The 48,320-nt window shown below is 67.3% G+C and carries 41 protein-coding genes and 1 pseudogene; 16 read left to right on the top strand and 26 right to left on the bottom strand.

Going from position 1 to position 48,320, the window contains the following annotated elements; translation table 11 throughout:
- Window positions 1-436: 436 nt before the first annotated feature.
- Window positions 437-1,666 carry a tyrosine--tRNA ligase gene (gene tyrS / locus BUA29_RS06430; protein WP_072755791.1) on the bottom strand — a complete coding sequence of 410 codons (1,230 nt, stop codon included), beginning with the start codon at window positions 1,664-1,666 and terminating at the stop codon, window positions 437-439.
- Between the two features lie 173 nt (window positions 1,667-1,839).
- Between tyrS and BUA29_RS06435 the strand changes: the two genes are divergently transcribed.
- Together BUA29_RS06435 and BUA29_RS06440 are read left to right on the top strand one after the other, a co-directional pair.
- Window positions 1,840-3,282: a M23 family metallopeptidase gene (locus BUA29_RS06435; protein WP_072755792.1), complete on the top strand. Its 1,443-nt coding sequence runs from the start codon at window positions 1,840-1,842 to the stop codon at window positions 3,280-3,282.
- Between the two features lie 30 nt (window positions 3,283-3,312).
- On the top strand, window positions 3,313-4,443 hold the full coding sequence (locus BUA29_RS06440) for an anhydro-N-acetylmuramic acid kinase (protein WP_072755793.1): 1,131 nt from the start codon (window positions 3,313-3,315) through the stop codon (window positions 4,441-4,443).
- Window positions 4,444-4,445: 2 nt separating this feature from the next.
- Here the strand turns inward: BUA29_RS06440 and BUA29_RS06445 are convergent, their stop codons facing one another.
- Entirely contained in the window at window positions 4,446-5,753 is a 1,308-nt protein-coding gene (locus tag BUA29_RS06445) for an AmpG family muropeptide MFS transporter (protein WP_245770519.1), read from the bottom strand.
- Window positions 5,750-6,553: an exodeoxyribonuclease III gene (locus tag BUA29_RS06450; protein WP_072755794.1), complete on the bottom strand. Its 804-nt coding sequence runs from the start codon at window positions 6,551-6,553 to the stop codon at window positions 5,750-5,752. Before BUA29_RS06450 ends, BUA29_RS06445 begins: the two co-directional genes overlap by 4 nt.
- 160 nt (window positions 6,554-6,713) lie before the next feature.
- Here BUA29_RS06450 and pyrE point away from each other — a divergent pair, with 160 nt between their 5' ends.
- Window positions 6,714-7,364, top strand: a complete 651-nt coding sequence (gene pyrE, locus BUA29_RS06455) for an orotate phosphoribosyltransferase (protein ID WP_072755795.1) — start codon at window positions 6,714-6,716, stop codon at window positions 7,362-7,364.
- Window positions 7,365-7,393: 29 nt separating this feature from the next.
- Entirely contained in the window at window positions 7,394-8,077 is a 684-nt protein-coding gene (locus BUA29_RS06460) for a hypothetical protein (RefSeq protein WP_143148834.1), read from the top strand.
- Window positions 8,078-8,140: 63 nt separating this feature from the next.
- Here the strand turns inward: BUA29_RS06460 and BUA29_RS06465 are convergent, their stop codons facing one another.
- The 3 genes and pseudogenes from BUA29_RS06465 to coaBC form a co-directional block, all read right to left on the bottom strand.
- Window positions 8,141-10,513: a phosphomannomutase/phosphoglucomutase gene (locus BUA29_RS06465; RefSeq protein ID WP_084602380.1), complete on the bottom strand. Its 2,373-nt coding sequence runs from the start codon at window positions 10,511-10,513 to the stop codon at window positions 8,141-8,143.
- Between the two features lie 12 nt (window positions 10,514-10,525).
- Window positions 10,526-10,987, bottom strand: coding sequence for a dUTP diphosphatase (dut, locus tag BUA29_RS06470; protein WP_072755797.1), 462 nt, complete (start codon window positions 10,985-10,987; stop codon window positions 10,526-10,528).
- Window positions 10,984-12,200, bottom strand: a pseudogene (gene coaBC / locus BUA29_RS06475) (bifunctional phosphopantothenoylcysteine decarboxylase/phosphopantothenate--cysteine ligase CoaBC). The gene dut and the pseudogene coaBC overlap by 4 nt, the downstream one beginning before the upstream one ends.
- Before the next feature lie 93 nt (window positions 12,201-12,293).
- On the opposite strand from coaBC, the gene radC reads away from it, so the two are divergent.
- Complete coding sequence (gene radC, locus BUA29_RS06480) at window positions 12,294-12,968, top strand: RadC family protein (RefSeq protein ID WP_072755827.1); 675 nt, start codon at window positions 12,294-12,296, stop codon at window positions 12,966-12,968.
- A gap of 201 nt (window positions 12,969-13,169) precedes the next feature.
- Here the strand turns inward: radC and recD are convergent, their stop codons facing one another.
- From recD to ubiH, 5 genes are all read right to left on the bottom strand, one after another.
- Window positions 13,170-15,014 (bottom strand): exodeoxyribonuclease V subunit alpha, encoded by a 1,845-nt coding sequence (gene recD / locus BUA29_RS06485; protein WP_245770520.1) that lies wholly within the window; start codon window positions 15,012-15,014, stop codon window positions 13,170-13,172.
- Window positions 15,014-18,613: a UvrD-helicase domain-containing protein gene (locus BUA29_RS06490; protein ID WP_072755798.1), complete on the bottom strand. Its 3,600-nt coding sequence runs from the start codon at window positions 18,611-18,613 to the stop codon at window positions 15,014-15,016. Before BUA29_RS06490 ends, recD begins: the two co-directional genes overlap by 1 nt.
- A complete protein-coding gene (gene recC, locus BUA29_RS06495; RefSeq protein ID WP_072755799.1) occupies window positions 18,610-22,257 on the bottom strand; it encodes an exodeoxyribonuclease V subunit gamma in 3,648 nt (1,215 codons plus the stop codon). Before recC ends, BUA29_RS06490 begins: the two co-directional genes overlap by 4 nt.
- A gap of 141 nt (window positions 22,258-22,398) precedes the next feature.
- On the bottom strand, window positions 22,399-23,601 hold the full coding sequence (locus tag BUA29_RS06500; RefSeq protein WP_072755800.1) for an FAD-dependent oxidoreductase: 1,203 nt from the start codon (window positions 23,599-23,601) through the stop codon (window positions 22,399-22,401).
- Window positions 23,598-24,830 (bottom strand): 2-octaprenyl-6-methoxyphenyl hydroxylase, encoded by a 1,233-nt coding sequence (ubiH, locus tag BUA29_RS06505; protein ID WP_245770521.1) that lies wholly within the window; start codon window positions 24,828-24,830, stop codon window positions 23,598-23,600. Before ubiH ends, BUA29_RS06500 begins: the two co-directional genes overlap by 4 nt.
- A gap of 42 nt (window positions 24,831-24,872) precedes the next feature.
- Between ubiH and BUA29_RS06510 the strand changes: the two genes are divergently transcribed.
- The 7 genes from BUA29_RS06510 to rsmA all read left to right on the top strand — a co-directional run bounded on the left by BUA29_RS06510 (window position 24,873) and on the right by rsmA (window position 32,618).
- A complete protein-coding gene (locus BUA29_RS06510; protein WP_072755802.1) occupies window positions 24,873-25,442 on the top strand; it encodes a DUF6580 family putative transport protein in 570 nt (189 codons plus the stop codon).
- Complete coding sequence (locus tag BUA29_RS06515) at window positions 25,442-25,993, top strand: cob(I)yrinic acid a,c-diamide adenosyltransferase (RefSeq protein ID WP_072755803.1); 552 nt, start codon at window positions 25,442-25,444, stop codon at window positions 25,991-25,993. The genes BUA29_RS06510 and BUA29_RS06515 overlap by 1 nt, the downstream gene beginning before the upstream one ends.
- A 25-nt stretch (window positions 25,994-26,018) precedes the next feature.
- Window positions 26,019-26,930, top strand: coding sequence for a histone deacetylase family protein (locus BUA29_RS06520; RefSeq protein ID WP_072755829.1), 912 nt, complete (start codon window positions 26,019-26,021; stop codon window positions 26,928-26,930).
- 74 nt (window positions 26,931-27,004) lie between these two features.
- A complete protein-coding gene (gene lptD, locus BUA29_RS06525) occupies window positions 27,005-29,371 on the top strand; it encodes an LPS assembly protein LptD (protein WP_072755804.1) in 2,367 nt (788 codons plus the stop codon).
- Entirely contained in the window at window positions 29,368-30,804 is a 1,437-nt protein-coding gene (locus tag BUA29_RS06530) for a peptidylprolyl isomerase (RefSeq protein WP_072755805.1), read from the top strand. Before lptD ends, BUA29_RS06530 begins: the two co-directional genes overlap by 4 nt.
- Before the next feature lie 7 nt (window positions 30,805-30,811).
- Window positions 30,812-31,780 carry a 4-hydroxythreonine-4-phosphate dehydrogenase PdxA gene (pdxA, locus tag BUA29_RS06535; protein ID WP_072755806.1) on the top strand — a complete coding sequence of 323 codons (969 nt, stop codon included), beginning with the start codon at window positions 30,812-30,814 and terminating at the stop codon, window positions 31,778-31,780.
- A 31-nt stretch (window positions 31,781-31,811) separates the two neighbouring features.
- Window positions 31,812-32,618: a 16S rRNA (adenine(1518)-N(6)/adenine(1519)-N(6))-dimethyltransferase RsmA gene (rsmA, locus tag BUA29_RS06540; protein ID WP_072755807.1), complete on the top strand. Its 807-nt coding sequence runs from the start codon at window positions 31,812-31,814 to the stop codon at window positions 32,616-32,618.
- 57 nt (window positions 32,619-32,675) lie between these two features.
- On the opposite strand, the gene BUA29_RS06545 is transcribed toward rsmA, so the two are convergent.
- The 12 genes from BUA29_RS06545 to BUA29_RS06600 form a co-directional block, all read right to left on the bottom strand.
- Window positions 32,676-33,800, bottom strand: coding sequence for an HD-GYP domain-containing protein (locus BUA29_RS06545; RefSeq protein ID WP_143148835.1), 1,125 nt, complete (start codon window positions 33,798-33,800; stop codon window positions 32,676-32,678).
- A gap of 106 nt (window positions 33,801-33,906) precedes the next feature.
- On the bottom strand, window positions 33,907-35,634 hold the full coding sequence (ptsP, locus tag BUA29_RS06550; protein ID WP_072755809.1) for a phosphoenolpyruvate--protein phosphotransferase: 1,728 nt from the start codon (window positions 35,632-35,634) through the stop codon (window positions 33,907-33,909).
- Window positions 35,634-35,903 (bottom strand): HPr family phosphocarrier protein, encoded by a 270-nt coding sequence (locus tag BUA29_RS06555; RefSeq protein WP_072755810.1) that lies wholly within the window; start codon window positions 35,901-35,903, stop codon window positions 35,634-35,636. The genes ptsP and BUA29_RS06555 overlap by 1 nt, the downstream gene beginning before the upstream one ends.
- Before the next feature lie 36 nt (window positions 35,904-35,939).
- Window positions 35,940-36,332: a PTS sugar transporter subunit IIA gene (locus BUA29_RS06560; RefSeq protein ID WP_072755811.1), complete on the bottom strand. Its 393-nt coding sequence runs from the start codon at window positions 36,330-36,332 to the stop codon at window positions 35,940-35,942.
- Window positions 36,333-36,404: 72 nt separating this feature from the next.
- Window positions 36,405-37,274, bottom strand: a complete 870-nt coding sequence (gene rapZ / locus BUA29_RS06565; RefSeq protein ID WP_072755812.1) for an RNase adapter RapZ — start codon at window positions 37,272-37,274, stop codon at window positions 36,405-36,407.
- The gene (gene hprK / locus BUA29_RS06570; RefSeq protein WP_072755813.1) at window positions 37,271-38,227 is read right to left on the bottom strand and encodes an HPr(Ser) kinase/phosphatase; all 957 of its coding nucleotides are present in this window, start codon (window positions 38,225-38,227) and stop codon (window positions 37,271-37,273) included. Before hprK ends, rapZ begins: the two co-directional genes overlap by 4 nt.
- 13 nt (window positions 38,228-38,240) lie before the next feature.
- Window positions 38,241-38,564, bottom strand: coding sequence for a ribosome hibernation-promoting factor, HPF/YfiA family (hpf, locus tag BUA29_RS06575; protein WP_072755830.1), 324 nt, complete (start codon window positions 38,562-38,564; stop codon window positions 38,241-38,243).
- Between the two features lie 202 nt (window positions 38,565-38,766).
- Window positions 38,767-39,486 (bottom strand): LPS export ABC transporter ATP-binding protein, encoded by a 720-nt coding sequence (gene lptB, locus BUA29_RS06580; RefSeq protein ID WP_072755814.1) that lies wholly within the window; start codon window positions 39,484-39,486, stop codon window positions 38,767-38,769.
- Window positions 39,486-40,010: a lipopolysaccharide transport periplasmic protein LptA gene (gene lptA, locus BUA29_RS06585; protein WP_072755815.1), complete on the bottom strand. Its 525-nt coding sequence runs from the start codon at window positions 40,008-40,010 to the stop codon at window positions 39,486-39,488. Before lptA ends, lptB begins: the two co-directional genes overlap by 1 nt.
- Window positions 39,994-40,548, bottom strand: coding sequence for an LPS export ABC transporter periplasmic protein LptC (lptC, locus tag BUA29_RS06590; RefSeq protein ID WP_072755816.1), 555 nt, complete (start codon window positions 40,546-40,548; stop codon window positions 39,994-39,996). The genes lptA and lptC overlap by 17 nt, the downstream gene beginning before the upstream one ends.
- Window positions 40,545-41,087 carry a KdsC family phosphatase gene (locus tag BUA29_RS06595; protein ID WP_072755817.1) on the bottom strand — a complete coding sequence of 181 codons (543 nt, stop codon included), beginning with the start codon at window positions 41,085-41,087 and terminating at the stop codon, window positions 40,545-40,547. Before BUA29_RS06595 ends, lptC begins: the two co-directional genes overlap by 4 nt.
- On the bottom strand, window positions 41,087-42,073 hold the full coding sequence (locus tag BUA29_RS06600) for a KpsF/GutQ family sugar-phosphate isomerase (RefSeq protein ID WP_072755818.1): 987 nt from the start codon (window positions 42,071-42,073) through the stop codon (window positions 41,087-41,089). Before BUA29_RS06600 ends, BUA29_RS06595 begins: the two co-directional genes overlap by 1 nt.
- A gap of 67 nt (window positions 42,074-42,140) precedes the next feature.
- Between BUA29_RS06600 and BUA29_RS06605 the strand changes: the two genes are divergently transcribed.
- Window positions 42,141-42,374 carry a BolA family protein gene (locus tag BUA29_RS06605; protein WP_072755819.1) on the top strand — a complete coding sequence of 78 codons (234 nt, stop codon included), beginning with the start codon at window positions 42,141-42,143 and terminating at the stop codon, window positions 42,372-42,374.
- Entirely contained in the window at window positions 42,374-43,645 is a 1,272-nt protein-coding gene (murA, locus tag BUA29_RS06610; RefSeq protein ID WP_072755820.1) for a UDP-N-acetylglucosamine 1-carboxyvinyltransferase, read from the top strand. The genes BUA29_RS06605 and murA overlap by 1 nt, the downstream gene beginning before the upstream one ends.
- A gap of 55 nt (window positions 43,646-43,700) precedes the next feature.
- Here murA and BUA29_RS06615 read toward each other — a convergent pair whose 3' ends face one another.
- Together BUA29_RS06615 and apaG are read right to left on the bottom strand one after the other, a co-directional pair.
- Window positions 43,701-44,591, bottom strand: a complete 891-nt coding sequence (locus BUA29_RS06615; protein ID WP_072755821.1) for a symmetrical bis(5'-nucleosyl)-tetraphosphatase — start codon at window positions 44,589-44,591, stop codon at window positions 43,701-43,703.
- Window positions 44,592-44,602: 11 nt separating this feature from the next.
- The gene (gene apaG, locus BUA29_RS06620) at window positions 44,603-44,983 is read right to left on the bottom strand and encodes a Co2+/Mg2+ efflux protein ApaG (RefSeq protein ID WP_218587162.1); all 381 of its coding nucleotides are present in this window, start codon (window positions 44,981-44,983) and stop codon (window positions 44,603-44,605) included.
- A 133-nt stretch (window positions 44,984-45,116) separates the two neighbouring features.
- On the opposite strand from apaG, the gene mgtE reads away from it, so the two are divergent.
- Window positions 45,117-46,478 (top strand): magnesium transporter, encoded by a 1,362-nt coding sequence (gene mgtE, locus BUA29_RS06625; protein WP_072755823.1) that lies wholly within the window; start codon window positions 45,117-45,119, stop codon window positions 46,476-46,478.
- Between the two features lie 33 nt (window positions 46,479-46,511).
- Here mgtE and BUA29_RS06630 read toward each other — a convergent pair whose 3' ends face one another.
- Window positions 46,512-47,876 (bottom strand): glutamate--cysteine ligase, encoded by a 1,365-nt coding sequence (locus BUA29_RS06630; RefSeq protein WP_072755824.1) that lies wholly within the window; start codon window positions 47,874-47,876, stop codon window positions 46,512-46,514.
- A gap of 231 nt (window positions 47,877-48,107) precedes the next feature.
- Here BUA29_RS06630 and BUA29_RS06635 point away from each other — a divergent pair.
- The coding region (locus BUA29_RS06635) for a helix-turn-helix domain-containing protein (protein WP_218587163.1) at window positions 48,108-48,320 on the top strand (213 nt) is incomplete at its 3' end.

The raw sequence follows: 48,320 nt of genomic DNA on the forward strand, positions 1-48,320 counted from the left end.
GTTCACTCTGAGCCAGGATCAAACTCTTCACTTAAAGTCTTCGAGGCCAAAGCCTCTAATGCTTCGAAGCGCAAAGCCTGACCAGACCCAATTACTCGCTGTACGTGTACTTGCGTACGAATACAAAGAATTGAGGTTCTGTTCAGACATCTGCTATGGACAACATCCACAGCCAGACGCCCGCACAAGTCACCTGCGCACACTGTCAAAGATCGCAAAGCCAGGCCGCAACGCCTACCTCTCTACCTCAGCGCCGTAGCGCCCGAGGGAGCCCAACATCATACAGGGGTTTTCATGTCTGTCAACACCCTGCGAGGCCGCCTCTCTCCCCCGCCTCAGCCAACACCGCCTCGGCAGGGGCGCGCATCTTAGCCGGACTGTTACTGGTGTCAACCCCTCCCCCATTCATGCAGCGAGCGCGGTGCTGGCTGAATGATCATTCAGCCAGCACCAGACGAACCCGCGCGAAGTTGCGTTTACCGACGGACAGGACACCCTCAAAGCCCGGCTTGAACACGCGGGCTGCGTCCTCGAACACGGCGCCATCGATGCGCACTGCCCGCTCCTTGAGCTTGCGGTTGGCCTCGGAGTTGCTGGGCATCAAGCCTGCCGCAACCAGCAATGCGGCAATCCGCAGACCATCAGCGGGGACAGCGACATCGCGAAGTGGCAGCGCCGCCACATCGCCCTCACCCCGGACCGCGGCATGCCAGCCGGCCACTGCCTGCTCGGCCTGCGCCGCACCATGGAAGCGTGCCGCCAGTTCACGCGCCAGCCGCAGCTTGATGTCACGCGGATTGCACTGCCCCGCTTCGACCTCCGTGCGCAGCCTGCGCGCCTCATTGATGCCGATGTCGAAGCTCAGCAACTCGATCCACTTCCACATCAAGTCGTCACCGATCTTCATGGTCTTGGTGACGATGTCGATGGCCGGCTCGTTGATGCCGATGTAGTTGCCCAGTGACTTGCTCATCTTGTGCACGCCATCCAGCCCTTCCAGCAGTGGCATGGTGAGCACGATCTGCGGCGGCTGCCCGTAGTGTTCCTGCAGTGCCCGCCCCATCAGCAGATTGAACTTCTGGTCGGTGCCACCCAGCTCGACATCGGCCTTGAGCGCCACCGAGTCATAGCCTTGCACCAGCGGGTAGAGGAACTCGTGGATGGCAATCGGCTGCTGCGCGGCATAGCGTTTGGCGAAGTCGTCACGCTCGAGCATGCGCGCCACCGTGTGCTGACCGGCCAACCGGATCATGTCGGCTGCCGTCATCGCACCGAACCATTCGCTGTTGAAACGCACCTCGGTGCGTGCCGGGTCGAGCACCTTGAACACCTGCTCGGCGTATGTTTTCGCATTGGCCTGCACGTCTTCGCGCGAGAGCGGCTTGCGGGTGGCGCTCTTGCCGGTGGGGTCGCCGATCATGCCGGTGAAGTCGCCGATCAGAAAGATCACCTGATGGCCAAGCTCCTGGAACTGCCGCATCTTGTTGAGCAGCACGGTGTGGCCGAGGTGTAGATCCGGCGCGGTCGGATCGAACCCCGCCTTGATCCGCAGCGGCCGCCCCTGCGCCAGACGCGCCTTGAGTTCTTCCTGCTTGAGGATCTCCTCGCTACCACGGGCGATCAGGGCAAACGCCGAGGCGACGTCGGTGGATACAGATTCAGACACGGACAAGCTCTCCAGCGGCGGATCAGGCGCCGCATTCAGGGTTGCAGGGGTAAGCGTTAATCACGCGTTAAACCGTGAAACCGAAAAACTTTCGGAGATTCAACGGGTTGACGCATGTTCCACGCACGTCTATGGTAGCGCCTCATGCGTGCGAGGACGCGGGGAACGATGATATGACGGAATCCAATCACGACGCGGTGCGTCGAGGCAATCTCGAACGTGCCCGCGTCAATGCGGACCGCCCAGTCAAAGCGTCAACCTCCCATCCCTTCAAAGGCCGCTGGTCGCGCCGGCAATGGGCGCATGCCAGTGTGCTGACAACCATGGCCGTGCTCCTGGCCAGCATCGTCCCCGGCTTCTCCAATCTACTCACCTCGCCGACCGCGCCACGGGCGCAATGGACGACGATGCAGCTCAGCCTGCCCAAGCTGAGCCGCGCTCGGATCAGTCCGACCGATGATCACTGGCAGACGGTCACCCTCAAGCCCGGTCAGACCTTGAGCGGCGTATTCGAGGAGCTGGGCATCCCGTACGACCAGCTAGAACGGGTGATGCAGCACCCCAAGATCAAGCCCACGCTGCGTAAGCTGCGCCCTGGCACGCAATTGAGCTTCAACCTGCCGGCCGATGGCAGCGTGCGGGCGATGCGCCTGGAGCCTGGCCCGGGCATCGGGGATACCCCGATTGAGCTGGAATTCGATGGCGATGCCCTGCGTGAGCGCGCCGTGCCGGTGGAGATCACCACCCGCACCGTGGTACTGACCGGTGAAGTCGGCAAGTCGCTGTTCGCCTCGGCGCGCAAGCTGGGCTTAGGCAGCGCCCAGATCAACCAGCTCACCGATGAGATGTTCAAGTACGACATCGACTTCGATTCCGACCTGAGCGAAAACGACCGCTTCAGCGTGGTCGTTGACCAGACCTGGAAGAACGGCCAGCTGGTCCATACCGGCCCGGTTCTGGCCGCCACCTTCACCGTCGATGGCAAGGTCAAGAGCGCGTTCCGCTTCGTACGCGACGGCAAGCCCGAATACTTCACCGCCGATGGGCGCTCGCTGCGTCGGCCGTTCATCCGCATGCCGATTCCATACGCCCGCCTGACCTCCGGGTTCGGTGGTCGCAACCATCCGGTGCTGGGCACGTTCCGCATGCATAAGGGCGTGGACTATGCCGCTGCGCCCGGCACACCGATCCAGGCTGCGGGCGATGGCCGGGTGGCCTTCGTCGGCCGCCAGGGCGGGTATGGCAACGTGGTGATCCTTGACCACGGTGGCGGCAAGACCACGCTGTACGCCCATATGTCGCGCTTTGCCAAGCTGCGGGTCGGCCAGCGGGTGACGCAGGGCACGGTGATCGGCTATGTCGGCAGCACCGGGCTGGCCACGGGCCCGCATCTGCACTACGAATTCCGCGTCAACGGCGTGCACATGAACCCGCTGAAGATGACGCTGCCGCCGCCGGCACCGCTGTCGGGTGCGGATCTGGTCGCCTTCAAGAACGAAACCCGGCGCGCGCTGGACAAGATCCACGAAGTCGAAGACGTGGTGTTCCAGCTCGACGGCGACCGAGTTGCCAGTGCCACACCGAAGCATGCTGCGTCATCCCGCAAGAAGGGCTGATCGCGTTGCCGTGATGCGATACTGCGCGGCATGTCCGCGCCCACTGCCCACAACGGCCTGTTCCTTGGCCTGATCTCCGGCACCAGCGTCGATGGCATCGACGCCGCGCTGGTGCACTTCGATGACACCAGCGCCCACGCCCGCCCTACCCTGCGTTTCGGGCGAACCTATCCGTGGCCGCCTGCCTTGCGGGAACGGCTCATCATGCTGGGCCAGGAAGCGCATGCGATCACGCTCGATGAACTGGGCGCGCTTGATGTCCAGATCGGGCGCGCATTTGCTGACGCGGCGCTGCACGCCATTCGTGATGCCGGGCTGACGCCAGAGGCGGTCACCGCGATCGGCTCGCATGGCCAAACGCTGCGCCACCGCCCGCATGGGCCGGTGCCATTCACCCTGCAACTGGGCGACGCGCATGTGATCGCTGAGCGTTGCGGCGTGCCGGTGGTCGCCGATTTTCGGCGTCGCGACGTGGCGGCTGGCGGGCATGGCGCGCCGCTGGTGCCGGCATTCCACGCCGCAGTGCTGCACGATCCGGGTGAGGACCGCGCAGTGCTGAACCTGGGCGGCATCGCCAATCTCACTCTGTTGCCCGCCCAGGGCAGCGTGCGCGGCTTCGACACCGGCCCCGCCAACGGCCTGCTGGATGCCTGGTGCCTGCGTCACACTGGCCAGCCGTTCGATGCCGGCGGCGGCTTCGCCGCCCAGGGCAGCGCCATCCCGACATTGCTGGCACGCCTTCTGGAGGATCCGTGGTTTGCGTTGCCTCCCCCCAAATCCACTGGCCGCGACCACTTCCACCTCGGCTGGGTGGAGGCCGCCTTGCATGGCCAGGAACACCCTGCCGACGTCCAGGCCACCCTGCTGCACTTGAGCGTCCGCACCATCGTCGCAGCATTGCAGGCCACCCAGCCGCACACCCGGCGGTTGATCGTCTGCGGCGGCGGCGTTCACAACCCGGTGCTGATGGCCGCGCTCGCCGAGGCCCTGCCGGGGGTCGTGGTCGAGGCCAGTCGCGCGCATGGGCTGGATCCGGATTTCGTCGAGGCGATGGCCTTCGCTTGGCTGGCACGCGAGCATCTGGCCGGCCGCCCAGGCAACCTGCCGGCCGTGACCGGCGCCAGCGGCCCGCGTGTGCTGGGGGCGCTCTACCCTGCCTGACCTCACTCCCCAGCCGCACCGGCAGTGTCCGCCGCGAACACCCGCTGGCGCAGCACCGGAGTGAGCGCGACGTACAACAGCAGCGCGGGGATCAGCGCCAGCACGGTGATCACGAAATACATGCCGTAGCCGGTGACCATCACGATGCTGCCGGCAAAAAAGCCCAGGATCTTGCCGGGTAAGTTCACCAGCGAGCTCAGCAATGCGTACTGGGTGGCGGTGTGTTCGCGACTGACCAGCGCTGACAGGAACGCCACAGTCGGCGGGCCCAGCATCCCCAAGGTGAAGTTCTCAGCCGAGATCACGGCGGTGAGCACCCAGAGATCGCCTTTGTGCACCATCAGCAGCAGATAGAGCAGATTGCAGCTGCCGCAGACCAGGATCATCAGCCCGAGTGATTTCCACGCCCCCAGCCGGGCCACCAGCGCACCGCCACAGAACACGCCGAGGATGCCCACCCAGACCCCCCAGAGCTTGGTGATCGAACCAATCTGGGTCTTGGTGAAGCCCTGATCGACATAGAACGGGCTCATGATGCCGCCCACCGTGGCCTGCTCCGGAATCTTGAACAGCAGGATGAAGGCCAGCAGGGTCAGCGCCAACGCTGCGCCGTAACGGCGGAAGAAATCGGCAAACGGATCGACCACCGCCTCCACCATCGCCTGCCGCCAGGGCCGTGGCGGCACTGGCACATAGGCGGGCTCCGATGCACGCAGGTTGGCCGCCAGCGGGATCAGCATGGCCGCCGCCATGGTGGCGTACACCAGCGGCCACGGCAGATGGTCCGCCATGATCGCCGCCAGCGCACCGGCCAGGATCAGGCCAAGCCGATAGCCCAGCGAATAGGTCGCCACCAGCGCCCCTTGCGCCTCCACAGGCGCAATCTCGATCCGGTAAGCATCCACCGCGATGTCCTGGGTCGCCCCGAAAAACGCCACCGCCAGGGTGGCGACCACGAACGCTCCTAAGTGAACCGGCGTGATGACAGCCATCGCCACCAGGCCAGCCATCACCCCCAGCTGCGCCGCCAGCAGCCAGCCGCGGCGTCGCCCCAACCGGGAAAATCCGGGCAGGCGCCAATGATCGAGCAGCGGCGCCCAGACGAACTTGAAGGCGTACAGCATGCCGGCGCTGGCGATCATGGTGATGTCCTTGAGCACGATGCCCATGTCCTTCAGCCAGAACGCCAGCGTGCCGGCCACCAGCAGGAACGGCAGCCCGGAGGAAAAGCCGAAGAAAAACATGGTGCGCGCCGCCGGCTGCGCAAATGCCTGCCACACGGCAGGCTTACCTGTCCTCGGCGCACTCATCGGGCGTACTCCACCAGCATCGGTGCATGGTCGGAAAACTTCGGCAGCGGGAAGATCTCGGCGCTGCGGATGCTGGACGCAATCCCCGGCGTGCACAGTTGATAGTCGATCCGCCAACCGACGTTGTTGGCGCGGGCGTTGCCGCGCTGCGACCACCAGGTGTATTCCTCGGCATCCGGCTTGACCACCCGGAATGCGTCTTTCCACCCATAGGCAGGCGGCACGATCAGGCCGTCATGATGCGGATCGGCAATCAGTGAATTGAGCCAGGCGCGTTCGTGCGGCAAGCAGCCGGAGTTTTTCTGGTTGCTGGCCCAGTTCCGGATGTCCTTGCGGGCGCGGACGATGTTCCAGTCGCCGCACAGCACGTACTCACGCCCACTGGCCAGCCACTGATCCAAAATCGGCTTGAGCCAATCCATCACCTGTTCCTTGAACTGCTGCCGTGCTGCGCCTGAGCTCCCGGACGGCAGGTAGAGGCTGACCACCGAAAGCGCACCGAAGCGCGCCTCGATGTAGCGCCCCTCGTCATCGAATGGGGCCCAGCCCAGCGTGGTGCGTACCTCATCCGGCGCGCGGCGACTGTAGATCGCCACGCCGCTGTAGCCTTTCTTGGTGGACGCATCCTTGAACCACGCCATGTAGCCTTCAGGGCGAACGGCGGCATCGCCGAGCTGATGTTCCTGCGCCTTGGTCTCCTGTACGCACAGCACATCCACGTCGTGGCGGCTAAACCAGTCGAAAAATCCCTTGGCCGCAGCCGAACGCAGACCATTGGCGTTGAAGGTAAGGATGCGCATGCGCGATCAAGCTCCGCAAAAAAATCCGTGCAAGCATAGCCCGATCCGCACAGCCACCCGCAGGCATACGGTAGTCTGTTGCCCGCCGGCCCTGCCCGCAGGCCGCACCGGGCCGACAGCCGCCGACGCCCTGTCCTGACACCCCCATCCACAACCATCCATGTCCGACTACCGTCACCGTTTCCTGCACCTGGCCCTGCGCGCCGAGGCGCTGCGCTTTGGCGAGTTCACTCTGAAATCGGGCCGCCGTAGCCCCTATTTCTTCAATGCCGGCCGGTTCGAGTCCGGCGCGGCGCTGGCGGCGCTGGCCGGGTGCTATGCCGATGCGGTGGAAGCCGCCGGGCTGGACTTCGATCTGCTGTTTGGCCCGGCATACAAAGGCATCCCGCTGGCCACCGCCTTAGCCTGCGAATACGCCCGCCGCGGCCGTGACCTGCCACTGGCATTCAACCGCAAGGAAGCCAAGACCCACGGTGAAGGCGGCACCCTGATCGGCGCCGCACTGGCCGGGCGACGCGTGCTGATCGTGGACGACGTGATCACCGCCGGCACCGCGATCCGCGAGGCGCTCAGCCTCATCCGCGCCGCTGGCGGCGTGCCGGCCGGGATCGTGATCGCGCTGGACCGTCAGGAGCGCGTGGACGACACCTCGACTGTCTCTGCTGCCCAGGCCGTCACCGCCGAATACGGCATCCCGGTGATCGCCGTGGCCAGGCTGGATGACCTGCTTGCATTCGTCGGCGAAAGCGCCGACCTTTGCAGCCATCGCGATGCCCTGCTCGCCTACCGCTCGCGCTACGGCATCGCCTGACCGATATCACGACCGCAGGGGACGCCGTCATGTCACGCCACCGCCAACTCAGCTTAACCCTCATGCTTGCGCTGTGCGGCGCCGGCCATGTGCTGGCGCAATCCAACCCGCCACCGCAGAAAAAGATCTACTGCTGGGACGAAAACGGCCACAAGGTGTGCGGTGATGCCTTGCCGGCCGCCGCCGCCGAGCGCGCCCGCACCGAGATCAGCATCAAGAGCGGCCTGCCCACGGCCCATGTCGAGCGGGCGCTGACCGAGGAGGAGCGCAGCGCCGCCCAGCAGGCGGCCGAAGCGGCCCGACGTCAGGCCGAAGCCGAGGCCATGCAGAAACGCCGCGATCTGGCGATGGTGGAGTCGTACATGACCGAAGCCGATCTGCGCCGCGCCTACGGTGAACGTACTGCGCTGCTGGACGAATCCATCAAGACCAGCCAGCTCAGCATCACGACCCTGCATGCCAGCCTGTTGTCCCTGCTGAAGCAGGCGGGGGACCAGGAACTGTCGGGCACCCCGGTTGCGCGCCAGACCACTGAAACCATTCGCGCCCAGCACGCCGAGCTGCTGCGCCAGCGCCAGCTCTTGCAGGCGCAACAAGCCGATCGCGCCGCGCTGGAAAGCGAACTGGCCGATTCCATCCGCCGTTACCGCGAGATGAAGGGCAACACCGCCCAGACGGCAGGCACCGCTACCGCGCCAACTCCGTCTCCTTGACCGCGCCGCCCGCGGCGGGGCAGCGCCCGCCGTGCGGCACCGGCATGCGCTGTGCGCGCCGGATCAGAATGGCAACTGCAAACCCGGCTCCAGTTGCAGCAGCTTGTCGCGGAAGGCCTGCTGGATGCGTGCCATCGCGTTGACGCTTTCGGCATCGAACCGCATCACCAGCACGGGCGTGGTATTCGACGCCCGCACCAGCCCCCAGCCGTCCGGCCAGTCCACTCGCACCCCGTCGATGGTGGTCAGCCGCCCACCTTCGAACCCCGCCAGCAGGCGCAGGCGCTCGACGAACTCGTGCGGGTCCTGCCCTTCGGGCAGCTCGACCTTGATCTCCGGGGTGGACACGCCATCGGGCAGGCTCTCGAACACCGCTTCTGGCGGCTCGCCACGCAAGTCAAGGATTTCCAGCAGGCGCGCTGCGGCATAAATGCCATCGTCGAAGCCATACCAGCGCTCGGCGAAGAAGAAATGCCCGCTCATCTCGCCGGCCAGTGCGGCGTCGGTCTCGCGCATCTTGGCCTTGATCAACGAGTGCCCGGTCTTCCACATCAGCGGGCTGCCACCATGCCGCAGGATCTGCGTCGCCAGCCGGCCGGTGCACTTGACGTCATAGACGATCACCGCGCCCGGATTGCGTTCCAGCACATCGGCGGCAAACAGCATCAACAGGCGGTCGGGGAAGATGTTTTTGCCGGCTTTTGTCACCACGCCAAGCCGGTCGCCATCGCCATCGAAGGCAATCCCCAGATCGGCATCGAGCCGTTGCACCATCTGCACCAGGGCATCGAGGTTGTGCGGGTCGCTCGGGTCGGGATGATGATTGGGGAAATGCCCGTCGATCTCGCAGAACAGCGGGGTGACGTCGGCCCCGATCGCGGCCAGCACGCGCGGGCCGATCTCGCCGGCCACGCCGTTGCCGGCATCCACCACCACCTTCAGCGGCTGGCCGATCTGGATGTCGCTGGCGATGCGCTGCACGTAGTCGTCGCTGATGTCGCGCACATCCAGCGAACCTTCCTGATCGGCTTGCAACAGCCGGTCTTCGGCGATGCGGGCGTGTAGATCGCGGATGGCGTCGCCGGCAAGCGTCTCGCCGCCGACCACGATCTTGAAGCCGTTGTACTCCGGCGGGTTGTGCGAGCCGGTGATGGCCACACCGCAACCGGTTCGCAGATGGTAGGTGCCGAAATACACCACCGGCGTCGGCACCATGCCGATGTCGATCACATGACGCCCGGCCTTGCGCAAACCGGCGATCAGCCCCTGGGCGAGGTCAGGCCCGGACAGGCGGCCGTCGCGACCGACCACGATGGTGTCCAGCCCCTGCTCGGCCATCACTGTGCCAATTGCCTGTCCGATCAGCTCGGCCACTCCGGCATCCAGCGAATGCCCGATCACGCCGCGGATGTCGTAGGCGCGGAAAATGCGCGGATCGATCACCACCGGTGCCCGCTCGGCACGTGCGGCGCGGTCATGCTCGCGCGCCTTGGCCGCTGCAGCCGATGCCGGCGCAGATGGTACGTCCAGCTGCAGATCGGCCAGGGTCGGCCCGGCGTCCTCCACCCCCACTCCGGCGCTGGCCTGCATGCGCGGACGCCACCAGAACCAGACCCCACCCGCCAGCGCCAGCAGCAATGCCCCTAGCACGATGGACGGCATGCCATCCAGGCCAAACGGTGCCATCGCCAAGTCGGGGGCCGCCGCGGCGATACGCAGATCGCTGTCGGGCACGCGTGCGCCCATCGCCTCGGCCGAATCCGCCAGACCCGTGTCACCGCGCTCGATCACACTCGCACGCCCCTGGCGCAACGCCAGATACGTCCCTTCCGGCAGGGCCGGCGCCTGTACGCCCGCCTCCAGCCGCCGCAATGGAAGCTCGACATAAGCCACCAGCGGCGGATCGGCCGTGACCGGGGCCGCCAGCGCCAACCAGTGCTGGCCGCGGGCTTGCACGATCCTGCTGCTGGCCTTGCCGCTGGCAAGGGCTTCTTCGACCACCGCCAGGGTGCCGTAACCGCTGCGCGGCAGGCCAGAATAGAGCCCGTCCAGATCTGCCGGCCAAAGCTCGGCACGCGCCACCTCGCTCAACCCCTGACGGAGCTTGGCTTGCGCCGCCTGCCGGTCACCCGCCGCCAGCGCAGCCCGGAACTCGGGCGCATCCAGCTGATGGTGGAAGGCTTGGCGCTGCTCGTTGAGCACCCGCCGCACCGACGCCACCGCATCGTCACGCGCATACTCCAGCCCATGCTGCCGGGTCTCATCGCGCAACCGCAGCCCACCGGCCACCAGACACCACACGCCCAGCACCACCAGCAGCGCAACGAGCCAAGGCAACAGGCGCAACGCCTGTAGCGGGTCTAATCGCAGCGACAATTTCGCCGCGTCGTCCTGTGCATCGTTGTCCTGTTTGCGCCCGATCCCGAACACTGCCATGCGTCTCCCCCGTCAGCGCACGCCGGTGTGGCCAAAACCACCCTCTCCGCGCGCGCTTGTTTCAAAAGTATCCACCACCTGCAATACCGCGCGCACCACCGGCAGCAGCACCAGCTGGGCCACGCGATCCCCCGGCATGATCGCAAAACGGCTGTCACTCCGGTTCCACAGGCTGATCATCAACGGTCCCTGGTAGTCGGCATCGATCAGGCCCGTGCCATTGCCGAGCACGATGCCATGCCGATGCCCCAACCCCGAGCGCGGCAGGATCACTGCGCACAGACCGGGATCCGCGATGTGGATGGCCAACCCCGACGGCACCAGCGCGGTCTCGCCCGGCCCCAACTGCAACGGCTCCGTCAGCGCCGCACGCAAATCCAGCCCGGCGCTGTGCGCGGTGGCATAGGCCGGCAGCGGCCACTCCGTACCAAACCGCGAATCCAGCACCCGGACCTGTAAACGATGTGTGTTCATGCCAGCCGCTCCGCCAGCAGATCCAGCAACTGCCCTGCCAACGTCTGCTTGGACGCCGGCCCCAGCGCCTGCTGCCCCTCCGCCGAGATCACCAGCAGCGCGTTGTCATCGCTTTCGAACCCGGCCCCGGCCTGACCCACCTGATTGGCGCAGATCAGATCCAGCCGCTTGCGCAGCAGCTTGTCACGCGCGTACTCGGCCACCTGCTCGGTTTCCGCCGCAAACCCCACCACCAGCCGCGGCCGCTGCGGGCTGGCGGCCACCTCGGCCAGGATGTCCGACGTCTTGACCAGTTCCAGCATCAACGTCTCCTGCCCGGCCTGCTTCTTGATTTTCTGGGGTGACGTCATACGTGGGGTGAAATCGGCCACTGCCGCCGCCCCGATGTAGGCATCGCACGGCAATGCCGACAACACCGCCGCATGCATCTGACGGGCACTGCGCACATCGATACGCTGCACCCCGGCAGGCGTCGGCAGATGCACAGGCCCGGCAACCAGCACCACCTGGGCGCCGCGCGCAGCCGCCTCGGCCGCCACCGCAAACCCCATCTTGCCGCTACTCCGGTTGCCCAGAAACCGCGCCGGATCGATGTCCTCATAGGTCGGCCCGGCGCTGACCACGATGCGAACCCCCGCCAGTGCCGCGCTCATGCCATCGCCTCCAGCGCCGCCACGATCTCCAGTGGCTCGGCCATCCGCCCCGGCCCCGATTCGCCCTCGGCCAGCGGCCCGTCGCCAGGGCCGACCACACGCACGCCACGCGCCAGCAAGGTCGCCAGATTGGCCTGGGTGGCCGGATGCCGCCACATGCGATGGTTCATCGCCGGCGCCACCAGCAGCGGCGCTTCGCTGGCCAGACACAGGGTGCTGACCAGATCATCGGCCAGCCCGTGCGCCAGCTTGGCCAGCATGTTGGCCGTGGCCGGCGCCACCACCACCCGCTGCGCCCAGCCGGCCAGTTCCAGATGCCCCATCGCCGCCTCGGCGTGGGCATCCCAGAGCGACGTCCGCACCGGCCGGTGGGAAAGCGCCTGAAAAGTCTGCGCGCTGACGAAACGCTGCGCGTTCTCGGTCATCGCCACCTGCACCTGCGCCCCGGCATCACCCAGCCGCCGCACCAGATCGGCGGATTTGTACGCCGCTATCCCGCCGCACACACACAGCAGCACACGGCACCCGGCAAGCGGTAACGGGGTTGGATCCTGTGTCACGCCATTCCCTGACTTTCTGACCAGCGTCCAGCTTACCCGATGCCGCGCCCGGTTCTGCTGTCTTACCCCACGCGACCCGGGCAAGCTGCCGGCATGCATATCCGCGACTGGCCCGCCGACGAACGTCCCCGCGAAAAACTGCTGGCCCGCGGCCCGCAGCAGCTCTCGGATGCCGAGTTGCTGGCACTGTTCCTGGGCTCAGGCACTGCCGGCCAGGATGCCGTGAGCACGGCCCGTGCGCTGCTTGCCGAACACGGCGGCCTGCGCCCCCTGCTGGACCGCGACCCGCGCGCACTGACTGCCCTGCGTGGCATTGGCCCGGCCCGCGCCTGCCTGCTGGCGGCGGCGCTGGAGCTTGGCCACCGCCATCTGGCCGCAGGCCTTCAGCGCGGCGAAGCCCTGACCGACCCCGGCGCCGCCGGGCGCTATTTCGCACGCCGGCTGCGCGGCCTGGATCACGAAGTCTTTGCGGTGCTGTATCTGGACAACCGCCACCGCGCCCTGGCCTTCGAGGAACTGTTCCGCGGCAGCATCGACGGCGCCGAAGTCCACCCGCGCATCATCGTCCAGCGCGCCCTCGCCCATGGCGCTGCCGCCGCCATCATCGGCCACAACCACCCCAGCGGACACCCCGACCCCAGCACCGCCGACTGTGCCGTCACTGCGCGCATCCGCCAGGCCCTGGCCCTGGTGGACGTGCGCCTGCTCGACCACATCGTGGTCGGCGACGGCCCGCCCACCTCCATGGCCGCCCGCGGGCTGCTGTGAGCGTTGCGCGGATCCCGCGCAAGTTTTGGCGCCGTACCACGCTTGATCTCAATGACCCAAGGCTGGCGATGGCCGGAAAGTTGGAGCAAGAGGTCGATCTCGTCGCCGGCGGCACGGGACAGCCCGTTCTGGCGGGTTTATGTGGCCTGCCCCTGTGTCTGCGAGGTTGCGACACGCCGCGATTTTGCTCCGCCTTCCCTCTCACCCTCCTCCTATCCGCGCTGCCAGCCGGCCATGGCGATGCAGAACGGTGTGCAGGGCGCGGGCCAGGGCTGGCGGGCTGCTCCACAGCTCCAGCGAGTGCTGGGCACGCGACAGGCCGGTGTAAAGGGTTTGCCGGGACAGCAGCGGTGATTCCACGTCGGGTGGCAATAGCACCGCCACATGGCCGTATTCGGAGCCCTGGCTCTTGTGCACGGTGATGGCAAACGCGTCTTCGTGCGGGGGCAGCAGGTCGGGTTCGAACAAGCGAGGCGGCGCGGCATCCGCGACGGGTTGCTCGGCGGGGTCGAACAGCACGCGCAGCCGGATTTCACCACCGCCAATGTCCACCGGCAGGCACAACCCGACATCGCCGTTGTAGAGCCGTGCCGCCGGGTCGTTGCGGGTGATCATCACGCTGCGGCCGGGGTACCAGCGTTCGCCCCAGCCCGGGGCACGGGCGCGCAGCCGGGCGGCGATCAAGGCCGCCGCCTGCACCGCGCCGAACGGGCCGTCGCGCTGGGCGCACAGCAGTTGCCGCTGGCGTAGCAGGGCAAGACGCTGGCGCAGGGTCTCGGCATCGGTGGCGGCCACCGGGGTATCGATGGCGGCCGCTGTCAAGGTACGCGCCAGCGTCTCGGCCCAGGCCTGCAGATGGCGACGCAGCGTTGCGGTGGTGTCCACCGGATGCCAGCGCGCCACGGCTCCGGCCTGGTCCAGTGCCCTCTGGAACGCCGCCGGATCGCCCGCACGCACGGCGGCCAGGATGGGCACCAATGTGGCATCGGCACGGAAGCAGTGCTGCAACCGCACCAGGTCATCACGCGGGTCGTCCTCCAGCGCCTGCACGATATCCATCAGCACCGAGCCGGTGCCCACCGAGGTGAGCTGATCGGCATCGCCGACCAGCACCAGCACGGCATCCTCGCGCAAGGCCGCCAGCAACGCGCGCAGCAGGCTCAAATCCAGCATCGAGGCTTCGTCCACCACCACGATGTCCGCCGGCAGACGGGCACCGGCATGGTGGGCAAACCCGCCTTGCCGGGCGCGGCTCCCCAGCAGGCGGTGCACGGTGGCCGATTCGGCCTGCGCCAGCGCCTGGAGGTGGTGGTGCCAGTCTGCGGGCAACGGCGGCTGCGCCTGGGCGAGCCGCGCCACGCCCTGGCGCAAGGCGTCGCCGAGACGCTGGGCGGCCTTGCCGGTCGGGGCGGCCAGCCGGACCTGCGGCAACAGGTCGGCGCCGGAACGCGCGGCATATTCGCGCGAAAGCGCCAGCAGCATGCGCAGCACGGTGGTGGTCTTGCCGGTGCCGGGGCCGCCGGTCAACACCAGCAGCCGCCGTCCCGGAGCCTGTGCGACTGCCGCCCGCTGCAGGGCTTCCTCCGGCGTCCAGCGGCCATGGAACAGGGCGCGCAAGTCGGCTTCGCTGGGCGGGTACTGGGCAGGCTGAGCCGCCATGCGCCGTGTCCGCAACGCCTGCGCCACATCAACCTCGGCGCGGTAGTTGCGATACAGGTAGAACATGCCGGCGTCCAGCACGAACGGTCGCGGCGGGCCGCCGTCGGATACGCCCGGCACGGTCACCAGCGGGCTGTGCTGCAGGGCGGCAAGCGCCTGCGGGTCCCACTGTGGATATGGCGCAGGTGGCGTCATCAGCGGCAGGGCGCTGTGGCCCTGGCCGTCGGCATGGCTGGCCCAGCCGGCGAGCTCTGCCAGCAGCGGGTCACCGCCATGCGTGCGCACCCAGCGCCAGAGCGCACGATCGAGATCGCGCCAGACGGCGGGCAAAGCCGCTTCCTCCGGCCAGGGGCTCAGCCCGAACATGACCTGTGCGTTCGCAGTCATCACGCCACCTCCTGCAAGGTGAGGCCCAGCACCGCCTGTGCAGCATCGAGCAAGGCGTCATCGAAGCGGTGGCGCCAGACCCCGCACGGCGTGCCATCCGGTAGCCGCAGGCCGACCGCCCGAATGAACAGATACCAGCAGTCACCCAGATCGCGGGCGCGCTGGTAACCCGCCCCAAGCCGCTCGCGCAGGTAGCGCTCCAGCGCCAGGGTGTACAGCAGCGCCTGCAGCCGGTAACCGGAGGCCGCCATCGCCTGCGCGATCGCGTCGGGCGCGTAATCGAGCAGATTGGGGCGGGCAGGATCGGAAAGCCGGTTGCCCTTGTAGTCGAGCAGGTGGAAGCGGCCGTCATAACGAAACACCAGGTCGATCTTGCCGCTCATCAGGCCCAGCAGCGGCTGGTCGCGTGCCGGCACCAGATCCGGCTCGCCATGCGTTGCGCAGACCTGCCGCAAGGCCTGCAGCGACACACCTTCCAGCATGTAGTGAAAGCCCAGCTCGGCGCGCATGTCGGTCTCACGCAGGGCATCCAGACGCAGCCCCGTGTCCAGCAATGGCGTCTCCAGCACCGCCTGCAGCCGCCCGGCCAGCACTTGCGCCAGCGTTTCGAGGTCACCGTTGCGCGGGCGGACACCGTATTCGCGTAATGCCTCCAGCACCATCGCCTGACTGATCGGCTGCCCGGCGGGCCGATGCTCAAACACGGCATGGATGGCATTGCCGAACTCAATGCCGGACACCTCCGCCAGGGCCTCAAGCGCAGAATCGGGAACGACCTCCGGCGATTCCAGGGGCGCCGTCATCGCAGGCTCGGCTAGCGTCTCATCCCCGGCCGCGGCCTCCGTGTCGATGCCATGGCGGGCACCGGCCACCAGGGTGCTGAAGCTGTGCCGCATCGGCAAAGGCCGCGGCATCGGCAAGGACCGCGCCTGCCGGCGCACGACCGTTGCGGCCGCTCGCCATGTGCCTGCCTGGACGGCGGGCGGCTCCCAGCCGTCCAGCCAGGCAATCCGGGCGCTCGGGTCGTCCGCGAGATGGCGTAGTTTTTCCAGCGGCAACTGGGTGATCGGCGCGTCGGTGTTTTTCCCGGTGCCGGAACCGCCATTGGCTGCCGGCACAAAGACATGGCAGGCATGGATGGCGCGGGTCAGCGCCACGTACAACATGCGGTAGCGCTCCTGGCTTTCCTGCGCCTTGACGCGCTCTTTGCCGTCATCGCTCAACACCAGCTGTTTTTGCCCGGTGTGTGGATCGGTCAGCAGGCGCGGGCCGCGGGCACCTCCGCCGGTGTGCTTCCACATCAGCGGCAGATACACCACACCGAACTCCAGCCCTTTGCTGGCATGCAGGGTCATCAGCTGGACGCGGGCGGCATCCGACTCCAACCGTTGCAAGCGGGCATCGCTGGCATCGGCATCAGCACCACCCCGCACGCCTTCACGCTGATCGGCCAGCCAGGCCAGCAGCCGCTCGCCACTGCCGCAGGTCAGCCAGGCCTCCTGCAACAGTTCGCCGAGATGCCTTAAGTCCGTCAGCATGCGCTCGCCGACGACCGTTGCCAGCAGCCGTGCCGCCTGCTGCTCGAGCAAGGCGGCCACCAGCGCCAGCGGGCCATGCCGCAGCAGCCGGTCATGCAAGTGGTGAAACTGGGCAGAGATGGCATCCCAGTCGCCCTCGCCTCCGGCCAAGGCCTGGAGTGTGGCCAGATCGCCACCGAGCAGGCGGGTGGCCAAGGCCGCGCGCAGGGCGCGTGGGTCATCGGCATGCAGCACGGCGTGCAGCACCAACTGCAATTCGTCAGCACAGTCACTGTCGAACACGCTGCGTGGCGAGGTGACTGCACACGGAATCGCCCGCGCTCGCAGCAACGCCGCCAGCCTTGCGATTTGCTGGTGGTTAGGCAGCAGCACGGCGATATCGCCTGGTTGCAATCGGGCGTCCCCGATCCGGTAGCCCGCTTCCGACAGCGCCCAGGCAATCTGCTTGGCACAGGCACGCAGGGCGGCGCCTTCGTCCAGCGTCTCCGACATGCCCGCATGCAGCACCAGCGGCCGCTGCACGGGCGTCCCGTCCGCATGACACAGCGGGGTGGCATCGCGGCGACTGCTGGGCTGCACCGGTTGGTAATGAATCTGGGTCTGCATGCCCGGTGCGGCCAGTGCGTGGCCAGTCTCCGCATAGAACTGGTTGACCGCCTCCACATAGGCACGGCTGGAACGATGGTTGGTTCCCAGGATCAGCCGATCTGATGCAGGCACTTCGTTGCTGGCGCGCTGGTAGGCATCCACGTCGCCACCGCGGAATCGGTAGATGGCCTGCTTGGGATCCCCAATCATCACCAGCCGCCCGCGCGGACGGCCGTCGGATTCGCGGTAAATGGCATCGAGGATGGAAAACTGCACCGGATCGGTGTCCTGGAACTCGTCCACCAGCGCCGCCGGCCAGGCCGCATACAGCGCATCGGCCAGAGGGCGCTGGCCGCTGTGTGGGTGTGGTTTTAGCGCCTCGCGGACGGACGTCAGCAACGTATCGAACGTGGCCTGCCCGTCTGCCGTCAGCCGCGCCTGCAACTGCTGCTGGCACCACCGCTGCGCTGCGGCAAGAAATGCGCGCTGCGGCCGCTGGCTGTACAGCTCCAGCTGCCAGGTGTGTCGACTCAGCGCTTCATGCAGCTGGCCAGCCTCTTTGGCAAGCGCCTGCATCCCTGGGTCGGACAGCGCGTCTTTCCGGACGGTTTTCAGGCTCGCCAGGTTGGCAAGGCTGGCCATGCATTCCAACACCCTGCTGTCTTCCTGTGGCGCAGCCAATGCATCAAGCAACACCGGCCAGTCCCGACGCAGGCGCGCATTGGCATTGGCGTATTGGTTCACCAGCGCCCGTGACCGTTCGACCCAATCTGCCAGATTGGTCAGGAACGGCAGGTTGTCGTCCTTCAGCAGGGCGCACAGATCCAGCCGATCCTGATCAGCATCCAGCTGCACATCCGGCTGCATCAGTACTGGCAGGTAATCCTTCAGTTTCTGACAGGTCATGCCAGCCTGGCGCGCCAATCGAACCAGGGCATCGTCCTCGCTGCCCTGGCTGATGTAACGCCACAGGTCTTCCTCCAGCTGACGCCGCAATGCCTCGGCATCCACCAGCCGCTGACCACGGAAAGAAGCGCCAGCCGCAAACGGATGCTCGGCCAGGATACGTGCGCACAGTGCGTGCAGGGTGCCGATCGGAGCGGCATCAAGCTCGGCCAACGCCGTCTGCAAACGCCGTGCATCTTCATCTTTCTGCTGCTTGCCGGCCTCGCCCTGCCAACGTGCTTCAAGCCAGATACGGTCACTGGCCTGGTGGTCACCCGCAAGCGGGCGCCCGGCCGCCAAGGCCTGCGCCCAGAGCAGGCGTGCGCGCAGGCGCCCGGCCAGTTCTGCCGCTGCGGCATTGGTGAAGGTGGCCACCACGATCTGCCGCGGCGACAACCCGTATTGCAGCAACAAGCGCAGGTAGAGCGCGGCAATCGTCCAGGTCTTGCCCGTGCCGGCACTGGCCTCCACCAGGCTGCGTCCGCCCGGCTCCAGGGGCAGGTCGCGCCAGTCCTGTGTTGCGGTCATGGGGTGGCCTCCTGTTGCCGATCGCCCTGCATGTGCAGCAGCGCATGCAATGCGTGCGCATCCTGCCGCAGCGCCTCCCACGCCCGCCCGTCCGGATCCTGCTCGGGATCGCCAAAGACGAGATCGCCTTCCAGCAATTGCGCCCAGCCGGGTGCGTAGTCACGTTCGCCCTGCTGCCTGCCAGAGCCGAGCCATTGGCTGTTGACCGCATTGCGCTGGGCAGCTTCATTCCCGACGGACTCAGCTTTCAGTAGCGCCGAGGCGGTTTTCGGATAGAGCCAGGACATGCCGGCACAGCCTTTACGCCACAGACTCACCAGCTGCCACAGCCGTGCCTGCAGCCCTGCAAGCCATTCCTGACGCAGCGCGGCTGGCGCCTCACAGTACGCGGCATCCCACGCGTTGATCTGGCGGGCGAACTCAGGCTCCTCGGCGGCCAGCACGGTCAGCCGCACCGGTATCGGTTGCGTATCGTCCGCATGGTGCAGCCGCAACAGCGCCCATTGCAGGAACGCTGGCACACACTCCTTGAACGTGAGGTCTTTGGCGGCCTTGAGCGGCTCTTTTTCGTCGCTGGCGCCCGCATTCGGATACGCAAATACCAGCTGCACACCCTGCTCCGTGCCCTGCAACGGGAACACGGTACGCAGCGTGCCGGCGATCCGCAGTGGCTGATCGGATGACTGTTCCGGATTCGGCGGAAGCGTCACATCCACCGTCACCACCTGAGCGCCACTGGCGGCACGGGCATCAAACCGACCGTATTGGCGCGCCTTTTCGAGCAGGGCCGTGACCGCCCTGGCCTCGGCCTGCCAGGCGGCAAGGCCCGCCGCGCCAGGTGGCAACACGTCGCCATAACGCACCCAGTCCGGCATCTGGCCATCCCAGTGCCAGTCCGGATCGGCGCATGCACGCGGGAGCGCCTGTTGCAGGAACACCCGCCGTGCAACCGTATGCAGCCGCTCGACCTGGTCCAACGGCTCGTGCTCGCGCAGTAGCCCCTGCGTATCCAGGCCATCCAGCGTCAACTGCAACTGATCGCGCAGCAGGCTCTCGGCAGGATTTTTGAAAAACCGCTCAAGCATGGCCAATGGCACCCGTTCCGGCAGCGGCGGCAGCGGCAGGGGCGCACCCGCACGCAACCGCGGCAGAGGTTGGTCGCCGTCCCCCTGCATCGCCGCCAGCGCCTGCGAGTAGGAAAACAACGCCGGATGGCGGCCATCGAAATAGCGTGCGTCGAACGGTTGCAAGGGATGCCGGACGAGCCACGGGCGCGGCGCCTGCTCATCATCCGGGGCGATCCCGGCATGCGCATCCAGCTCGGCCAGCAGCTCCGCCAATGGCGCCGCGGGGTTACGCGGCTTGCCGTCGCGCACACCCTGGCCGAGGTAGGACAGGTGCAGGCGATCACGTGCCGACATCACCGTTTCCAGGAACAGGTAGCGGTCATCGCTGATCACGTCGCGGTCGCCCAGCCGTGGCAGGTGCGCCATCAGATCGATACCGCCGTCGGCCACCCGCCTGGGAAAGTCGCCCTCATTCAGCCCCAACACGCACACCACCCGGAATGGAATGGCCCGCTGCGGCACCATGCCGCAGAAGGTGACGCCGCCCAGCAAGAACGGCTGTCGTTCCGGCACGGCGTCCAACCGCTCCAGCAGCACCTCACGGACCACCGCCAGGGGCAGCAGCGGATCCTCGCCATTGCGGGCGGGCTCATCTCTCAACCCGGCGATGGCGCGGTGCACCTGCGCAAGCGCGGCCTGTGCCTCGGCATCCTGTGGATCGACGCGCAGCAACGCATCGACCCGTTCCCGCAACAGCTCAGCCCAGTCGCTGGCGCGCTGCTCAAGCTGCGCCAATCCGCGCCAGGTCTGCAGCTCGGCCAGCAATCGGCTCAGGCCGCCAAGCGCGGCGGCGTCGGGCCCGTCCACCCCGGTCACTGGCAGGCAGGCGCTGCCGTCGGCCAGCCGTAATGCCTGCGGATCGTCGGTGTCGTCCGCACCCCCCATCACATAGCCGGCCAGCAGCCGCTCCATCGCCCAGGCGAAGCTGTACTCGGGCACGGCCGGCAGGCCGAGATCGGCTTTGTGGCCGGCATCCAGCGCCCAAGCGGCGCCGCTTGCACGCAGCCACTCCAGCAATGTCTGCACCGATTCCAGGGCCAGCCCAAGCCCCCGGCGCACGGCATCCACGTCCAGCAGATCGGCCACCTCAGGCAGGGTGATGCGCCGGTTGCCGATCGCCAGCAAGCGTTCGAACACCATCCGCAGCGGATGCGTGCCAGCCACCGGCACATCCGCCAAGTGATAGGGCAACAGACGCTCGCGCGCCGAGCCAGGCTCGCCGAACACCGCCGGAATCAAGGGCAGATAGGCCCGGATGTCGGGCGCCATCACCACCATCTCGCCCGGGGTCAGGCTTGGACCCTGCGCCAGCGCATCGAGCAGGGCGTCGCGCAACACTTCAAGTTCGCGCAGCCGGGTGTGGCAGGCATGGATGCGCAGGCTGGCATCGGCGGCGGCCTGCGGGGCCTGCACATCTTCCGCCATGAACTCGGGTTGCAGACGACGGATGCTCTCCTGCAAGCGCTGCAGGCGGTTGCCTGGTGGCGCTTCGACGTTGTCCTGAAAGTGGCGAATGTCCTCACGCAGCTCGCCATCGACCAGGGCCGCAAAAAAATGCTGCCCCAGCCGCCCCCAGCGCGCCAGCAGTGGATGCCCCACATCCTGGCCGCTGCTGACGTCGCCGGCGCGCAGGCGGGCGTCCTCGTCCGCACGGAAGCGCTGCCAATCGCGGGTATCCGGCAGCACCCACCCATCCCTCTGGACATGCGTCACCCGCAACCCGCCCCAGTATTCGCGACAGGGATCGGGCACATAGAGCAGCACCGGGGCATGGCGGGCATAGGCCTGCAGCACCGCAAGTTCCGCCGGTGGTAAGTGCGACAGGCCAAACACATGCAGCGGCGGCAGTGCCTCGGCTGAGGCCCGCAAAGCGGTTTCCAATGCACCGACCAGCCGCGCGCGATGCTCGCCCAGCGCCGTTGCCGCAGAACGCCACAACGGCGCAAGACAGCCCGCCTCGAGCTCACGCAATGCCGGATCTTCGCTGCGGGCGGTCGCAAACGTGGTCTTGCCGGCCTCCCAGGCCAGCAGCCAATCGCCACGGTAGGCCAGGTATTGCGAGTACACCCGCGCCAGCCGATCGGCCAGCTGGAACCGCCGCAAAGCGCGCAGCTCGGGGGCTTGACTGCTGTCGAGATAGGCCAGCACCCGCGGGTCGTCCAGCCCATGGCGCTGCGGTTGCTCCAGCAGGGCATACAGGGTCCAGCGCAGATGCGCGCGCCGGTACTGCGGCAAGGCCACGGCGCGCGCACCCAATAGCCGGCTGGCCAGCGTATCCAGCCAGGCACTGGGCAGGATCACATCGAGATTGGCGACGATCCGCCCCGGCCCCACCTGCCGCGCCAGCGCGCCGGTCAGCCATTGCTTCATGCCGGGATGCGCCGCCACCACCGTCTGCGGCGCCAGGGGCTGCGCGGGACGGGTCTGATCGAGCAGGGTCAGCAGGGGGCCCAGCAGGGCCTCCAGCCGACTGGCGCGGATCAGGATCAGGCCATGTTCGGGTGTGTCTGCGGGCATGCGCGGCCCCTCCCTGTGCGGTGTCGTCCTTAGCTGTGTCCGGCGGGCGTCAGGCCCCCCGATGTCCGCACGCGCCGGCCCCGGCGCGACGGCCCGGCCAGCATACAAAGCCCGCGTCTCAGCCGCTGCGACTCGACCGGTTCAGACGCCGGCGGCGTGCCGCCACAGCGCATGCACCACCGGTGGCAGCCGGCCGACCAACCCCAGTGCCGGCCCGCGCAGCAGGGTCGGCAGCAGGGCATCGTTGCTGAATACCCGGTTGATCGTCTCAAAGGCGTATGCGCCAACCGCGTTTTCGCTGCGCCGCTGGCGTGCCCAGCGTGCTAGCCGGGCCAGCGACAGGGCGCCGGCATCCCTGGCCTGCGCCTCTGCCAGCAGCGACTTCAGGGCGGCGACATCGCGCAGACCGTGATTGACCCCCTGCCCCGCCAACGGATGCATCACGTGGGCGGCATCCCCGACCAGCAAAACCCGACCGTGCAGCTGGGTGTCTGCCAGCATGCGCCGCAACGGGAAGGCTGCCCGCGGCGACTGCAGGGTGAACTCGCCCAGCTCGCCCCCAAACGCGGTGGTCAAGGCCTGCGCAAATGCCGACTCCGGCTCGGCCAGCCGCTGTTGCGCTTCGTCATCGGGCAGGGTCCACACGATCGAACCAAGCCGGCCGCGCAAGACGGGATCCGCATCGTCATGGAACGGCAGCAAGGCCACCGGCCCGGTCGGCAGGAAGCGTTGCCAGCACGTCTGCGCATGCGGGCGGGTGCTGCTGACGAACGCCACCACACCCTGTTGCTGATAGTCCCGGCCCTGCACACCGACCCCGGCCAGCTGGCGTAGCGCCGACTGCGCCCCATCAGCAGCGATGGCCAGCCGCGCCTCCAGTGTGCCGCCGTCGTCCAACTCCAGCCGTACCCCGCTGTCGTCCTGATCCAGCGCAGTCACCCGCGTCGGACAGTGCACCCGCACACCCGCGCCCGGCAGCGCCGCCCAGAGCGTGTCCACCAGCAGGCTGTTCTCGACGATCCAGCCCAGCTGCGGCTGCCCCAGGGCATCGGCAGCAAACACCAGCGGCTGGCCGCCACCCGCATCCCAGATGCGCATGCCGCGATACGGTTGTACCCGCGCGGCGACAACGGCCGGCCAGACCCCCAGTGCCTCGAACAGCGCGGCATTGTCGGGCGCGAAGGCGAACACGCGCAGATCGCGGGCGTCACGCTGCCAGGGGGCCGGCGTGCGTGCCTCCACCAGCGCCACCTGCCAGCCGCTTCGGGCCAGCATCAGGGCCGCCGCAGCCCCGACCACGCCACCGCCTACCACGACTGCATCCAGTCGTCCGCGCCGACTCATGCAACCTCCTTGCGACACAGGGCGGGGACATCGCCGCGATAGCCCATCGCCCCGCCGACCAGCCAGCCCTGCAGCCAGCCGACCCCATCCCCGGCGACCAGCCCGAGGCTGCGCAGCGGGCGCAGCAGCGACGACGGATTGGCCGTCAGTCGGGCCAGCCCGTCGGAAAACGCCAGCGTGCGCTGGCGGTCCTCGGCTCGCCGCCTGACATGGCGCTCGAGGACATCCACGGCGCCGGGATCGGCGGGCGAGTCGGCGATGCACTCGGCCAGGGTCAGGGCATCGCGCAGCCCCAGATTGAACCCCTGCGCCCCCAGTGGATGAATGGCCTGGGCGGCATTGCCCACCAGCACGGCGCGTTCAGTGGTCAAGCCGGTGGCGACGCTGCGCTGCAAGGGATAGGCGCTGCGCGGCCCCACCGCCAGAAAACGCCCGGCGCGCCACCCGAAGTGGTCCTGCACACGGGCTAGAAACGCGGCATCCTCCAGCCCCGCCACCGCGGCCGCCGCATCGGCAGACACCGCATGCACCAGACCGTAATGCCCATCACCACGCGGTAGCAGTGCAGTCGGGCCGTGGTCGGTCAGGCGTTCGTAGGCGGTGCCGTCGGGGGGCTGCCGGGTCTGCAGCCGGGCCACGAACAGGGTCTGCCCGTAGTCGTGCCGCTCCACCGCAATCCCCAGTGCAGCGCGCAGCGCGCTGTCGGCGCCATCGGCCGCCACCAGCAGCCGGGCCTGCAACGTCTGCTCGCCCGTGTCGGTGCTGATCCGCACCGCACGCCGCCCGGCTGGCGCCTCGCCCAGCCCGACAAAACGGGCCGGCCGGTAGCGGGTCAGGTGCGTAAGCTGGGTCAGGCGCGCGTCCAGCGCCTGGCCGAAATCCCGCGCCACCACCACCAGACCAAATGCCTCGCGCCCATAGTCCCGGGCATTGAGCCAGATCCGTCCGAAGTCGCCGACACGGCTGATGTGGATGCGCCGGATCTGGCCGGCCGGGGCACGCAGCAGCGGCAACACACCCAGGGCCTTGAGGGCATTGACGGTGGCCTCGGCAAAACTGAGGTTGCGCTGATCGAACACCGGTGGCAACGCATCGGCCGGCGCCATTTCGACCAACCCGACATCGAGCCCCAACGGCTCCAGGGCAATGGCCAAGCTGGCACCGACCAACCCGCCACCAATGATCAGGACATCATGAACCGGGCACGACGTGGGGGAAGGCATAGGCATTGCGCTATGCTAACGGCTCCAACGCTGCAACGTCTTCCCGTCATGAACCGCATTGCGTCCCTGCTGCCCGCTGGCCCGCTGCTGCTTTCCCTGCTGATCGTGATCGCCGCCCTCAGCCGGCTGCTGCCGCACCCGCCCAACTTCTCCCCGGTCGAAGCCGTCGCCCTGTTTGGTGGCGCTTATTTCGCCCGCCGGCAGTGGGCGCTGCTGGTGCCACTGGCGGCGATGTTCCTCTCCGATCTGGCGCTGGGCCTGATCAACGGCGGCCTGTACTGGGAGTACTTCAGCAGCGCCGGCTTCCTGCTGGTGTATGCCTGCATCGCACTGACTGGCGTGCTGGGCTTTGGCCTGCGCGGCAAGGTCAGCGCAGGTCGCGTGCTGGGCTATTCGCTGGCCGGCGCCGTGCTGTTCTTCCTGGTCACCAACTTCGGTGTATGGGCCACCGGCACCCTGTATCCGCACACGGCCGCCGGCCTGCTCGCCGCCTACGTGGCGGGCATCCCATTCTTCCAGTGGACCGTGCTGGGTACCCTGTTCTACGCCGCGCTGCTGTTCGGTGGCTTTGAACTACTGCGTCGCCGTGTGCCGGCGCTGCGCGCCCAGACCGCCTGATGGGCAACCGTCTCAGCAAGATCTACACCCGCACCGGGGATGACGGTAGCACCGGCCTGGGTGATGGCTCGCGTGTCGGTAAGGATTCGGCACGGGTGGAAGCCTACGGCACGGTGGACGAGGCCAACTCGTGCATCGGCCTGCTGCTGGCAACCGACGTACCGGACGACATCCGCACGCTGCTGACCCGGATCCAGCACCAGCTGTTCGACCTCGGCGGCGAGCTGTGCATCCCCGGCCATGCCGCCATCTTCGATGCCGACATTGAGGCGCTGGAGGCCCAGCTGGATCACTACAACGCCGGCCTGCCACCGCTGCAGGAGTTCATCCTGCCCGGTGGCGGCGAAGCCGCCGCGCGCTGCCATGTCGCACGCACGGTCGTCCGCCGCGCCGAACGCGCCACGGTAGCGCTGGCCCGGCTGGAACCGCTGCGGCCGCAGCCGGTGCGCTACCTCAATCGCCTCTCCGACCTGCTGTTCGTGCTGGCCCGGGTACTGGCCCGTGCCAGCGGGCATGGCGAAACCCTGTGGCAACACGAACGCCGCAAATGAGCCGCGCCGGCGGCTACCTGACGTGATCCGCGCCTACACCCATCCCGCCTGCCTGCAGCACGACCCCGGCCCTGGTCATGCCGAGCGCAGCGAACGCCTGCGCGTGGTGTTGCAGGCCCTGGAGCGCGCCCTGCCCGATCTGGACTGGCACCAGGCCCCGCGCGCCAGCCGTGGCCAGCTGCTTCGTGTCCACACCGAGTCGCTGCTACAGACGGTGCTGGATACCCGGCCGCAGCAGCGCATTGACCTGGACGCCGACACCCGCCTTGGGCCCGGCTCCGCTGAGGCCGCCCTGCGCGCCGCGGGTGCCGGCATCGCCGCGGTCGATGCGGTTTTGCATGGTCATGTGCAGCGCGCTTTTTGCGCGGTGCGCCCGCCCGGACACCACGCCACTGCCGCCAGCGCCATGGGCTTTTGCCTGTTCAACAACGTGGCCGTCGCCGCCGCGCATGCCCTCGATGCGCACGGCCTGGAGCGGGTGGTGATCGCCGATTTCGACGTCCACCACGGCAACGGCACCCAGGCCATCTTCGCCAACGATCCGCGCGTGCGCTACGTCAGCACGCATCAGTGGCCGCTGTATCCCGATACCGGCGCACGCAACGAGACCGGCTGCGGCAACATCGCCAACGTTCCGCTGCCACCGGGCACCACTGGTGCCGCATTCCTGGCCGCCTGGCAGGAGACACTGCTGCCCTTCCTGGATGCCTTCCGGCCGCAACTGGTGCTGATTTCGGCCGGTTTTGATGGCCACCGGCTGGATCCGCTGGCGCAGTGGGCCCTGGAGGCCGAGGACTATGCGCGGCTGACCCGCGCCCTGGTGGCTGTGGCCGATCGCCACGCTGGCGGCCGGGTAGTGTCCCTGCTGGAAGGCGGCTATCACCTGCAGGCGTTGGCCGAGTCCTGCGTGGCCCACGTGCAGGCGCTGGTCTTCTGACGCGTTCCGGTTTGCCGGCCTCGACCGCTTCCGGCAAGCTTGTCGCCCTGTTCCCCCGTTGCTCCGGATCCCCCGTGCGATTTTTCCTGCGTCTGCTCCCGCTTCCCCTGTGCATCGCCGCCACGCTCGACGCCCACGCGCAGTCGTTGGCGCCGCTGACACCGCTGACGCCGATGGCACCGTCCTGGGCGCTGTGCCCGGTCGGCGACGTGGTGCCGCCATTTCCGGATTTCCAGCGCGCGCCCGAAGGGCTGGCGGTGGAGCCTCAGGATCAGGCCAGCCCGGCGCAGGACAGCCAGCCATCACGCAAGGACATGCCCACGGAAATCGACGGCGACCTGCTCTCCGGCACCAGTGCCAACCCGGTGTTCCGCGGCAACGTCACCATGCGGCATGGCGATCAGTTCATGGGCGCCGACCAGCTCACCTTCGACAAGGCCGCCGGGCGCTACCAGGCCGAAGGCAGCGTGCGCTTCCAGGCCAACGGCCTGCGCCTGCGTGCCGCCCGCGCCGAAGGCGACCAGAACTCCGATACCCACACCATCCAGGACCTGCAATATCAGCTGCTGCAGCGGCGCGGCAACGGCAAGGCCGACAGCCTCAACCTGTCCAGCCAGACCGGCAGCCTGCGCGGCGCCACCTATTCCACCTGCCCGCCGCAGGCCCGGCACTGGGAACTCAAAGCTCAACGTATCGACGTCAATAACAGTACGGGCTGGGCCCGGGCCTACGGTGCCCGTCTGCACGTCGGCAACGTGCCGGTGCTGTATCTGCCATTTTTCATGTTCCCGACCGACGAACGCCGGCGCAGCGGCCTACTGCTGCCGTCGATCTCCAACTCTGGTCGCAATGGCCTGGACTGGGCACAGCCGATCTATCTCAATCTGGCCCCCAACTACGACGCCACCCTCACCCCCCGCATCATGACTTCACGCGGCAGCCTGTTGATGGGCCAGTTCCGCTATTTGCACGAACAGGGCCGCGGCATCCTGGAGGCCCTGTGGATGCCGCAGGACCGCCTGCGCGACCGCTCGCGCGGCAGCGTCAGCTATGACGGTGTGGAAAACCTGTCCGAGCACTGGCAAGCCCGCACCCAGCTGGCCTGGATCAGCGATCCGCGCTATCTGGAAGATTTCAGCGGCAGTCTGAGCGGGCTGTCCTACACCACCACCTACAGCAGCACCGGGCTCTATGGCATCGGCCACGGCTGGCGCGCCGGGGTGAGCGCCGATCACTGGCAGCTGGCCGACTACACACTCAGCCGCAACGTGCTGCCCTATGACCGCCTGCCACGGGCGTTCGTGCACTGGCAGCGGCAGGCGCTAGGGCCATTCACCTACGGCCTGGATGCCGAAGCCGTGCGCTTCCACCACCCGATCTATCCGGCCGGGGCCCGCCTGGACGTCAAACCCTGGGTCAGTGCGCCACTGGAAGGCGATGCCTGGTTCCTGCGCCCCAGCCTGGCCTGGCGCCATACCAGCTACGCCCTGGATCGCGCCCTGGCCCAGAGCCTGGGCAGCAGCACCTCGCCATCGCGGGCACAGTCAATCTTCAGCCTGGATGCCGGGGTCTTCTTCGACCGCGATATCCAGGTCAAGGGCCGCGACTATCTGCAAAGCATCGAACCACGTCTGTTCTATCTGAACGTGCCGTATGTGGATCAGACCGGGATGCCGGTGTTCGATACCCAGCCACTCACCTTCAGCTGGGAACAACTGTTCCGCGACAACCGCTATTCCGGTGGCGATCGCCAAGCCGATGCCAATCAGCTGACCCTGGCGGTCAGCACCCGCATGATCCGCCAGACCGACGGGTTCGAGCGGTTCTCGGCAAGCCTGGGCCAGATCCGCTACTTCCGCGACTCGCTGGTGCGGCTGCCCAACGAGCCGATCACCCAAAGAGGCGGCTCGGCCTGGGTGGTGGATGCCAACTACGCCCCCACGGATCGCTGGACCATCGGCACTTCCTACCAGCGCGATGCCAAGTTCAAGCGCACCGATCTGGCCAGCCTGCGCGCACGTTATCTGCTACCCGACAGCGGCGTGGTGAACATCGCCTACCGTTACCGCCGCGCCCAGATCGAACAGGTGGATTTCTCCTTCCTGTACCCGCTCAATGCCAGCTGGAGTCTGGTGGGCCGCGAATACTACTCACTACGCGACAACAAGACCCTGGAAGGTCTGGCCGGCGTGCAGTGGGACAGCTGTTGTGTTGCGGTTCGGGTTGTGGCCCGCCGTCACGTGCAGAATCGTGCCGGCCAGCTCGGCAACTCCCTGATGTTCGAAATCGAACTGAAAGGGCTGGGGTCGGCTGGTCAGAACACCCAGCAAACCTTGCGCCGATCCATCCTCGGCTACAATCGCGACGACCTGTATCTGGTGCCGCCGAAAACCGCCACCGGCCAGCCGTCCCAGCCCGCCATCAGCGATCCTATTCCATGACCTCTTTTCCTCGCTTGCGCCTGCCCCGTCTCCTGCTTGCCCTCCTGTTGCCGGCCCTACTGCTCTCCGGCCAGGCCAGCGCCCAGCAGGAGACCTTGCAGCCGGTGGAACAGATCGCTGCAGTCGTCAACGACGACGTGATCCTGCGCAGCGAACTGGAACGCGCCATCGCCAACATCCGTGCCCAATACAAAGGCCATGAGGACCAGCTGCCACCGGACAACGTGCTGGAACGGCAGGTGCTGGAACGGCTGATCCTGGTGCGTCTGCAACTGGCGCGGGCTAGTGATGCCGGCATCACCGCCTCCGACGCGGAAATCGAACGCGCCGTCCAGGCAGTCGCACAGCAAAACGGGTTGAGCGTGGACCAGCTGCGCGAGCGCATTGCCGCCGACGGCATGAGCTTTGCCGACTTCCGCAACAATCTGCGCGATGAAATCATCATGCAGAAGCTGCGCCAGAGCTTCGCCCAGAGCCGCATCAGCGTCAGCGAGGCGGAAGTCGATGCTGCCATGGCCACCGCGGCCAACACCGCCGTCCAGCAATACCACCTGGCGCATATCCTGGTGGCCACACCAGACGGCGCCAGCCCCGAGCAGATCGCCACCGCGCAGAAAAAAATCGAGGGCATCAAGAGCCTGATCGACCGCGGTGAGATGAGCTTCTCCGCCGCCGCAGTGCGCTATTCCGACAGCCCCAACGCGCTGGAAGGCGGCGATCTGGGCTGGCGCAGCCTCAACGAAATCCCGCCGAGCTTCGCTGCGGCGATCCAGCAGATGCAACCGGGCGAGATCCTCGGCCCGATCCGTGGCCCCAGCGGTTTCCAGCTGGTACAACTGGTCGACACCCGCACCCAGGCACCGGGCAGCGGCGACAAGGTCACCCAGTTCTCCGCCCGCCAGATCCTGATCAAGGTGGACGACAAGACCAGCGATGCTGCCGCCAAGGCCAAGGCCGATACCCTGGCGGCCCGTCTGGCCGGTGGCGCCGACTTTGCCAAGCTAGCCAGCGAGAACTCAGACGACCTCACCACCCGCCGCCGCGGTGGCGATCTGGGCTGGTTCACCACCGACACGTATGGCACCGCATTCGGCCTGCAGGTGGCGGCCCTGGCCGATGGCCAGATCTCGGCCCCGTTCAAGACCGATCAGGGCTGGGTGATCGTGCAGCGGCTGGGTACACGCGAAATCGCCGCCGGCGACGAGAACCTGCGCGCCCAGATCCGTGAAACGATCGGCCGGCGCAAGCTGGAAGACGAATGGAACCGCTTCCTGCGCGAGATGCGCGGCGAAGCCTACGTGGACGTGCGCGACGCCCAGGGCCGCTCCACCAGCGCGCCGCTGCCGGAAACTCCCAAGGAAAAGCACAAGACTGAGCCCGGCCGTGAGCTGCAGGACGCCAGCGCGGCCGGCCGCTTCATGGACACGCCCTGACCGACGGATGCGACCACGGCTGGCACTGGTGCCGGGCGAACCGGCGGGGATCGGCCCCGAGCTGGTCGTGCGGGCAGCGCAGCGGGAGTGGCCGGCGCACCTGGTCGTCTACGGCGATGCCGCCACCTTGCGCCGTGCCGCCGCGCGGCTGGGCCTGCCGCTTGCTCTGCATGCCCCTGGCCAGCCCGCCGCCACACCGCGCAGCCTGGAAATCATCGATATCCCGCATCCGGTGACCGCTACGTTCGGCACCCCGGTACCGGCCAATGCCGCATCCGTAGTCGAGGCCCTGACCCGTGCCGCACACGCCTGTCTTGCCGGCCAGTGCGATGGCCTGGTCACCGGCCCGGTGCACAAGGCGGTGATCAACCAGGCCGGCATCCCCTTCACCGGCACCACCGATCTACTGGCCGCGCTGACCGGCTGCGAGGTGGTGATGATGCTGGCCAATCCGCACATGCGGGTGGCCCTGCAAACCGTGCACCTGCCGCTGCGGGCAGTGCCCGATGCGATCACCCCGGACGCGCTGGCGCGCAGCCTGCGCATCGTCGAGACGGCGTTGCGCACGCAGTTTGGCATCGCTGCGCCGGTGATCGCCGTGCTCGGCCTGAACCCGCACGCTGGCGAAGACGGCCACCTGGGGCGCGAGGAGCTGGATATCCTCATCCCCACCCTGGCGCAACTACGCGCTGCCGGGATGCGCCTGGTCGGGCCGCTGCCGGCCGATACCGCCTTCCTGCCCGACAAGCTGCGCGGTTTCGACGCGGTGCTGGCGATGTACCACGACCAGGGCCTGCCGGTGCTCAAGCACGCGGACTTTGCGCACGCGGTTAACATCACCCTGGGCCTGCCGTTTCCGCGTGTAGCCGTCGATCATGGCACCGCCCTCGACGTGGCCGGCCAGGGCATTGCCGATCCGTCCAGCCTGTTTGCCGCCATCGATACCTGCGCCCGACTGGCCCGTCAGCGGGCCTGATCCGGTTGTTCTCGACACTTCACAGACCGCCATGACCCACGGCTTTACCCGCCCGGCCAAAAAACACCTCGGCCAGAACTTTCTGCACGAGAAAGGGGTGATCGACAAAATCGTGCAGGCGATCGACCCGCAGCCTGGCGATGCGCTGGTGGAAATCGGCCCAGGCCAAGGCGCGCTGACCTTTCCGCTGCTGCGCCGGCACGGCCAGTTGATCGCCATCGAGTTCGACCGCGATCTGCATGCGCCTCTGCAGGCCGCGGCGCGTGAGCACGGCACGCTGCACCTGATCGAGGGCGATGTGCTGGAGGTGGATTTCACCGCACTGGCCGCCCGTCACGGCGATGCCCGCGGCCAGATCCGGCTGCTCGGCAACCTGCCCTACAACCTGTCCTCGCCGATCCTGTTCCATGCCCTGACCCATGCCGCCGCGATCCGCGACATGCACTTCATGCTGCAGAAAGAAGTCGTGGAGCGCATGGCGGCTGGCCCCGGCAGCAAGGTGTATGGCCGGCTGAGCGTGATGCTGCAGGCCTACAGCGTGGTGACGCCGCTGTTCACGGTCGCGCCCGGCGCATTCCGCCCCGCGCCCAAGGTGGAATCGGCGGTGGTCCGGCTGGTGCCGAAGCCGGCCGAGGACATCGCCATCCGCGACCACGCGCGTTTTGCCGAGCTGGTTCGGGCCGCCTTCGGCCAGCGTCGCAAGACCCTGCGCAACGCCCTGTCCGGGGTCGCCAGCCCCGCACTGATCGAAGCCGCCGGCCTGCGCCCGGACGCCCGCGCAGAGCAGATCGACGTGGCCGGGTTCGTGCGGCTGGCCAATCTCCCCGTCCCCGCCTGACCTGGCTCCAGCGCCGATTGTCTGCGCACGCAGTGCGCAACACGTGCCTGGGATGCCTCAATCCCACAAGGCGGCGGCCTCGTCGGCCACCCAGGGCAGACGGTCGAACGGGACGGTATCGACGATATGCAACCCGTCTTCACGGGTGTCGCGACGCAGATGATGGGAATCGCGGGTGCCGTCAGGCAGCAGGACGCGCGCCACCTGCGGGTGGGCGGCATCCTCGCCCCGGCGCACGACGATGCCGATTTCATCGTTGGCCAGGCGCACTAGCGTACCGGGCGGATAGACCCCCAGCTCCTTCACCAGCATCATCGCCAGGCCTTCGTCCACGTGCTTGCCGCGTTCCAGGAAGATGCTGCGCAGCGCCATCCGCGCCGGCAGCGCCTCGCGGTACATGCGTGGACGCAGCATGGCGGTGTAAATGTCGATGATCGCCAGCAACCGGGTCGGCTCGGAAATCTCGCCACCGCGCAACCCGTGCGGATACCCCGAGCCGTCCAGCCGCTCATGGTGGTGCAACACCGCATCCAGCCAGACCGGGTCGGAGATGCCCGCCGCTTCCAGCAGACGCTTGCCGACTTCCGGATGCGCCCGCACCTGCGCCAGCTGGGTGTAGCTCAGCCGTTCACTCTGGCGGTTGAGCTGCGCTGTCAGCGGCCCCAGTGCCAGGTCATAGGTGATCGCGGCACCGGCCAGCCCCCGCGCAGTGCTCGCCTCCATGCCCATGGCCCGGGTAGCGAACACACCAATGATGGCCGCATGGGTCTGCCGCGCCGCATGATTGGCCGGATCCAGCTGCAGCTGCATGGAGGCCAGCGTGGCATCGGCATCCTGGTCGAGGCAGGTTTCAATGGTGGTGATCAGTTTTGCCACCCGCTCCTGAACGCCGGCGGCCGTCCCGGACAGCAGACGGCGATGCAGCATGGCGACCTCGCGATGCAGCTGCACCATCACCGCGATCGGCCCCGGCGGCTGGGCTGGCGTGTCCGCCTTGCGCAGCATCAGCGGCACCTGACTGCCACGCTTGAGCAGCAGATCGCGTTGCTGTTCGCTTTCGACGCACTCACCCGGACGCAGCAACAAGGCACCGGCACGGTCGTACACCGGCATGGTCAGCGGACGGCCGATTTCCACATCCTCCGGCCTGAGCGGCCGCAATGCGCTAGGGCGTACAGACACCTGATTCATGGCAGACCGTTCACTCCCCGGGCAAGCCTTCTTGGGCTCGCTGTGACGTGTAGCGCAAGCATGGCCGAGCCTGCTTGCCGCGCGCAAGAGCCGTGCTTCATGTCGCAGGGGCAGCCCGCGTGGCCAGCCAGCGTTCGATTCCGGCCCGGCTGCGCGCACGCAGCAGGGCCGAGGCCTGCGCCCGCAACTGGCCGAGATCACAACCACGGACGGCGTGGCGCACGTCCAGCAGCATCGCCGGATGCAGGCTCAGTTCGGTCAGCCCCAGCGCCAGCAACAGCGGCACCAGCGCTGGATCGGCGGCGATCTCGCCACAGACGGTGACCGGCTTGCCATGCGTCTGACCAACCCGAACCACCCCGCGCAGCACCTTGAGCACGGCCGGATGCAGCGGAGTGTAGAGCTCGCCCAGCGCCTCGTGGGTGCGATCTGCGGCCAGCAGGTACTGCACCAGGTCATTGGTTCCGACCGACAGGAAATCGCACGTGTCGATGAACCCAGGCAACGCCAGGGCGGCCGCGGGCACCTCGATCATCGCGCCGACCGGAAGCTCGGCCGCCGTCTCGTGGCCTTCCTGACGCACGGCATCCAGCACCTCGGCCAGGATGCGCCGGACCGCCCGCATTTCTTCGCCGCTGCTGACCATCGGCACCAGCACGCGCACGGGCCCATAGCCGGACGCACGCGCGATCGCTCGCAACTGGGTGCGCAGTAAATCCTGCCGCACCAGCGACAGACGCACGCCACGCAGCCCCAGCGCCGGGTTGGGTTCGTCACGCAGCGCCAGCCCGGTTCCGTCAGCTTTGTCCGCGCCCAAGTCGAGGGTACGGATGGTGACCATGCGCCCGGTCATCGCCAGCACCACCTCGCGGTAGGCGCGGAACTGGGCCTCCTCGTCTGGCAGCGTGCGGCTGCCGAGGAACAAAAACTCGGTTCGATACAGCCCCACCCCCGCTGCGCCCAACGCATGCGCCGTCGAGACGTCCGCAACGGTCTCCGCATTCGCCCAGAGCTTGATGTCCACCCCGTCACGGGTGCGGGCCGGCTCACGTCGCAGACGGTTGCGCTGGCGCTGTTCGCGCCGCGCCTCCGCAACCCGCCGGTGATGCGCACGCAGGTCCTCGGCATTCGGCTCCAGCACCACCAGGCCGCTGCTGCCGTCGATCACCAGCACGTCGCCGTCATTGACTTTCTGCAACGCCTGCGCGGCCCCCACCACCAGCGGCAGCTGTAGGCTGCGGGCCAGGATGGCGGTATGCGACAGCGGGCTGCCGCTGGCGGTCACCACGCCGACCACGCCCTGTGCCTGCAACTGCGCCAACTCTGCCGGCGCTACGGTGTCCGCCACCAGGATCTCGCCGGAGGCGCCTTGCAACTCTGCCGTGTGACGGTTGAGGGCAGCATGCAGGCGGCCAATCACCTGGTCGATGTCATCAATGCGGCTGCGCAGGTAGGCATCGTCCATGCCTTCAAACACTGCGGCGAGGCGGTCACGCTGCAGGCGCAAGGCGTAATCGGCGGAATAACGGCCAACCCGGATCAGGTCATCGATGCCTGAGAGCAGTTCCGGATCGTCCAGCAACAGGGCGTGCAGGTCGAGGAACTCGCCCAGCTCGTGGGCAAGCACGCCATGCAGGCGCTCTCGCAGCGCGTGCATCTCGGCCCGAACGGCGGCCACGGCCGCATGGAAACGTTCCAGCTCGGCCTCGATCTGGCTGGCCTCGATCCGCGTCTCGTCGATATCGAGCGCATGCGGCTGCCGTACCCGCGCCCGTCCGAGGGCATTGCCACGCGCCGCACCGATACCGGACAGCACCTGACGCATCAGCTGTCCTCGTCAAACCGACGTTCAAACAACGCCACCACAGCCTCCACTGCGGCCTGTTCGTCCTCGCCCTCCACCCGCAGCACCACCTCTGTGCCGGGACCGGCGGCCAACAGCATCACGCCCATGATGCTCTTGGCATTGACCTCGCGACCACGCACCTCCAGCGTGGCACTGCTGCGGAACCCCGACAGCAACTGCACCAGCTTGGCGGTGGCACGCGCATGCAGCCCCAGCCGGTTGCTGACTTTCAGCTCGCGTCGGATCATGCCGCCCTCCGCTGCGTCTGATCATGCGTTGGCCGATCAATGGTCATCGATGATGGCTCCATTGCGGGTGCCAGCCGCCGCCACGGCAGGCAGGTCATCGAGATCCAGTTCCGCGTAGTTCATCACCCGCAGCAGCATCGGCAGACTCAGCGCCGATACCCGCCGCACCGGCGTGCCCAGCCGGGCCAAACGTGCAGCCAGGTTGGCCGGCGTGGCGCCGTACAGGTCGGTCAGCACCAGCACGCCGGCACCCGCATCGACCCGGCGCAACGCCGCACTGGCCTGCGGCAGCAGGGTGTCGGGGTCGGCATCGAAGGGCACTTCGAATGCCTCGCAGGCCAGCGGCAGCCGGCCCAGCAACCGGGTCGCCACCGTCAGCAATGCGCTGCCGATGCCAGGATGGGTGATCAGAAGAACGCCGACGCTCATGTCTGCAACTTAGCAGACAGCAGCGAAACCGTGGAAGCGGTACACGACAGACGCGCTCGGAAAAGACCTGCGCTAGTCCAGTTCGCGATGATGGGTGGCCACCTCCGGCCAGCCGCAGGCGCGGAAATGCCGGGCCAGACGTTCGGCCAGGTACGCCGAGCGATGACGGCCGCCGGTGCAGCCAAATGCAACCGTGACATAGCTGCGGGTGTCACTGCTCAGCCGCGGCAGCCAGGTATCCAAAAACGCCTGCACCTGGGCGACGTACTGCTCGACCTCAGGCTGGCCATCGAGATACTCGCGCACCTCGGGATCCCGCCCGGACAGCGGCCGCAGCCGCGCATCCCAGTGCGGATTGGGGAGCACCCGGGCGTCGAAAACGAAATCGGCATCCGCCGGCACGCCGTGGCGGTAGGCAAACGATTCGAACAACAGCGCAAGACCGGCACTGCTGACACCGAACTCGGCCAGGATGCGGCGCCGCATCTGGTGCACGTTGAGCTCGCTGGTATCGATCAGGATGTCAGCGATCTGCCGCAGCGGCCGCAGCGCCTGCCACTCCAGCGCGATGGCATCGGCCAGCGACAGCCCGAGATGACTGAGCGGATGCCGACGCCGGGTATCGGCATAGCGCCGCAGCAGCACCTCGTTGCGCGCTTCCAGGAACAGGAGCCGCGGATCCACCCCCTGCGCCCCGACCTGGGACAGCAGTGCCGGCACTTCGGCCAGATCGCCCAGGGTGCGGGCATCGATCGCCACCGCCACCCGCTCGGGCGCACGTTCACTCGCACGCAACCGGCGGACGAACTCCGGCAGCAACTCGGCCGGCAGGTTGTCCACGCAGTAGTACCCCAGGTCTTCCAGCGTGTGCAGCGCAATTGACTTGCCCGAGCCGGACATGCCGCTGACCACGACCAGCGTCGGGCCGGATGCCGCATTCATGGACTGGCGCTCTCCAGGAAATGACGGTGCCGGGCCATAAAGGCGGCGGCCGGGTCGATGCCTTTGCTACGCAGGATGTGCATACGGGTGGCGGCCTCGGTCAGGACGGCCAGATTGCGGCCGGGCATCACCGGGATGGTGATCATGGGCACGTCCAGATCAAGCACACGCCGGCTGCCGATGTCACCGGTCAGGCGCTCCAGACCGCCGGGGCTGGGCTCCAGCGATGGCCTGCTGAGGTGCACGATCAAGCGCAGGTATTTGTTGCGCTTGACCGCGGTGTCACCAAACATCTGACGGATGTTGAGTACACCCAGACCGCGCAGCTCCAACATGTCCTGCAAAAGTTCCGGACAGGTGCCATCGAGCACGTCCGGCGCGATCTGGGTGAACTCCGGAGCATCGTCAGCCACCAGCCGGTGACCGCGGGTGATCAGCTCCAGCGCCAGCTCGCTCTTGCCGGCACCGGATTCACCGGTGATCAGCACGCCGATGGAATAGATCTCCATGAACACGCCATGCAGGGTGACGCGCGGCGCCAGCTTGCGCGCCAGTATGTACTGCAGGTGGTTGAGCAGCTCATGTCCGCGTCGTGGCGACACCCACAACGGCGTATCGGTTTCCTCGGCGGCACGGCGCAGGTCTTCCGGACAGGCCTGGTTTTTGCTGATGACCAGCGCCAGCGGGCGGAAATCGATGATCTTCTGAATGGTTTCCCAACGCTGCCGCGCGTCCAGACCATCCAGCCATTGCAGCTCCTCACTGCCGAGGATCTGCACCTTGTTGGGATAGATGATGTTGAGGTAGCCCGCCAGCGATGGCCGGCGGGCCACGGTGTCCACGGCTTCCAGCACCCGCTCGCCAGCATGCTGCTGGCCGGCCAGCCAACGCAGGCCCAGCCGTTCTTGCTGCAGCTCGAACAACTCGACGGCGGTGATGCGGGCAGTGCTCATGGCAACGGCTGACTCAGCCAGCGATGTCGCGGGTCAGGCTCTCGCCGCGGTGATGATCGACCATGCGCTCCTTGTGCTTGACCAGCAAGCGGTCCAGTTTGTCAGCGAGCAGGTCGATGGCCGCGTACATGTCGGCCGCGCTGGCATCGGCGTGCAGGGACTTGCCGGGCAGTGCGACGGTGGCCTCGGCCTTGTGGTTGGGCTTATCCAGACCAAGCTGGACACGGATCTGGCAGGGATGCTCGAAGTGCCGGCCCAACCGCTCAAAGCGGGTCTCGACATACTTGCTCAGGGCCGGGGTGACTTCGATCTGCTGGCCGTAGGTTTCGATCTGCATCTTGACCTCCTTCTGCACGGTGCACTGCGGGCGGGGGTGCCCGCAGCCAGGCGACGCGCCGGTTGCCCAAGGCAACGTGAGCCAGCGACCGCCTGCATGGTCAACCTATCGACTGCGAAGGGCTTCGGCAAGTGCTCGACTACGCGAAGGTTCAGCCAACCTGCCCCCACCGACCCGCGGGCAGCGGCAGCCAGCCACATGGCTACAGGTGGAATGTCTCGCCCAGATAGACGCGCCGCACATCGGCGTTTTGCAGCACCGCCTCGGGAGTGCCCTGCGCCAGCACGGTGCCATCGGCCAGGATGTAGGCGCGATCGCAGATCCCCAGGGTCTCGCGGACGTTGTGATCGGTGATCAACACGCCGATGCCGCGCTGTTTGAGATGCCGGACGATGCGCTGGATCTCGGCCACGGTGATCGGATCGACCCCGGCGAACGGTTCGTCGAGCAGGATCAAGCGCGGTTTTCCTGCCAGCGCACGGGCGATCTCCACCCGCCGACGCTCGCCGCCGGACAGGCTGGCGCCAAGCTGGTCGGCCACATGGGCGATCTGCAGTTCATCCAACAGCACCGCAAGCTCACGCTCGCGTCCGGCCTCATCCAGATCCGGGCGCAGTTCCAGCACCAGACGCAGGTTGTCGGCCACGCTCAGCCTGCGGAACACCGACGGTTCCTGCGGCAGATAGCCAAGCCCAAGCCGGGCCCGGGCATGCATCGGCAGGTCGGTGATCTCCACGCCATCCAGCACGATCCGCCCGGCATCGGCGGGAATCAGCCCGACGATCATGTAGAAACAGGTGGTCTTGCCGGCACCATTGGGGCCCAACAGGCCCACCACTTCGCCCGCATCCAGGGTCAGCCCGAAATCGCGCACCACCTCACGCGACTTGTAGCGCTTGCGCAGACCTTCGGCGACCAGCATCAGGATTCACCCTTTGCCGCAGGTGCGACCACATCCTTGGGCAGGATCCGCATGCGAACCCGGCCGGCGCCCTCGCCACCGCTCTCCACCTGCCCGGTCTTGAGGTTGTACACCACCCGCTGACCGGTCAGGGTGCCGCGCTGCTGGCGGATCACCACGTTGCCGGTGAGCACCATCACGTCGTTGCGCAGGTCGTAATCGATCGCATCGGAGCTGGCATCGATGCGGTCGCCATCGTCCATGTCCTGCTGCAGGCTGACATTGCCGCTGAGCAGCGCCCGGCTCGGATTGCCTGCAGCCTGCTGCAGCACTGCCTTGTCGGCCCGCACGTGCAGGCTGCCCTGCACCATCACCACGTTGCCAGACAGGGTGCACGTGGCATTGGCCCCGGTTCCGCAGACACTGCGGGCGGATTCAATCTCCATCGGCTGACGGCGGTCGCTGGTGCGGGCCGATGCACTACTGGAGACGGCGATGAGCATCGCCGCCACCGCGGCGGCCAGAAGGTCAATGCTGCGGAACATAACGGGTACGAACCTGGGAAAGGAGGGAAACCTGCTGGTGGGCGAGATCCGCCTCCAGCCCCTTGCCACGCATTGTAAGACCCGGACGGGTGATCACGACCTCGGCGCTGCTGCGGGCGAGCTTGCGGTTCAGATCGATCGTCAGTGAGGCGGTTTCGATCCGGGTCGGGGGTGGTGTCTGTGGCGGACTGACCGCCACCACCTGATCGCGCAGTTCGACCCGGCTGTCATCGGCCGGCACCTCGCCACGCTCGGATCGCATGTCCCAGTAATGCCCCTGGGCGTCGGGAATCAGGAACTGCGGGGTGACCAGCGTCAGCGCCCGACTGACCGGCGCGCGTTGCAGCAGCGGGCCGGTCAGGGTGAACGACTCCCGGCCCTGCCGATCCAGTGCGACGATCTGGTAATCGCGCAACACATAATCCGGCCGCAGATCTGCCGCCGCCTGCGCCTGCGGACGCAGGCCACGCCAGACCGACCAGCCGCTGGCAATCGCCGCGACCAGCAGCACCCAGGTCAGTAGCCGCCGCGGATTCACAGGGCCTGGCTCCCCAACAACGCCTCCACCCGCCCCTGCGCTTGCAGGAGTAGGTCACAGGCGTCGCGTACCGCGCCGTGGCCACCGCCTCGCGGTGCAACCCAATGCACCACAGGCAGCAGCCACGGATGTACGTTGGCAGGCGCCAGCGCCAGCCCGACCGCCCGCAGAACGGCCAGATCCGGTAGGTCATCCCCCATGAAGGCCACCTCATCCAGGCCCAAGCCCTGCGCGCTGGCAATCCGTCGCAGACAGCCGAGTTTGTCGGATTCACCCAGGTGCAGATGGGCGATGCCCAGCTCGCGCCCACGCAGGAGGGTGGCCTGGCTGCGCCGGGCGCTGATCCAGGCAGTGGCGATACCGGCCTGACGGAGCAGCACCAGCCCCATGCCATCCTGGACATGGAACCGCTTGCTCTCGCTGCCGTCGGCGGCGTAATACAGCCCGCCGTCGGTCAGGGTGCCATCCACGTCGAAACCAATCAGCCGGATCCGGGCGGCACGCGCCAGAACATCTGCTGGAAATGCAGGCGCCGTCATCACACCACCCTTGCCCGCAGTAGATCGTGGATGTTCAGCGCCCCGACCAGTCGGCCATCGTGGTCGGTGACCAACAGGCCTTGAATCTTGTGCGCCTCCATCAGTTGCGCCGCTTCGGTCGCCAGCGCGTCCGGGGTGATGGTGCGCGGGGCTCGCGTCATCACCTCGCCAATACGCACACGGCGCAGGTCGATGCCGGGATCGTTGAGGGTGCGACGCAGGTCACCGTCGGTGTACACCCCAAGCAGACGGTCTTGCGCGTCCACGATGGCGGTCATCCCCAGACGCTTGCTGCTCATCTCCACCAGCGCCGCACTCAGGGTGGCGTCAGGCGGCACTCGCGGCACCGCATCGCCGGTATGCATCACATCGGCGATGTGCAACAGCAGACGTCGACCGAGCGCACCGGCCGGATGCGAGCGCGCGAAATCCGCCGCCGTGAACCCACGCGCTTCCAGCAAAGCCACCGCCAGTGCATCCCCCAGCGCCAGCGCAGCGGTGGTGCTGGAGGTCGGAGCCAACTGCAACGGGCAGGCCTCCAACGGAACCGCGACGTCCAGGTGGACATCGGCCTCACGGGCCAGGGTCGAACCGGCGCGGCCGGTCATGGCGATGATGCGATTCCCTTGCCGGCGCAGGGCGGGCAGCAGCAGCAGAATCTCGTCGCTCTCACCCGAGTAGGACAGCGCCAACAACACGTCGCTGTCGGTGACCATGCCCAGGTCTCCGTGCGCGGCTTCGCCCGGGTGCATGAAGAACGCCGGCGTACCGGTGGACGCGAGTGTGGCGGCGATCTTGCGGGCCACATGCCCGGACTTGCCCATCCCGGTGCACACCACCCGGCCACGGCAATCCAGCATGATCCGGCAGGCCGCCTCAAACTCCGCCCCGATCCGCGCCGCCACCGCACCCAGCGCGTCGGCCTCGATGGCAAGCACGCGCCTGCCACTGGCGGCAAACGCAGGGGTGTCCGAAGGCAATGACATGGGCGGTGGCTCGCGGGGTTGGGATAAACTTGACGCTTCAGTTTACTTGACTTGTCCCAGCACCCCCATGAATGCCGACCTGATCCGCCAGCTCATCGAGACCGGCCTGCCCGGCGCACGCGCCGAGGTGCGCGGCGAGGACGGGGTGCATTTCGAGGCCACGGTGATCTGTCCGGCGTTTGCCGGCAAGCTGCCGTTGGCGCGTCACCGCATGGTGTATGCCACCCTGGGCGACCGCATGGGCGGTGAGATCCACGCGCTGCAGCTGCGCACCCTGACCCCGGAAGAGGCCGGCGTCTGATGCAGAAGATCGTGGTCGAAGGCGGTGCTCGGCTGAACGGCGACGTCCGCATCTCCGGGGCCAAAAACGCGGTGCTGCCGATCCTGTGCGCCACCCTGCTGGCCGATACACCGGTGCGGATCACCAACGTGCCGCGCCTGCACGACGTGCTGACCACCGCCAAGCTGCTGGCTGGGCTGGGCGCGGATGTCGTCCACGAAGGCGATGTGATGACGGTCGATCCGCGCAGTGTGAACAGCCACATCGCGCCCTACGAGCTGGTCAAGACCATGCGCGCCTCGGTGCTGGTGCTGGGCCCGCTCCTGGCCCGTTACGGTGTTGCCGAAGTCTCGCTGCCCGGCGGCTGTGCCATCGGTTCGCGCCCGGTGGATCTGCATATCAAGGGCCTGCAGGCGCTGGGGGCCGACATCACCGTCGAACATGGGTTCATCAAGGCACGCCGCAATGGCCGCCTCAAGGGCACGCACCATGTATTCGAACTGGTCAGCGTCGGCGCCACCGAGAACGTGCTGATGGCCGCCGTGCTGGCGGAGGGCACCACGGTGCTGGAAAACGCGGCGATGGAGCCGGAGATTGTCGATCTGGCCGAGTGCCTGAACGCGATGGGCGCCCGCATCAGCGGACACGGTTCGCCGCGCATCGTGGTGGAAGGCGTGGAGCGGCTGCACGGCTGCACACACGCGGTGGTGGCCGACCGTATTGAATGTGGCACCTTCCTGGTCGCCGCCGCCATGACCGGCGGTCGCGTCACCGCCACCCACGCCCGTGCCGACACCATGGACGCGGTGCTGGACAAACTGCGCGAGGCTGGCGCGGAGGTCACCGTCGAGTCCACCGCCGATGCGGGCGACCGCATCACCGTGGACATGCACGGCAAGCGCCCGCGCGCGGTCAATATCACCACCGCGCCGCATCCGGCGTTTCCCACCGACATGCAGGCCCAGTTCATGGCACTGAACTGCATCGCCGAGGGCGTGGGCGTGGTGACCGAGACGATCTTCGAAAACCGCTTCATGCACGTCAACGAGCTGCTGCGCCTCGGCGCGGACATCCACGTGGACGGGCACACCGCGGTGGTGCGCGGCGTGGCCCGGCTCAGCGGCGCACCGGTGATGGCCACCGACCTGCGCGCCTCGGCCTCGCTGATCCTGGCCGGGCTGGTGGCCGACGGCGAAACCACCATCGACCGCATCTACCACTTAGACCGCGGCTACGAGCACATCGAAGCCAAGCTGTCCGCGCTGGGGGCCAGCATCCGCCGCGTCTCCTGACCCAAGGCGCGAACAGTCTGGCATATGTCCGGGCGTGGTTACGCCCACGCCCACTTCATCGCGGTAGTGCCGTTGCGGTCGGATGCCTGCCGGAAGAGGACGGGCGCGGCTTCGGCGGTCGTGCAGGCACCTCACGCCCTGGCACCTGCACCACCCGCAGCTCGTCAGTATCCAGTTGCAGGGCGGTCAGACGGCCGCCCCAGACCGCACCGGTATCGATGGCATGCACGCCATGGCCGATGAACAGGCCCAACGTGCTCCAGTGCCCGCAGACGATCTTCAGGTCGCGCGGGGCATGCCCTGGCACCGAGTACCACGGGTATAGCCCCGGCGGCTGGCTGCCGGGCGGCCCCTTCTGGTCGAACGCGATCCGACCACGCGGACTGCAATAGCGCATGCGGGTGAACACATTGATGATGGCGCGGTCACGCTCGACGCCCTTCAGATGCGGTGACCAGTCCGGGCCATCGCCATACATGTTGCGCAACAGCTTGCGGGCATGCTCGCCACGCAGCCGCGCTTCCACCTCGCGGGCGTGTTTTTCCGCCAACTGGGTCGTCCAGCGTGGCGAAATCCCGGCATGCACCATCATCCAGCCCAGGTTGCGATCGACATGGCACAGCTCGCGCGCCCGCAGCCAGGCCAGCAGGTCTGGCGCATCCGGCGCAAACAGCACCGACTGCAAATCCGGATTGACCCGACGTTGCTCGTCCGGCGTGCGTTCGGCCACGGCCAGCAGCGACAGGTCATGATTGCCCAGCACCACCTCGCTATAGTCGCGCAGCGAATACACCAGCCGCAGGGTGTCCAGCGACTGCCCGCCGCGGTTGACCAGGTCGCCGCAGAACCACAGCCGGTCCTGCGCCGGGTCGAAGCGGATCTTCTCCAGCAGACGCTGGGTGACATCGTGGCAACCCTGCAGGTCGCCGATTGCCCAGACGGCCATCGATCACCGCCTCAGTGCAGGGTCCGCGGAACGGAAAGGGTGAATGGCGGAATCGGGGCCTCGAACCGGGTGCCGTCATCGGCCAGCATGTCATAGCTGCCGCGCATGATGCCGACGTCGGTTTCCAGCACCGCCCCGGAGGTGTACTCGAAGCCTTCACCAGGGCGCAGCCACGGCTGCACACCGACCACCCCCTCGCCGCGCACCTCTTGCTCCCGACCGTTGCCGTCGATGATCTGCCAGTACCGCCCCAGCAACTGCGCAGACACCTTGCCCAGATTGCGGATGTGGATGGTGTAGGCAAACACATAGCGGCCTTGTTCCGGCGCCGACTCCTCATCCAGGAAGCGGGCATCGACCGCGATGTCTAACCGATAATCGTTGTTGCTCATGCCTGTCATTCTAGCCGCCCTCCCCCGCACAGGGTGGGCACGCATGCACATGACAGGCGATAATCGCACCTCAACGCCGCCTGGCATCCGCGCGTGCGTCCCCGTTCAACCCCAACCATCGCCCGGAAGCCGCATGGCCGAAGCCGCCCGCCACGACAAGACTGCCCGCCAGCTGCGCCTGCTCAGCGATGCGCTGGACAGCGGCCGGCTGGGGCCGGTGAAGCGGCTGATCAACACGCTGTCGCCGGCGGAGATCGGCAACCTGCTGGAATCACTCCCCCCGGCCAAGCGCAAGGTGGTGTGGGGCCTGGTCGATCCCGAGGACGACGGCGAAGTGCTGGTCCACGTGGGCGAGGAAGTCCGCGAGTCGCTAATCGCGGACATGGACGAGGATGAGCTGGTCGCCGCGGCCACCGACCTCGACATCGACGACCTGGCCGACCTGGTCGATGACCTGCCCGACAAGGTCATCGAGGAAGTCCTCAAGTCGATGGACCGTGAGAATCGTGAGCGCCTGGAGCGGGTGCTGTCGTACGCGGAGGGCACGGCCGGCCGCCTGATGAATCCCGACGTGGTAACGGTACGCGCCGACACCACGGTGGATGTGGTGCTGCGTTACCTGCGCCTGCGCGGCGAACTGCCCGAGCACACCGACCACCTCTACGTGGTCAACCGCCGGCATCGCCTGATTGGCTGGGTCGCCTTGCAGGATCTGGTCACCCATGACCCCAGTACGCCGATCAACCGCCTGATCGACGACAACCTGACCGCCATCCATGTCGATGAGCCGGCAGAAGACGTGGCGCGCAAGTTCTCCGACCACGACTGGATTTCGGCACCGGTGGTCGATGACGACAACGTCCTGCTCGGCCGCATCACCATCGACGACGTGGTCGACATCATCCGCGAACAGGCCGAGCATCAGGCCCTGTCCGCGGCCGGTCTGGACGAGGACGAGGATCTCTTCAGCCCGGTCTGGCGCGCCACCCGCCGGCGCATGCTGTGGTTGGGCATCAACCTGGCCACGGCGTTTCTGGCGGCCGGCGTGGTCGGCCAGTTCGAGGACACCATCCATGCCCTGACCGCACTGGCGGTGCTGATGCCGATTGTGGCCGGGATGGGTGGCAATGCCGGCACCCAGGTGCTGGCGCTGATGGTGCGCGGTCTGGCGCTGGGTCAGGTGGGCGCGTCCAACGTTCGCGCCCTGCTGTGGAAAGAAGTCCGGGTTGCGCTGCTCAACGGCCTGGGCCTGGGCTTGATTCTGGCGCTTGTGGTTCTGCTCTGGTTCCACGACCTGGGCCTGGCGCTGGTGATCACCATTGCGCTGACCTGCAACCTGCTGTTTGCCGCAATTGCCGGGGTGCTGATCCCCGTGACCCTCAAGCGCCTGGGCTATGACCCGGCGCTGGCCAGCAGCATCTTTTTGACCACCGTCACCGACGTGATGGGGTTTTTCACCTTCCTCGGCCTGGCGACCCTGTTGTTGCTGCGCTGACCCGCCCCGTGCGATCAGTCAGCGCAGCGCGGCTCAATACGCAAACTGGTGAAAAACCGGATCCACGCAGCCACCCCACTCACCGTGGAACAGCGCGAGCTTCTGCTGCGCCGGGGTCTGCCCGCTTTCGGCGATCTCCAGCAGTGGCGTCAAGAAACCACTTTCATCAGCGCCACAGGCATCCGCACAAGCACGCCGACGTAACCCTGCTGCTGCGATTCGCAGGACTTCCTGGGCCAGTTCGCGCACCGTGCCGCTACGGAACGGCAACTGCAGCGCATGCCGCGGCACGCCGTCGCGCAGCGCATGCCGCTCCTCGCGGGTGAACGTGCGCACCAGATCCCAGGCCGCATCCAGCGCCGCATCGTCATACAGAAGCCCCACCCACAGCGCCGGCAGGGCACAAATCCGGTTCCACGGCCCGCTGTCGGCGCCCCGCATCTCCAAAAAGGTCTTCAGCCGCACTTCCGGGAACGCGGTGGTCATGTGATCGGAAAAATCGCGCAGCGTCGGCAGCGCCCCGGGCAGCACGTCCAGCCGGCCAGCCAGAAAATCGCGGAACGACTTGCCGCTGGCATCCAGATACCGCCCCTGCCGGTGTACGAAGTACATCGGCACGTCCAACAGGTAGTCGACATAGCGCTCGTAACCGAACCCGTCCTCAAACACGAAATCCAACAGGCCGGTGCGGTCGGGGTCGGTATCGGTCCAGACGTGCGAGCGATAGGAAAGAAACCCATTGGGTGCGCCATCCGTGAACGGCGAGTCGGCGAACAGGGCGGTCGCCACCGGCTGCAACGCCAGCGCGACCCGGAACTTCTTCACCATGTCCGCCTCGCTGGCGTAATCGAGGTTGACCTGCACGGTGCAGGTGCGGGTCATCATGTCCAGCCCCAGCCGCCCCACCTTGGGCATGTATTCGCGCATGATCTGGTAGCGCCCCTTGGGCATCCAGGGCATGTCCTCACGCCGCCATTTGGGTTGAAAGCCCATGCCAAGAAAGCCAAGACCTAGCGCATCAGCCACTGCCCGGACCTCGCGCAGATGACTACCCACCTCACGGCAGGTTTCGTGCAGGGTGGCAAGCGGAGCACCTGATAGCTCCAGCTGCCCGGCCGGCTCCAGCGTGACCGACGCCCCCTCACGGGTCAGCGCGATCACCCGCCCGTCTTCCTCATATGGGGTCCAGCCGAACCGGGTCAGCCCCTTGAGCAGTACCTCGATGCCACGCTCACCCTCGAAGGTCGGCGGCCGCAGGTCGTCCCAGCGGAAGCCGAACTTTTCGTGTTCGGTGCCAATACGCCAGTCAGCGCGGGGCTTCTCGCCAGACGCAAACACCTCGACCAACTGGCGGCGGTCGGTAATCGGGGTCTGACGGGCGTCGCTGGGACCGGACATGCGCGAAGATCCTGACAAAGGATGCGCAGGATAGCCGGCCGACCCTGATGCTGACAGCACCACGCCGGTCTGCTGTGTTGCAACTGCATACGTATTCGGACGCATGGCCGTGCATAAGTTCAAACACCTTTGGCACTCCTTCGAAGCAGGAGGAGCGCCATGCAAGTGCACCATGCCGGGTACCGAATCCGGGGGTTCTATCGAATAGCCGCCTTGGGTCATCTTTGGGCAATGACCCCCAAAGACGCTCAACGAAGGCTGCACATCCTGCGCTTCTGGGACACACACGGCCTCGAAGCCACCCAAGACGCCTTCGACGTGTCCCGGCGCACGCTCTACCGGTGGAAGCAGGCCCTGCGCGAACAGGGCGGCAATCCCGCCGCCTTGGCCGCTCGATCCTGCGCGCCCAAACGCCGGCGCACGCCCAAGACCGACCCACGGCTG

Origin of the sequence: Thermomonas hydrothermalis (assembly GCF_900129205.1) — a bacterium.
Classification (GTDB): domain Bacteria; phylum Pseudomonadota; class Gammaproteobacteria; order Xanthomonadales; family Xanthomonadaceae; genus Thermomonas; species Thermomonas hydrothermalis.

Bases quoted from the DNA above. Each gene is read 5' to 3' on its own strand.
- BUA29_RS06435 (WP_072755792.1), top strand. From the start codon at position 1,840: ATGACGGAATCCAATCACGACGCGGTGCGTCGAGGCAATCTCGAACGT.
- BUA29_RS06440 (WP_072755793.1), top strand. From the start codon at position 3,313: ATGTCCGCGCCCACTGCCCACAACGGCCTGTTCCTTGGCCTGATCTCC.
- BUA29_RS06445 (WP_245770519.1), bottom strand. From the start codon at position 5,753: ATGAGTGCGCCGAGGACAGGTAAGCCTGCCGTGTGGCAGGCATTTGCG.
- BUA29_RS06450 (WP_072755794.1), bottom strand. From the start codon at position 6,553: ATGCGCATCCTTACCTTCAACGCCAATGGTCTGCGTTCGGCTGCGGCC.
- pyrE (WP_072755795.1), top strand. From the start codon at position 6,714: ATGTCCGACTACCGTCACCGTTTCCTGCACCTGGCCCTGCGCGCCGAG.
- BUA29_RS06460 (WP_143148834.1), top strand. From the start codon at position 7,394: ATGTCACGCCACCGCCAACTCAGCTTAACCCTCATGCTTGCGCTGTGC.
- BUA29_RS06465 (WP_084602380.1), bottom strand. From the start codon at position 10,513: ATGGCAGTGTTCGGGATCGGGCGCAAACAGGACAACGATGCACAGGAC.
- dut (WP_072755797.1), bottom strand. From the start codon at position 10,987: ATGAACACACATCGTTTACAGGTCCGGGTGCTGGATTCGCGGTTTGGT.
- radC (WP_072755827.1), top strand. From the start codon at position 12,294: ATGCATATCCGCGACTGGCCCGCCGACGAACGTCCCCGCGAAAAACTG.
- recD (WP_245770520.1), bottom strand. From the start codon at position 15,014: ATGACTGCGAACGCACAGGTCATGTTCGGGCTGAGCCCCTGGCCGGAG.
- BUA29_RS06490 (WP_072755798.1), bottom strand. From the start codon at position 18,613: ATGACCGCAACACAGGACTGGCGCGACCTGCCCCTGGAGCCGGGCGGA.
- recC (WP_072755799.1), bottom strand. From the start codon at position 22,257: ATGCCCGCAGACACACCCGAACATGGCCTGATCCTGATCCGCGCCAGT.
- BUA29_RS06500 (WP_072755800.1), bottom strand. From the start codon at position 23,601: ATGAGTCGGCGCGGACGACTGGATGCAGTCGTGGTAGGCGGTGGCGTG.
- ubiH (WP_245770521.1), bottom strand. From the start codon at position 24,830: ATGCCTATGCCTTCCCCCACGTCGTGCCCGGTTCATGATGTCCTGATC.
- BUA29_RS06510 (WP_072755802.1), top strand. From the start codon at position 24,873: ATGAACCGCATTGCGTCCCTGCTGCCCGCTGGCCCGCTGCTGCTTTCC.
- BUA29_RS06515 (WP_072755803.1), top strand. From the start codon at position 25,442: ATGGGCAACCGTCTCAGCAAGATCTACACCCGCACCGGGGATGACGGT.
- BUA29_RS06530 (WP_072755805.1), top strand. From the start codon at position 29,368: ATGACCTCTTTTCCTCGCTTGCGCCTGCCCCGTCTCCTGCTTGCCCTC.
- pdxA (WP_072755806.1), top strand. From the start codon at position 30,812: ATGCGACCACGGCTGGCACTGGTGCCGGGCGAACCGGCGGGGATCGGC.
- rsmA (WP_072755807.1), top strand. From the start codon at position 31,812: ATGACCCACGGCTTTACCCGCCCGGCCAAAAAACACCTCGGCCAGAAC.
- ptsP (WP_072755809.1), bottom strand. From the start codon at position 35,634: ATGCGTCAGGTGCTGTCCGGTATCGGTGCGGCGCGTGGCAATGCCCTC.
- BUA29_RS06555 (WP_072755810.1), bottom strand. From the start codon at position 35,903: ATGATCCGACGCGAGCTGAAAGTCAGCAACCGGCTGGGGCTGCATGCG.
- BUA29_RS06560 (WP_072755811.1), bottom strand. From the start codon at position 36,332: ATGAGCGTCGGCGTTCTTCTGATCACCCATCCTGGCATCGGCAGCGCA.
- rapZ (WP_072755812.1), bottom strand. From the start codon at position 37,274: ATGAATGCGGCATCCGGCCCGACGCTGGTCGTGGTCAGCGGCATGTCC.
- hprK (WP_072755813.1), bottom strand. From the start codon at position 38,227: ATGAGCACTGCCCGCATCACCGCCGTCGAGTTGTTCGAGCTGCAGCAA.
- hpf (WP_072755830.1), bottom strand. From the start codon at position 38,564: ATGCAGATCGAAACCTACGGCCAGCAGATCGAAGTCACCCCGGCCCTG.
- lptB (WP_072755814.1), bottom strand. From the start codon at position 39,486: ATGCTGGTCGCCGAAGGTCTGCGCAAGCGCTACAAGTCGCGTGAGGTG.
- lptA (WP_072755815.1), bottom strand. From the start codon at position 40,010: ATGTTCCGCAGCATTGACCTTCTGGCCGCCGCGGTGGCGGCGATGCTC.
- BUA29_RS06595 (WP_072755817.1), bottom strand. From the start codon at position 41,087: ATGACGGCGCCTGCATTTCCAGCAGATGTTCTGGCGCGTGCCGCCCGG.
- BUA29_RS06600 (WP_072755818.1), bottom strand. From the start codon at position 42,073: ATGTCATTGCCTTCGGACACCCCTGCGTTTGCCGCCAGTGGCAGGCGC.
- BUA29_RS06605 (WP_072755819.1), top strand. From the start codon at position 42,141: ATGAATGCCGACCTGATCCGCCAGCTCATCGAGACCGGCCTGCCCGGC.
- murA (WP_072755820.1), top strand. From the start codon at position 42,374: ATGCAGAAGATCGTGGTCGAAGGCGGTGCTCGGCTGAACGGCGACGTC.
- BUA29_RS06615 (WP_072755821.1), bottom strand. From the start codon at position 44,591: ATGGCCGTCTGGGCAATCGGCGACCTGCAGGGTTGCCACGATGTCACC.
- apaG (WP_218587162.1), bottom strand. From the start codon at position 44,983: ATGAGCAACAACGATTATCGGTTAGACATCGCGGTCGATGCCCGCTTC.
- mgtE (WP_072755823.1), top strand. From the start codon at position 45,117: ATGGCCGAAGCCGCCCGCCACGACAAGACTGCCCGCCAGCTGCGCCTG.
- BUA29_RS06630 (WP_072755824.1), bottom strand. From the start codon at position 47,876: ATGTCCGGTCCCAGCGACGCCCGTCAGACCCCGATTACCGACCGCCGC.